The organism is Chitinimonas sp. (assembly GCF_036568685.1).
GTDB lineage: Bacteria > Pseudomonadota > Gammaproteobacteria > Burkholderiales > Chitinimonadaceae > Chitinimonas.
Window position 1 is genome coordinate 1 of record NZ_DATCSC010000036.1, and the last position, 51,395, is coordinate 51,395.

Genomic DNA, 51,395 nt, shown 5'->3' on the forward strand with positions numbered 1-51,395 from the left:
CCGGCAGGTCCAGCCGGCCGTAGCAGCGGCCTTCGCCCGCCTGGCAGGGTGGGTGGCGCAGCAGAATCAGCCTGCTCACGCCGCCGCTCCTGGCAGGAACCAGGGTTGGCCATCGACCTGCAGGCTGCGTACCGGATGGCGGTAGAGGGCGCTCAGGTGTTCGGCGGTGAGTACTTCGGCCACCGGACCGGCCTGCCAGCGGCCGTCGCCGAACAAGAGCAGGGCGTGGCTGGCGAAGTGGTGGGCATGGTTGGGCTCATGGCTGACCAGCAGCAAGGCGCGGCCTTGTCGCGCTTCCTCGGCTAGTACCGTCAGGGCTTGCTGCTGGTGGCGCAGGTCCAGTTGTGACAGCGGCTCGTCGAGCAGCAGCAGGGGCGCCTGTTGGGCCAGCGCGGCGGCCAGACCCGCGCGACGCCGCTCGCCACCGGAGAGGGTGGCGAGGTCCCGCCCGGCCAGGTGGGCCAGATCAAGCCGCTCCAGCTGCGCCAGAGCCAGCTGCCGGTCGGTCTCGCTCTCCCAGTCCCAGCGACCCAGGTGCGGGTGGCGGCCGGTCAGGGCTTTTTCCAGCACGGTCAGCGGGAAGGCAACATCGTCCTGCTGGGTAAGCCAAGCCAGTTGGCGGGCGCGCTCCCGGCGCGGCAGGTCGGCCAATGGCTTGTTGCCCAGGGTGATCGAGCCGGTCAGGTTGGCCCGCCAGCCGGCCAGGGTGGCCAAGAGGCTGCTCTTGCCGCAGCCGTTCTCGCCCAGCAGCAGCCAGCGCTCACCGGGCCGGATATCGAGATCCAGGCCGGCACACAGCAGTCGCTCGCCCTGCTGCAGGCTCAGGCCGCGTACCTGCATCATCGGCGGCCCCCGCGCTGCTGCAGCAGCCACAGAAAGACCGGCACACCGGCCAGCGAGGTCACTACCCCCACCGGCAGCTGCTGTGGCGCTAGGATGATGCGCGAGCCGATATCGGCCGCCAGCAGCACACAGCCGCCGCCCAGTGCGCTGGCTGGGAGCAGGAGGCGGATGTCCTGGCCCAGCAGGAGGCGCAGTGCATGTGGCACGATCAGGCCGACAAAGCCGATCATGCCGGCCGTGGTCACCGCTACTGCGGTGGCGGCGGCCGAGCAGAAATACAGCAGCCATTGCAGCCGAAGGGTGTGGCTGCCCAGGGCGTGGGCGGCCTCGCGGCCGTGGCTCATCAGATTGAGGTCACGCGACCATGGCCAGAGCAGGACCAGCAAGGCCAGCAAGGCTGCCGCGGCGGCCGGCCAGTGCGCGCCGGAGAGATCGCCCAGCATCCAGTAGATCATGCCGCGCAAGAGGCCCTCGGGAGCCAGGCTCAGCAGCAAGGAACTCAACGCCGAGGCAAAGGAGGCCAGCGCTATGCCGGTGAGCAGCAAGCGGGCCTGCTGGCTGGAATGGTCGTTACGTGCCAGGGCGAATACCAGCAGGGTGGTGGCCAGTGCGCCGCCACCGGCCGCCAGCGAGACCAGCACGCTGCCGGCCCCCAGCAAGAGGGCGGTCAGTGCTCCCACGCTGGCGCCACCCGAGGTACCCAGCACATAGGGCTCGGCCAGCGGGTTGCGCAGCAGGATCTGCTGCAAGAGGCCAGCCAGTGCAAGCAACCCGCCCACCGCCAGCGCCGCCAGGCTGCGCGGCAACCGTAGCGAGAGCACCACATCGCGCGCCAGCAGGGCATCGGGACCGTCGTTCCACAGCTGCCAGGGCCGGTAGGCGGTACTGCCCAGGCATAGGCTGGCGCACAGCAGAATGGCGGTGAGCAGCAACAGGGAAGCCAAGGTCAGCAGCAGCCGGCGCCGGCTCAAGGGGGCGTGGTGCTTCACTGGCGGGCTTGCTCCACCACCTGGCAGAGCGCTTCGGCGCCGTCCACCAGACGCGGGCCCATGCGGCTCAAGAGGTCGGGCGGCAGGATGTAGAGCTGCTGCCTGGCGGTGGCCGCCAAGCGCGGCCAGCGCCGCCAGCGGTCCAGCCAGTTGACCTTGTTGCTGGCCTCGCCACTGGTGGCGATCAAGGCCGGGTTGGCGGTGATCACCGCCTCCTCGTCCACGGTGGGGACGAGGCTGGGCAGGTTGGCAAAGACATTCTCGGCCCCGCACAGGTGCATCACGTCAGAGATGATCTGCTCACGGTTGATGGTCATCAGCGGCCTGTCCCAGACCTGGTAGAACATGCGTACCGGCTTCTTCCCGGCGTAGCGGGCCTCGAGCTTGGCAAGGCGGCTACGGAACTCGGCCGCCGCGGCCTTGCCACCGGCTTCCTGCCCGCTCAAGACGCCTAGCCGCTCCATCACCGTCGGTACCTGGACCAGCTTTTGTGCTTCGTCGTAGAAGACCGGTATGCCCAGGCTCTCTATCTGCTCCAACTGGCGTGCCGGGTTGCCGCTGGGCCAGGCTACGATCAGGTCCGGTTTGAGCGCGCGGATCTTTTCCAGGTCGAAGCTGTTGTAGCCGCCCACCCGCGGCAGGGCCTTGGCGGCGGCCGGGTAGTCGCTGTAGTTGGTGGCGCCGACGATGCGGCTACCGGCGCCGATGGCGTATAGATGCTCGGTCAGGTGCGGCGCCAGGCTGATGATGCGCTGCGCCGGCTGCTTGAGGCTGACCGTGCGGCCCTGGTCATCCTTGACCGCCACGTCGGCGCAGGCGCCCGCCAGCAGCAGGCTGGCCAGCAGGCCGCGCAGCATGGGGCTCACCATTCCAGCCCCCGCTGGGCACGGATGCCGGCCTTGAAGGCGTGCTTTTCGTTGTCGATCACCGAGACGGTGTCGGCGATCTCGCGCAATTCATCCACCGCCGCACGGCCGGTCACCACCACGTGCTGCAGCTCGGGGCGGGAATCCAGATCGGCGATCACGCGGGCCTTGTCCAGGTAGCCATAGCTCAGGCAGTAGGTCAGCTCGTCGAGCACCACCAGCTCGTAGCTGGGGTCGGCCAGCATGCGCGCGGCCATTTCCCAGGCGACCTCGGCGCGGCGGGTATCGGCCTCGCGGTTCTGGGTATCCCAGGTAAAGCCGTCACCCATCACATGCCACTCGCAGTGCTGGCCGAGAAAGGCTTCCTCGCCGGTATCGGTGCGGTTCTTGATGAACTGCACCACCCCCACCTTCATGCCATGGCCGATGGCGCGCGCCACCATGCCAAAGGCCGAGGAGGACTTTCCCTTGCCGTTGCCGGTCAGCACCAGCATGACGCCGGTGTCGATATTGGCCTCGGCGATCTTGACGTCGATCAGGGCCTTTTTGCGCGCCATGCGGGCCGCGTGGCGGGCGTTGCGTTCGAGGTCTGCGCTCATGGCGCCTCCGTAATAAGGGATGGATTGGATGACAGAACCATGCGAGCAGCACTGAGCCGGCGCAGGAAAAGCGTCCGCTGGTGCTGGGCGACGAGGCCGAAACGCAGGCCGGCGGGTTCGCTGAAGCGGCGGCACCACAGCCATTCGCGGGCAAGTGCAGCCTGCCAGGCGGCGGCGTGCGGGGTAGGGCACCAGTACAGGAGCGGTAGCTGGCCGGCCGGTGCCAGGCCGGCCTCGGTCAAGGTAGCCGAGAGCCAGCGGCTGTCCTCCTGCAAGCGCTGGCGCTGCGTGGTCTGCCAGGCCAGGTCCTGCAGCGCCAGGCTGCCGGCCCACTGCGCCGGTGCACTCACCGTCCAGGGCCCCAGCCGGGTTTGCAAGGCGGCCAGCAGCGTGGGCTCGGCGGCGGCGAAGCCCAGCCGTATGCCGGCCAGGCCAAAGAACTTGCCTACCGAGCGCAGTACCACGAGGCCCGGCAGGCCGATATGTGGCAGCAGGCTGTGCGTGCCATCGAGGTCGGCAAAGGCTTCGTCCACCAGCAACCAGCCGCCGCGCTCGGCCAGCGTGGCCTGCCAGGCCAGCAAGCGGGCGGCAGGGTGCTGCAGGGCGGTCGGGTTGTTGGGGTTGACCAGGACCAGCACATCGAGCCCAGGTAGCTGGGCCTCGACGTCGTCGGCGGTCAGCTCGATCACGCTGTGGCCGGCCTGGCGCCATTGCCAGGCATGCTCGGCATAGGCCGGGGTAATCACCCCGACCCGGCTGCGGGCCCTCAGCTGGGGCAGCAGCGCGATGGCAGCCTGGCTACCGGGCAGGGCCAGCAGCTGCCGGGTGCCGTAGTAGGCCCGTGCGGCGGCCAGCAGGGTCTCGTCCTGCCCGGGCAGGCGCTGCCAGACCTCGCGCGGGACGGGTGGCAAGGGGTAAGGGTAGGGGGAGATGCCGCTGGAACAGTCCAGCCAGTCGCTGGCCATGCCGCCGTAGCTCGCCATGGCGCGCTGCAGATCGCCGCCATGTTGGGGTGGGTTCACAACAGCCATCGCGCGCTCCCCAGGCCAACCAGCACCACCAGCCACAGCAGCACGCTGCGTTGTACCAGGCGCAGACCGCGCAGCACGTCGTGGCTGCCGGGGCTGGCACCGGCGCCAAGTCGTGGGCGTGCTTCCCTCTGGCCGTGGTAGCAGGCATCGCCACCCAGCTCGACGGACAGGGCGCCGGCACCCGCCGCCATCACCGGACCGGCATTGGGGCTGTCCCATAGCGGGCCCTGCTGCTGCCAGCAGTGCCAGGCCAGGCGGCTTTGCCCGAGCAGGGTATAGCTCAGCGCGGTCAGTCGGGCCGGCAGCCAGTTGAGCACATCGTCGGCACGGGCGGCACAGCGGCCAAAGTAGAGAAATTGCGGGCTGCGGTAGCCCCACATGGCATCCAGGGTATTGGCCAGCCGGTGCAGCAGCGCGCCGTAACCACCCAGCAGGGCAAACCAGAACAGGGTGGCGAAGATGGCGTCGGAGCCGTTCTCCAGCGTCGATTCCAGGGTGGCCTTGCTGATCCCGGCGCGGTCCAGCGCACTGCAGTCACGGCTGACGATGCGGGCCAGCTGCTGGCGGGCCAGGGGCAGATCACCGGCGCGCAGCGGCCGCAATATCGCCACCACATGGCTATGCAGGCTGTGCGCGCCGAGCGCGAACCAGAACGCCCAGGCGTCCAGCAGCCAGGCATACGAAGCCGGCAGCGCCTGCTCGAGCAGGCCATAGACGCCCAAACAGCCGCCGAGCAACAAGACCCAGGCCAAGGTGCCGCGCAGCAGCGGCTGCCGGCCACTGTTGCTGCGCCGCTCCAGCATCTGCGCCAGCCGGCCGAAACCGACCAGCGGGTGCCAGCGGCGCGGCTCGCCCCAGAGCGCCTCGAGTACGAGGCCGCCCAGCAGCGCGGCCAACCAGGGGCCGGGCGCCAATTCAAGCATCGCGGTCGCTGACGCCGGCCTGCTCGAAGGTTGCCATGCCGGCGTGCAGGGCACAGGCCAGTTGCAGGATGGGGTAGGCGCTGGCGGCACCACTGCCTTCGCCCAGCCGCATGCCCAGCTGCAGCATGGGTGTGCCGTTCAGGGCTTTCAGTACCTTGGCGTGGGCCGGTTCGGCCGATTGGTGGCCGAACAGCAGCCAGTCTGCGGTGCCGGGGTTGAGGCGGCAGGCGGCCAGGGCGGCCACGCTGCTGATCAGGCCGTCCACCAGCACCGGCAGGCCCAGCTGGGCGCAGGCGATATAGGCGCCGGCCAGGGCGGCGATCTCGCAGCCGCCCAGGGTGGCCAGTGCCTGGAAGGGGTCATCCAGCCGGCCAGCATGCAGGGTCAGCGCGTCTTGCAGCAGGCGGGCTTTGCGGGCCACGGCTTCAGGGTTCAGACCGGTGCCAGGGCCGACCAGGTCGGCCACGTCTTCGCCCAGCCAGACGGCCGCCAGGGCACTGGCGCTGCTGGTATTGCCTATGCCCATCTCGCCGCCGATAAAACAGTCGGCACCCGCCTGCTTGGCCCGCTGCGCGGCGGCGCGGCCGGCGGCCAGGGCGGCGGTCAGGGTTTCGGCCTGCATGGCGGGCTGTGTCAGGAAGTTGTCGGTGCCGGCCACGGTCTTGGCCTGTACCACGCCGGGTAAGGCCGAGGTGTCGGAGGCGACACCCACGTCCACCACCTCGAAGCGGGCATTGATCTGCTTGGCCAGCACGCAGATGGCGGCGCCACCACGGCTGAAATTGGCCACCATCTGCGCGGTGACTTCGCGCGGGTAGGCCGAGACGCCGGCCTCGGCGATGCCGTGGTCGGCGGCAAACACGCTGATCCAGGGTTGCGCCAGATGGGGGCGCTCGCGGCCCTGTAGAAAAGCCAGCCGGATCACCAGCCGTTCCAGCTCGCCCAGTGCCCCCTCGGGTTTGGTCAGGATGCGCTGCCTTTGCGCTGCTGCGGTGGCGGCGGTGTGGTCGAGCAGATAGGGCGCTTGTGCCCACCAGTGGGTTTGCATTGGAGGGGCTCCTAGAGCGAGGTTCGTTTCACGGCCATGGGCAGACCGGCAACGACCAGGGTCACTGCGGGACATAGCGCGGCCAGGTCTTGGTGCAGGCGGCCGGCTTCATCGCGGAAGTGGCGGGCCAGGGCGTTGTCGGGGACGATGCCGTAGCCCACCTCATTGCTGACCAATTTGAGTGGCGAGGGAAAGTCCGCTACGGCTTGCACAAGGGCTGCGCGCTCGACCTGCCAGTCGGCAGGCGTATCGCGGCACAGCCAGTTCGACAGCCACAGGGTCAGGCAGTCGATGACGACGAACTGCCCAGCCTGGGCGTGCAGGGCCGCTGCCAGCTGCAGCGGCGCTTCCACGCTTTGCCAATGGCTGGGGCGCTCGGCGCGGTGATGCTGGATGCGCGCTTGCATCTCCGCGTCGAAGGCCTCGGCGGTGGCGACCCAGCACACCGGCCCGCTATGGGCCAGTGCCTGGTTCAGCGCGTAGCGGCTCTTGCCGCTACGCGCGCCGCCGAGGACCAGCTCGGCGTTCACTTGGGTTGCCAGCGCACACTGACGAGGGCGGTACGGCCCACGGTGCCGTAGTCGGTCACCAAGGTGTAGTCGCGATCGAACACATTGTTGACGCGGGCGCTGAGCTGCCACTCCGGCGCGACCTGCCAGCTGGCCGAGAGATTGGTCACGGCGTAGCCGGCCAGGCGCTGCGTGTTGCCGGCGTTGTTCCAGCGCTTGCCCTGGGCCTGCACTTCGACACGGGTTTCCACCTCGCCCAGGTTCAGGGCGCCGTAGACGGTGGCGGCCTGGCGGGCGCGGCGGGCCAGCTGCTTGCCGTCGGCGCTGCCGCCCGAGCTGTCGCGGGCATTGAGCCAGTCGATATGGCCGCCCAAGAGCCAGGCATCCTGCTGCCATTCGGCCTGCCAGGTAGCGCCGCTCAGGGTGGCCTTGCCGATATTGCCGGTGCTGAAGGTGGAGGGGTCGTACTGCAAGAGGTCGCGCACCACATTGCGGTAGACCGTCAGGCTGCTGCTTAGGGCGCCATCCTTGTAGCGGGCGAAGGCTTCAGTGCTGACCGACTCTTCGGGCTTGAGCGCGGCATTGCCAAAGCCGGGGTAGTAGAGCTCATTGAAGGTCGGGGCACGGAAGCCGGTGCCGGCGCTGCCGCCAAGCTGCCAGCTCGGGGCCAGCTGCCAGCTCAGGCCCACGGTACCGCTGGTGTGGTCGCCGAACTGCGAGTTGTCATCCCAGCGCAGATTGGTCTGCACGGTAGCGTCGCCGATGCGCGCCAGGTAGCCACCGAACACACTGTTGATACGGCGCTGGCTGACGTCGTAGACGGTATCGCCGCTGACCTTCTGCTGCAGCGTTTCCAGACCCAGGGTCGCGGTACCGAGGCCCAGCTTGACGTCGTTCTGCCAGCTGAACTGGGTCTGGCGGGTGTTGATCTCGCTCTTGAGGTCGCGCAGATCGGTGGCCGAGACCGGGCCGAAGTTGGCACTGTTGTCCTCGCTCAAGCCGGCTTGCAGCCGGGCGGTCCAGGCATCGCTCAACTGGTGGCGGCTCCATACGGTGGCGCTGCCCTGCACACCCTGGTCGCGATAGTCGTAGTTCTTGCTCGGGTAGCTGCTGTCGTACTGGTTGTGCTCGTCAGCCAAGAGGATGCTGCCACCCAGTTCGTTGGCGGCGTCCAGCTTGCGGCTCAGCGAGGCACTGAGGCTGGTGTTGCGGTAGCCGTCGCGGTCCGGGTTGTAGTTGCTGTTCTTGGGGTTGGCGATGGCGCTGACACCGTCGGTCTTGTTGTGGGCTACGGCCACGGCGTAGCGGGTGCCGTCGACCTCGCCACCGAGGTTGGCGCTCAGGGCGTAGGTGCCCTGGTTGCCGGCGCCGACCTCGACCGCTGCCTCGCCTGCCTTGCTGCCCTTGCGGGTAAAGACCTGGATCACGCCGCCGATTGCGTCGGCGCCGTACATGCTGGCGGCCGGGCCGCGCAGAATCTCGATGCGCTCGATCTGGTCCAGCGGCAGGTGCTGGATGGCAGCACTACCGAGGGTGGCCGAACCATAGCGCACGCCGTCGATCAGCAAGAGGGTGTGCTGGGCGTTGGTACCGCGCAGGAACACGCTGGTCGCCTTGCCGGGGCCGCCGTTGCTGATGATCTGTGCGCCGGGCTGCATGGGCAGAATGTCAGCCAGGCTCTCGCCGCGGTAGTGGTCCAGCGTTTCGCGATCCAGCACGGTCACGTCGCCGATCACCTCGCGTTGCAGCTGCGGCAGGCGGGCGGCGGTCACCACCACGGTATCGTCATTCTTGGGGGCGTCGGCGGCGAAGCCGGAGAGGCTGGCGGCGAGGGCCGTCAGGGCAAAGGGAAGCAGGTGTTGCTTGCGGCTGGACATGGGGTTCTCCTGAAACCAGTCTCGTCGTGGGACGAGCAATAGGCGGCAGGAGGACCCAGGGCAGGAATAGGCGCGGGCTGCGGAGGGCAGCGTGGCTCATACCCGCTGCGTGCACCCTGCCGCGCGTCGATATATTCTGCCCGCCCGGGTGGCGGGGGCCGGCTTGCGCGCGGCAGCTGCAGAACCCTAAGGCCGGTATCCGGGCTTGCAAGACTTGACCAGCCGCCTTCCCACGAGCGCACTCGCAGTGGCATGCATGACCGGTCCACACTTGCTTACCGTTGCAGGGACAGCACAGGAATTGCACCTGTTTCCCGTTTAACCGGCCAGAACGGCCGGCACCTTGGAGGACTGCGATTCTACCTTTTAGCGTGCGGCACCGCAGCGATTTATCTGGCAGGCCGGCACAACGGTAGTCGGCGCGGCCTTGAGCTTGGTCGGTGGGCGACGTAAGCTGGCTGCAATACGGAAGGAAATAGCAATGCAGATCAAGCGGGCAATCGAAGTGTGGGAAAAGGGCATGGACGGGGCGCTGGTCGGCCACTGGCCGGTCGCCGACACGATCTCGCCGGTGCGGCTATTGCAGCTCTTTGCCGCCGAGCAGCAGCGGCCCGACCCGGACATGCTGCTTTCCTACTTCCTCACCGCGGACAAGCTCGCTGCGCTGCAGCCCTATGTGGCGCAGCAACTCGACGCCGAGCGCTATGACTTTATCCTCACCGCCTTTGGCCTGCCCAGCGAACGCGCCGAAGCCCACAATGCCAACGAGGAAGAGCCGTTTGACTAGGTGCGCGCCCGGCACGATACGACTAAACCAAAACGGGCGCCAAGGGCGCCCGTTTTCATTGCTGATTGAAATGGAAACAAGCCATGACCGTAATGCGTGACCTGCCCACTGAGCTTTTGACCCCACGCCTTGTGCTGCGTCCGCCCCAACCGGGTGACGGCGAGGCGCTCTATGAAGCAGTTGCTGCTTCCCTGCCGGCGCTCAGGGCCTGGCCCTCCTCGCTGGCTTGGGCGCAGCACGAGCAAAGTGTGCAAGGCTTGGAGCAATTCGCGCGGGAGTCTGCGGCCAACTGGCTGTTGCGCAGTGAGCTGACCCTCCTGGTCTGGGCCCGCGAGGGTGGCCAACTGGTCGGCGCCACCGGCTTGCATGCGCTGGACTGGACTATGCAACGCGGCGAGACCGGCTGGTGGGGCAACACCACGATGCACGGGCAGGGCAAGATGCGGGAGGCGGTGCGCGCCGTGCTGGACTTTGCCTTCGCGCACTGCGGCCTGCGCCGGGTCAGTTGCGTCACCGATGTACGCAATGAGCGTTCGCGCCGCTTGGCCGAGGCCGTCGGCCTGCAAGCGGAAGGTCTGTTGCGTGGCTACTACCCCGAGGGCGACGGCATGCTCTATGCCCGGCTGGCTGGCGACGAAGCCCGCGCCTAAGGGGTGACTTGCGTTTCCTTGGTCGCGGGCTTCTCGTCCCACTCCGGCGGCATCCACAGATGGCGCAGGTCCTTGTCGCGCCAGACGGCGCGGAACATGGCGATCCATTCGTGGAAGGTCAGCTTGAGCGGGTTATGGCCCTTGACCTGGACCACGATGCCATAGCGCGGCGCTTCCCCTTCTTCCACATAGCTGCCGAAGAGCTTGTCCCAGATGATCAGTACGCCAGCGTAGTTGCGGTCTATGTACTGCGGGTTCTTGGCGTGGTGCACGCGATGGTGCGAGGGGGTGTTGAAGACATGCTCGATCCAGCCCAGCTTGCCGATGGCCTCGGTATGGACGAAGAACTGGAAGGCGAGGTTGAGCCCCACCACCAGGATGACGAGGTCGGGCGAGAAGCCCAGCCAGGCCATGGGCAGCCAGAACAGCCACATGCCCGAGATCGGGTAGGTCAGGCTCTGGCGGAAGGCGGTGGAGAGGTTGAGCCGCTCGCTGGAGTGGTGGGTCACATGACTGGCCCATAGCCAGCGCACCCGGTGGCTGGCGCGGTGGAAGAAGTAGTAGAGGAAGTCCTGGATCAAAAAGGCTGCCAGCACGCTCCAGGCCGTATTGGGGAAGGCGTGCAGGCCGTGCGTGAAGGCCCAGGTGTAGGCGGTCTTGATAAACAGCAGGGTGGCGACCAGGTCGGCCCCTTGGTGCATGAGTGCCAGACCGGCATTGGAGAGCGTATCGGTCAGTGAATATTTGGCGATGCCGCGCTTGCGCCAGTACCACGCTTCCCAGGCGATGCAGAGCAGGAAGACGGGTGCCAGGGCGAGCAGCACGAGACCGGGGTCGAAGCCAAGTTCCATAAGAGATCAAGCAAGCGATAGATAACGCATGCTGCCTGCTTGCGGCCCGGCTGTCATGACGCAGCGCACCCAAGACCGACCGGCGGTCGAACGTTGTGGCGCCTGGGCCATGCTTGTGTGCGCGGTGTAAGCACGGCGCAAGCTTTGCTGGTGCTGTATGGCCTTAGCTGGGACGGCCGTTCAGATCACCCACTGAGCGAACCAGGGGGCTAAAAGCACCATGAGAATGCCGGCGAACATCATCACCAGGCTGGCGACGGCCCCCTCCTCGGCGCCGATCTCGCGCGCCTTGACCGTGCCGGCGGCATGGGCCGCTGCCCCGAATAGTGCGCCGCGTGCCAGCTTGGAGCGCAGACCCAGGAGGACCAGCATGGCCTCGCCGAGGATCATGCCGAACACGCCGGTGACGATCACGAACAGGGCGGTGAGCTGGTGTGAGCCACCGAAGTAGTCGCTGGCCAGGATGGCGAAGGGGGTGGAGACCGAGCGCGGCAAGAGGCTACGGGCGACTTCATCCGGCAGATGGAAGAGCCGCGCCAGCAGCCAGGAGGAGGCGAGGCCCAGCAGTACGCCTACCACCACCCCGGCGGTCAAAGAGAGCGGGTAGCGCCGGATCAGCTCGCGCTGGTGGTAGATGGGCAGGGCGAAGGCCACGGTGGCGGGGCCCAAGAGCCAGACCAGCCAACGGGTATCGGCAAAGTAGACGGCGTAGGGGATGCCGCTGACGACTACCAGGAGGATCAAGAGCGCCGGCACGGTCACCAAGGGCAGCAGCCACGGGCGCGGCCAGCGCGCATAGGCAGCCTTGCCGAGGTAGTAGCAGCACAGCGTGACCATGAAGCAGGCGGCGGCGAGCAGGGTAGGGTTCATGGCGCCTTGCCCTCCCGCTTGGCGTGGCGGCGGCACTCGAAGCGGAACACCCAGTCCACCACGAGGCCGGTGCCCACCATCACCACCAGCATGCCCAGGAGCAGCACCAACAGCAGCCGCCAACCCTGGCTGACGATCAGCGGGCCGAAGTTGACCACCGCCACCACGGGCGGGATGAAGAACAGCAGCATCTCGGCCAGCAACCAGTCGGCGCCGCGCTGCACATGGCGGCTGGGCAGAATGCCGCTGAACAGCAGCAGGCAGACGAGGCTCAGGCCGATCACGCTGCCCGGTAGGGACCAGCCGGCGGCCCGCGCCAGCGCGTCCGAGCCCAACCAGACCACCACAAAGAAGAATATCTGCGCCAACACGAGGCCGGCACGCGCCAAGCGCTGCATCCGCCATCCGCCCTGCATTCTGAAAACAGCCCCGAGCTTACGGCAGGCTGCTGCACCGCGGTATGACTTGTGGCGATTTACCGCCCTACATTTGGCTATAGCGGTGGCAAGCCGCTTGCGGACTGGCTGTGGCGGGGTTCTGCGACTATCTTGGGTAGGCGATGGAAGAGAATAACTACGACCTCTTGGTGATCGGCGGCGGCATTAACGGCGCTGGCATTGCCAACCATGCCGCCCAGGGCGGGCTCAAGGTACTGCTGGTGGAGCAGGGCGACCTGGCCGGTGCCACTTCGTCTGCCTCCAGCAAGTTGATCCACGGCGGGCTGCGCTACCTGGAGCACCGCGAGTTCCGCCTGGTGCGCGAGGCGCTCAGCGAACGCGAGATACTGCTCCGTATGGCGCCTCACCTGGTTTGGCCGCTGAGCTTTGTGCTTCCTCACCACGCGGGTCTCAGGCCCGGTTGGTTGATCCGGTTGGGCCTCCTGCTCTATGACCACCTGGGTGGACGGCGTAAGTTGGCTGCCTCCAAGGGCATCAATCTGCGCAAGCATGCCTGGGGTGCGCTGCTCAAGGCGGAGTTCCGGCGTGGTTTTGTTTATTCCGACTGCTGGGCAGACGACGCGCGGCTGGTGGTGGCCAATGCCATGCAGTGTCGCGAGCTCGGTGGCACGGTGCGCACGCGTACCCGCATGCTCAAGGCGCAGCGCGAAGGCCGGCAGTGGCGGGTTGAGCTGCAGACACAGGATGGCCGGTCCGAAACGGTGCGCGCCCGGGCCCTGGTCAATGCCGCCGGTCCTTGGGTGGAGCGGGTATTGCGTGAGGCCCTGCACCTGGGCACGCGGGATTCGGTCCGCCTCGTAAAGGGCAGCCATATCGTGGTGCCGGCTCTGCACGACGGACCGCAAGCCTATATCCTGCAGCACCAGGATGGCCGCATCGTCTTTGTGCTGCCCTATGAAGGACGCTACAGCCTGATCGGCACCACCGACGTGGTGCACCAGGGCGAGCCGGGCGAGGTGTATTGCTCGGACGAGGAGGTCGCCTATCTATGCGAGCTGGTAGGCGACTATTTCCAGCAGCCACCGCACCCGGCCGACGTGGTCTGGCGCTATGCCGGGGTGCGGCCGCTGTATGACGACAGGCGCGGCAACCCTTCCGCCATCACCCGCGACTACACCATGCGATTGGACCGAGAGGGCGCGCCGGTGTTGTCCATATTCGGTGGCAAGCTCACCACCTACCGCCAGCTGGCGCGCCATGCGCTGCAGCAGTTACAGTCCTATTTCGAGCGCATGCAGCTGCCCGCTACGCCGCCGGTACTGCCCGGTGGCAACCTGCCGGACGCTGACTTCGAAGCCTTCCACCAGCAGCTATGCCGCCAGTACACCGGCTTGCCGGCCGATCTGCTACGCCGGCTGGCGCACTGCTATGGCGACCGGCTGGAGCGGCTGCTAGCCGGCGCGGCCAGCGAGGCTGACCTCGGCCGCCATTTCGGTGCCGGCCTGTATGAGCGGGAGGTGCGCTATCTGCAGCGCGAGGAATGGGCGCTGAGCGCCGAGGACATACTTTGGCGCCGCACCAAGCTCGGGCTGCATCTGAGCGAAGCCGAGCGGCAGGCCCTGGCGGACTGGCTGGCGACTTAGGCAAAAAAATACCCCGCCATGCGGCGGGGTATTTTTTAGGCGCGCTCCGATCAGGCGATCGGCATCTCCTCGCCGATCAGGCGGCGGATATGCTCCAGCAGTTCGTCTTCCTGATAGGGCTTACCCAGGAAGGCGTTGACGCCCAGTTCGAACGCGAAGTTCTTGTGCTTATCGGCGGTCCGCGAGGTGATCATGATGATGGGGATGTCGCGCAGGTCGGCGTTGGCGCGCATATTGCGCGTCAATTCGAAGCCGTCCATACGCGGCATTTCCACGTCCAGCAGCATCACCGCCGGGCGCACGTCCTGCAGCTTCTGCAGGGCGTCCACACCGTCCTTGGCGGTTTCCACCTGGTAGCCTTCGCGGGCCAGCAGACGGCCGGTGATCTTACGCACGGTCAGCGAATCGTCGACCACCATGACGAGCGGCGTGACCTGCAACAGCTCTTCCGGTGCCGGGGCGCTGGCGGCCATGGCAGCGTCGAAGTCGGCCACCGGGGCCTCGGCGCGACGCTGCAACAGTGCCAGCGGGTTCAGGATCAGCACGATCTCGCCGTTACCGAGCACGGTGGCACCGGCAATACCGGCCACGCGCACCAGCTGCGGGCCGATGTTCTTCACCACAACTTCCTGGTTCTTCACCAGTTCGTCGACGTGGATCGCGATGCGGCTGACACCGGAGCGTAGCAACATGATGGTGTTGTAGCGCTTCTGTTCCGGCTGGCTGTCGTAGTCGCCAAGGAGGCGCGGCAGGTAGTGGAAGGGGTAGATATTGCCCTGCCACTCGGCCTGGTGACGTTGGTAGAGCTGGTTCAGCGGGTCCAGCTTCAGTTCCTGCACCTGCTCCACCATCACCGAGGGGATGGCGAACAGCTTGCCAGCCACCCGGACCAGCACGGCCTGGGTCACCGCCAGCGTCAGCGGCAGGTGGATGGTGAAGATGGTGCCCTTACCGATCTGGGAGTCCACTTCAACGCGGCCACCCAGGTCCTCGATCTCGCTCTTGACCACGTCCATGCCGATACCGCGGCCCGACAACTGGGTCACGGCGCTGGCGGTGGAGAAGCCGGCTTCGAAGATCAGGCCCATGATGTGGGCGTCGGTGTATTCCACGCCCGCTTCGATCAGACCCTTTTCCAGGCCCTTCTGGCGTATGCGTTCGATATTGAGGCCGGCACCGTCGTCGCGCAGGGTCAGCACCAGTTCGTTACCTTCCTGGCGGGCTTCCACGACGATTTCGCCGAACTCGTTCTTGCCCGAGGCCAGGCGCTGCTCCGGCTTTTCCAGACCATGGTCGATGGCGTTACGCAGCATATGCTCGAACGGCGACACCATCTTTTCCAGCACGCCCCGGTCGATCTCGGCGCGGCCACCGCGGATTTCCAGGTTGACCTTCTTGCTGGTCTCCTTGCCGGTCTGCCGCACCAGGCGGTAGAGACGTTCGGACACCGAGGAGAAGGGCACCATGCGCACCCGCATCAGTTCCTGCTGCAGGTCGCGGGTCATGCGAGCCTGCTGGGTCAGGGCGGCGCTGGATTCGTCCAGATTCTTCAAAAGGTTGTGCTGCACGGTCGCCACGTCGTTGACGCTCTCGGCCATGAAGCGGGTGAGTTCCTGCAGACGGCTGAAACGGTCGAATTCCAGCGGGTCGAAGTCCGGCATGTCGCTGGTCTGCGCCATCTTCGACTGCATCTGCGATTCGGCCTGGATCTCGATCTCACGCAACTGGCCACGCAGACGGGCCACGTTGTCGGTCAGATCAAGCAGCGAGCGCTTCAGTGCCAGCATTTCCGATTCGATCCGGGTACGCGAGATCGACACCTCGCCAGCCTGGTTGACCAGACGGTCGACGAGGTCGGAGCGGACACGAATGGAGGACTTGCCGGCGTCGGGGTCGGACAGACCCAACTGCTGGGCCGGTACGGCACGGCCTGCGGCGGCGGGCGCGGCAGCACTGGTCGGCACCGCTGCGGCGGCACCCGCTTCGGTGGCAGCTTCCTCGGCCACCGGCTCGCCGTTGATCAGGCGGTCCTGCAGCTCGGTGATGGCGTCGAAGTCCAGGTCCAGCTCGTCCACCAGGGCGGTCGAGATATGTTCGCCTGCATTGAGCAGGCGGGTTTCCATATTGTGGGTCGCTTCACCCATGCGCATGGCACCGGCCATACGCGCGCTACCCTTGAGCGTGTGCAGTACGCGCTTGAGCGAGTCGTGGGTGTCGCTATTGCTCGGCTCACCGCGCAGGGCGCGCAGGTCGGCGGCCAGCTGCGGCATCAGCTCCTGCATCTCTTCCAGGAAGATGGGCAGCAGCTGCTCGTCCAGTTCATCCTGCACGTGGATGTCGGCCAGGCGGTCGGTACTGGTCAGCTGCAGCACGCTGCCTATGCCGTCGGGCTCGGCCAGGCTGGCGGCAGCCGGTGCTTCTTCGGCCACGACTTCGGCGACTGGCTCGAGTGCAGGTTCGACGACCGGCACGGCTTCGACCGGCTCTTCGGCTTCCAGCACGATGGCTTCGTCGACCTCGGCCAGCGGGATGGCATCCAGCAGGGCCTCTTCGGCCGGTACCGGCAGGGCCTCGGCGCTGTCGTCGTCCAGTGGCAGCGGCGCATCGATCTCGACTACTTCCGGCGCGGCCTCCAGCAGCGGCTCGGTCGCCACTTCCGGCAGTGCGGCCAGTTCGACAGCCGCTGCGGGCTGTTCAGTATCGATGTCGATATCCAGGTCGAGGTCGAGCGCATCGACGGCCAGCGGTGCTTCCACCTCTTCCGGCATGGGCACAACGGCCTCGGGCGGCAGCTCGGCGGCGGCTTCCTCCGGCGCTTCCAGCACGATGTCTGCGGCGGCCGGTTCGGTGTCCAGCGTCAGATCCAGGTCCAGGCCTTCCAGCGCCGGGGCGTCGAGCACCAGTTCGGGCTCGGCCAAGGCGGCTTCGGTCGGCAGCGCGAGGTCGGGCAATTCGCCGATATCGAGGTCCAGTGCCTGCAGATCGGGCAGCTCTCCCGGGCTGATGTCCGGCAGCTCCGCAACTTCGGGCGCGGCGGCCAGCTCGGCCGCAGGCTCAGCGGCGGGCTCGGCCACGGCGGCATCGAGGTCCAGCTCCAGGTCCAGGGTATCCAGCCCGATCGCATGCGGTGCGTCGGCGCCTTCGGCCGGGGCCTCCAGAGACAGCTCGCCCAGCGGCGCGGCGGCATCCTTGAGACGGTTGGCCAGGGCGATCAAGAGGGCCACGGTCTGCGGCTCTTCCTGCGGCGGTTCATACAGGCTGATGCGGCCCAGCATGACGCCCACCTTGTCGATACCCAAGGCCACCGTGTCATAGTCGGCGGCGTCCGGCACGATGCCGGCACGCTGGTAGGCCAAGAGGACCTGTTCGATGGCGTAACCCAGCTCGCCCAAGGCGGCAAAGCCGGTGGTGTTGGCGATACCGCACAGGGTATGGGCGGCATGCACGAATTCAGGACGGACCTCACCACGGCTGCTGAAGTCGCCATAGGCTTCGTTCAGGGTGGCGAAGTGGCGATAGGCCTCGTCCAGGAAGATGCCGAACAGTGCCTTGGAGATGACGGCCGGTCCGATCACATACTCGGTCGGCTCCTCGCTCTCCTGCGCGGCACTGGCCAGCTCGATCGCTTCCGGTTCTGCGGCAGGCAGATCCAGGAGGGCCACGTCGTCCAGTGACAGGCTGGCTTCCGGCGCAGCTTCCTCGACCGCCGGGAACTCGATGGCTGCCGGTTCGACCGCAACCGCCTCGATGGGCAGGTCCAGGTCGAAGTCCAGGCTGATCTCCTCGGCGGCCGGTACGGCTTCGCTTGCGGGCAGATCGAAGCTCACCGGCTCTGCAGCAGCGACCTCGAAGACTGGCTCGGGTTCGCCGGCCAGGGCCAGCGGAGCTTGCTCGGCGGCCAATAGCGGCGCGGGCTCCAGTTCGGCTTCCAGCGCCAGACCATCCAGTGCCGGTGCGGCGGCCAGTTCGGGCAATGCTTCGAGTTCGGGCTCAGGTTCAGGCAACACATCCAGCGCCAGCTCGACTTCGGGCTCGGCGGGGGCCGGAACGGGAGCGGGGGCAGGGGCGACTTCGGGCTCGACGCCGCTCTTGAGCTGCTCGGCCAGGGCAAAGATACCGCTGGCTTCTACCTGGGCGGCGCCGCTGCTCTTCAGTTCCTCGACCCAGCGGGAGAAGTGCTGGGCGGTGGTATCGACCAGCTGCAAGAGGGCGGGGGTGGCCCGCTTGTCGTCCTGCAGCCACTTGTTCATGACCTGTTCGACCGACCAGGCGACTTCGCCCAGCTGGTTGAGACCCACCATGCGGCCGCTACCCTTGAGGGTATGGAAGCCACGGCGGATGACGGTTAGTGCATCCTTGTTACCCGGCTGCTCGCGGATGATGTCGAGATGGCTGGTGACGGTCTCCAGCACTTCGACAGCTTCCTCGAGGTAGACCTCGAGCAGTTCGGCGTCGACGGCGGCCTCGCTGACCGCTTGCGCTGCGGCTGGGGCCGGCGCGGGCGCCGGGGCTGGGGCTGGGGCTGGGGCCTCGGGGGCGCTGACCGCGCGGGTCTCGCTTTCGGCTTCTGGGCCCTGGGCGAATTCGGCAGCAATCTGCTCCGCCTCGGTCGGCTCTGCCTCGGGCAGGGCTTCCTCGCCGCGGATCTGTTGCAGCCAGGGGGCGATGATCTGCAGCCGTTCGGCTTCTTCACGGCGCAGCGCGTCGATATAGAAGCCCAGGCTGGAGAACGCCTCCGCCAGGAATTCCAGTTCCTCGGCCGGTGCCTCGTGGTCTTCGGCCTGGTTCTGCTTGACGATCTCGGCACAGGCATCCAGCAGCTGCTGGGCGTCGTGCTCGTCGAGCATCAAGAGCGCACCGCGGATCTGCTTGATCGGGCCGGCAGTCGAGGCCAGCTCGGCACGGGTGTTCGGGTCGCGGAAGAAGTCGTCCAGCGTCTGCTCGATCTGCACTAGGTTGGCCTGCATCTCCTGCGCCACCTGGGCCATCAAGAGACGTTCCTGGGCGCGGCGCGAGACCTCGTCCAGCAGGGTGACCTCGGGACTGGCGGCATCGCCGTCGCGCAGGCGGGCCTGCATGGCCTCGGCCTGGGCCGGGAAGTCGGCCGAACGTTCGGGGAAAACGATCAGCGCGTTTTCGAGCAGCAGGAGGGCGGTAGCGACTTCCAGCGCCTGGCCTTCGGCCGGGGCGCCATTCATGCTGCCGATCAGCTGCGCGACAGCCTGCGCCAGCTGGTCAAAGCCCTTGATACCCAGCACGGCACCGCGCTTGGCCAGCTCGACGATCTGCTGCCGCACCTGCGGCAGGCGGTCGGCGGCGCCGCCACCAACGCGAGCCCAGTTGTCCTTGGCCTGGTTGATCAGTTCCTTCAGCTCGCGTGCCGCCTGCAGCGAGGCGAGCGCCTGGGCGTCGTCCTCCAGCGCGCCGGCCGGCAGCAGTTCCATCAGGCCGAAGGCCTGGCGGACGGCGGCACACTGCACGCTGTGGGTATCGAGGTGGGCGACGGTGTAGAGCACGTCGCGGAACAGCCGCTCGGCCACCTTGCCGCCGCTCTCGGAGAGGCGCTTGAGCTGCTGGTTGAGGCGGGAGAAAAGCTGCTTCTGGTCGATGTCGAGCCGGCTACGGTTATCCACCGAGCCTTCCACCATGGCGGCGGCAGCCCACCAGAAACCGCGTTGCAGGCTGCTCGACTGGCTACGCGCCACACCGAACAGGGCCTGCATCATCCATTGCGCGCCCTCGCGCTTTTCACCCTTGATCCACTTCAGAAGGCCGGCCTCGAAACGGCTACGGGCACCCTTGAGATAGTTGGGCAGGGCGCTGGCGTCGAGCTTGCTGGCGGCCAGGGTGGCCGGCAGCTCGGCGGAGAGCGAAGGGAAGAACAGGTCAGCACCGCTGCTGCTGGCTTCGCCACGCAGCTGGCGGATACGCCGATAGCTGGGCAGAAGCTTGAGCGCCAGATCGGGCGCGCCATTGACCAGCGATTCAAGGTATTGGGCCAGGCCCTGGGTGGCATCGACGATGGCATCCAGGAGGCCGGCTTCGGACCGCTCGATATTCCCGGCGGCGACTTCCAATTCTTCGGCAAAACGGGCTGCGCCCGAGAGGCCGACCATTTCGACTGCACCACGTACCTGGTGCAGATGTGTCTGTGCGAACTTGAGTTCGGCCGTATCGGCCTGGCTGGCGTATTTGGCCAGGCTCTGGCGGGCTTTCTCCAGGGCCTGGTCGATTTCGCCTTTGACCCAGATCAGCGAACCCAGATCGAATTCGGTGTGCGCGCTCATCAGTATTGTGGTTCCGCGTTATGGCTGGATGGCAGCAGGGCCGCCGCGGCCTTCGGGCGGCGGCGGCCTCGACCGAATTAAAGCTTGAAGCCCGCTACCGAGCCCTTCAGCTCGGCAGCCAGACCGGTCAGCTGACCAATCTGCACGGCGGTTTGCTTGGTACCAGCAGTGGTCTGCTCGGTAATGCGCAGAATGTCCTGCATCGAGACGGCCACCTTGTCAGCCAGTTGCTGCTGCGACTGGGTCGCTTGGGCGATGGTCTCGATCAGGCCTGCCAGCTCGCTCGACACCTGACCGATCTCGGTCAGTGCCTGGCCTGCGGCGTCAGACAGCTTGGCACCTTCCACCACACCCTGGGTGGAGATTTCCATAGCGGCCACGGCGTCGTGGGTATCGGCCTGAATGGTCTTCACAATCGCGCCGATCTGCTTGGTCGCTTCACCGGAACGTTCTGCAAGGCGCTGCACTTCTTCCGCAACCACCGTGAAGCCGCGACCGGCTTCACCGGCCGAAGCGGCCTGAATGGCTGCGTTCAGCGCCAGCACGTTGGTTTGCTCGGTAATGTCGGAAATCAGTTCCACGATTTCACCAATTTCCTGCGAGCTTTCACCCAGACGCTTAATCCGTTTTGCAGTTTCCTGGATCTGTTCACGAATTTCGTTCATGCCCTTGATCTGGTTCTGCACCGCGTCGGCACCCTTGTTGGCAGCGTCCAGCGACTGGCGCGCCACACGGGCGGATTCGACGGTGGTACCGGACACGTCGGTGATCGAGCGGGCAATGTTCTGCACCACTTCGTTAGTGTCGATAATTTCTTCGGACTGGCGCTGGGCTGCTTGCAGCAGTTCGCCCGAAATTGCCTGGGCTTGCTGGGATGCGGCCGTCACCTGGTCGGTGGCGCGGTTAATACCGATAATCAGGCTGCGCAGCTCGTCGATGGTGTAGTTCATCGAGTCGGCGATAGCGCCGGTCAGGTCTTCCGTCACCGAGGCGCGTACCGTCAGGTCACCGTCAGCGAGGTCGGACATTTCGTTCAGCAGCCGCAGAATAGCTTCCTGGTTACGCTTGTTTTCTGCTTCGATCTCGGAACGACGACGTTGCGATTCGCCGTTATACACACGGATCAGGCCGAAGAGGCCGGCGAAGGCCAGGATGGCGAACACCACTTCCAGCACGACCATCAGGATGCCGCCAGCCTGGCTTTCATAGGCTTCGGTCAGCTTCTTGCCATCCTGCAGCAGCTTTTCGCTTTCCTTATAGGTGGTCTGGTTGGCCAGGCGGGTGTACACCAGGTTCTGCATGTTGCGCGAGAAGGCGCCCACCACGGTCTCGAAATCCTTGAACATGTCGCGGATTTCGCTGAGCTTCTGCTTCACTTCCGGGTTGTTGGCGGCCGGTAGGCGCAGTTCATCGCTACCTTCGATCATCCCGTTCAGGGTGTCGCGGAAGGTGTTGGTGTCCTTACCCAAGAGGAACACCACTTCCGGGTTGATGATTTCACCGGCCAGCATGGCGTTGGCGTTCTTGGCCATACGCTGCGACAGCATCACCTGCTGGTTGGCCAGTTCGATCTCGTGGGCCGAAGCCTTCGATTCGCTCAGCAGCGACACGAGCTGCTGGGTCAGTTCCAGCAGCTTGGCATCGTTACGGTTGATCGAGCTCACGTTCTTGGTCAGCGCGATCAGCGTATCTTTCTGCTTCAGAATGATCTCGATGGTCGGCTTCTTGGGGTTGGGACGGAAGTTGGTGTCCCAGTTCTGCTTGATGCCGGCAAGAATGTCGGCAGCAGCACCGCCCGAAGCAGGCAGACCGTCACCGCCGTTGATCAGGCGGTTCAGGTCGTTGTCGAACTGGCTGTACGCCTCGGACAGCAGGCCGAAGGCCTCGGTGTTACCTTGGATGGCCTGCGCGGACGCACGGGCGATCCGCTGCGAAAGCATCTGCATTTCGGTTGAGGTCGCACGGTAGATGGCGTCGTGGCCGGAACCGCGCACCTGCAGCACCACGGTCACCGCGAAGGCGACGATGGAGACACCCATGGTCCACACGCACAGTTCGATCTGGCGGCGGATGGGCAGGTGGCCGATCAAGGGCAGCGGCTTGGCAACGCCGCCTTCCGCCTGCGGGCGGATACGGTCGAGGATGGACACCGTGCGCAGGGGGTCGTAGGCCTTTTCAGCCTTGTCGCCGCCCCCCTTCTTGCCGGTGAGCTTGTTCATCAATGTATTGCCCAGACCACCCTTGGCCGGCGCTGCCGGCTCGGCTGAGTTGCCCTTGCTGTTCGATTTCAGTTTATCCAGCAGCGCCATGTTCGCATTTCTCCCTGTTACCTTATTCGCGGGCCGCGTCGGCCTGTGATTATCGTGCCAAGTCCCGTTGCATCAGATGGTGCCGACTTGCAGGAACGGCCCCTGTTGCACCAATTCGTTGATGCGCATCTCGCGCCATTCCCGCCCGTCGCTGTCGCGCCGGGTCGGACCACACCACGGTACCGCCGGGTCGGCGGGTGCGACTTCTTCCATGTTCTGCACGTTGCGCAGACCCAACATCCGGTTCACCAGCAGAGCCGAATTGACCACGTGGCGGGGATGGATGATCAAAAGCCGGCTACCTACGCTGAGGTGGACCGGCTCGTCGCCCAGAAAGCCGGGCAGATCGACGACGCTATAGAGGTTGCCGCGGATATTGGCGACCCCCTTGAACCAGCGGCGGGTCAGCGGTACGTCGACCATGGTCGGCACCGGCAGCACCTCGCTGACATCGGTCAGGTCGACCAGCCAGGGCGTATCGCCGACCTGGATGCCGAGCTTGGTAGTGGCGGCGTGGGTCGCCGGCAAGGTTTTCAGCCTTGCGACCACGCTTTCCTGGAATTCACGGAGACTGACGCGTTTGGCCATGATGGTCTGGTGTTACCCGAGCGCCGCGATCTGCTTGAGCAGTTCTTCGGGATTGACGGGCTTGACCACGTATCCCTTGGCACCCTGGCGCTTGCCCCAGACGATGTCGGTTTCCTGGCCCTTGGAGGTACACATGATCACCGGGATGTGCGCGGTGGCATCGTCCTTGGTGATGGTACGGGTGGCCTGGAAGCCGTTGAGGCCCGGCATCACCACATCCATCAGGATCAGGTCGGGCATGATGTCCTTGACACGGGCCACAGCCTCTTCGCCGCTTTCCAGGGTCATGACCTGGAAGCCGTTCTTGGTCAGCAGTTCGCCGAGGAAATGGCGTTCAGTCGGGGAGTCGTCGACGATCAGAATTTTCTTGATGGTCATTTCAATTCATTCCTTGACGCCGTTCAGGCGTGGTTGGCATGTATGCCTACTGCTTGCAGCAGGCTGTCCTTCGTAAATGGCTTGGTCAGATATTCATCCGACCCCACCATCCGGCCACGAGCCCGGTCGAACAAGCCGTCCTTGGAGGACAACATGATGACCGGGGTGGCCTTGAATTTCGGGTTCTTCTTGATCAGCGAGCAGGTCTGGTACCCGTCCAGCCTAGGCATCATCACGTCGACGAAGATCACGTCGGGGTGATGGTCACTGATCTTGGCCAGCGCGTCGAATCCGTCTTCCGCCAGGATGACTTCGCAGCCCGCCTGGCCCAGAAAGATCTCGGCACTACGGCGAATAGTATTACTGTCGTCGATCACCATAACCTTGATGCCGGCTAGGTTCTGCATCGGCTTGTCTCCTTATGCCTACCGACGATGCACTTATGCACCTGTTACGGCGAAGGCTAACATAGCATATTGCCAGTCAAACCACTATGACGTCAGCAAGTTCAATGCCCGCTTTTGTTAAAAATACGTTGAATGGTGCGTAGGGCTAATAAAAAACCCCGGCCAAGGGGAGAAGGCCGGGGTTGAAAATGCCCGGCGCATGATGGCCGGGCACCCGCTCAGGGAGGAAGAAGCGGGAGGTGTGGTACACCTGCCGGTCTGAGTCCCTTCCCTGCGTTTAAGTTCCCGAGTCCGCATCCTCGTCTTCTTCCATCTCGCTCATGGCGGCGGCAAACCAGCCGCCAACCACGCCTTCGGCCTCTTCCATGCCGGTCTTCTTGAGGCTGGAGAACAGCTGTACCGTGCATTGTGGCCAGCCGCCCAGCTTCTTGCGTACTTCGGTCAGCGTCTTGGTCTGCTCCTGCCGGGTCAGCTTGTCGGCCTTGGTCAGCATCACATGGACCGGCCGACCGGTGGGGATGAACCAGTCCAGCATGCGCACATCCAGCGGCTTGAGCGGGTGACGTGCGTCCATCAGCAGCACGAGGCCGATCAGATTGGGGCGGGTGGCCAGGTACTGGCCCAGGAGCTGCTCCCAGTGCGCGCGGATGGGTTCGGGCACCTGGGCGTAGCCGTAGCCCGGCAGGTCGACCAGGAAGCGCCCTTGACCGAAATCAAAGTAGTTGATGTGTTGGGTGCGACCGGGTGTCTTGGAGACGAAGGCCAGTCTAGTATGGTCGGCAAGCGTGTTGATGGCGCTCGACTTGCCAGCGTTGGAGCGGCCGGCAAAAGCCACCTCCAGCCCGCCTGCAGGCAGCATGTGCAGGTCGTTGACGGTGGTATGGAAGCGAAGTTGGCGGAACAGCGACATGACTATGCTCTACAAATGGGTGTGCGGCGCCGATGCTGGCGCTGGGCGGTACGAGCACATTAACAGGCTCTAAAGGTTCGGATAGAATATCAGGTTTGAATCAAAGCCTTGGCGCGCGGATGCTTCCCAAGCTCTAGCGCAACGCGCCCTAGGCAGGCCAAAAACAAGTAAAACGAGCGTGTTCGGCGCTCACCCCGTCATCAAGGAGTTGTTGCTATGAAATGTAGCGCGCTGGCAGTCCTGCTCGGCCTCATCGCCCCCTTCGCCATGGCGGCGGAAGCCCCCGCGGCCGCAACCAAGGCCGACCCGGCCAAGGGCAAGGCGATCGTGGACACCGTCTGTGCAGCCTGCCACGGTGCCGACGGCAACAGCGCCGCCAGTACCAATCCCAGCCTGGCCGGCCAGCATCCCGAGTACATCTACGCCCAGCTCAACGCCTTCAAGAAGGGCGAGCGCAAGAACCCCATCATGGCGGGCCAGGTGGCCAACCTGTCGGACGCCGATATGCGCAACCTGGCGGCTTACTTCGGTGAGCAGAAGCCCAAGGAGCGTGCCGGTACCAACAAGGACCTGATGGCCGCCGGCAAGAAGATCTACCAAGGTGGCATCGCAGCTACCGGTGTGCCGGCCTGTATGGCCTGCCACGGCCCGAGCGGCGCCGGCATTCCGGTGCAGTTCCCGCGCCTGGGTAGCCAGCATGCTGCCTACGTGGTCAGCAGCCTGAACAACTACAAGGCCGCCACCGACCGCAAGAACGCCATCATGTCGCCGATCGCCGCCAAGCTGTCGGACGCCGAGATGAAGGCTGTCGCCGAGTACATCGCCGGTCTGCGTTAAGCAACACACCTGCCGCCGCGGGCCGACCAGCGTCGGCAACCGCAGCGCCGGGCGACAGAACAGGGCGGGAAACTTCTTCCCGCCCGCCGATACAAAGGGGTGGCCTGAGCCACCCCTTTGGTCCATGTGTGGAAATCCAAGTGCGCCGTACTTCCTTTGCGCGGGCCTGCTACGAGCTCCTGAGCTCCATGCGCTTCGCCATCAGCCTGCTGGTCATCGTTGCCGTTGCCGCCATCATCGGTACCGTGCTGCAGCAGAACCAGCCCTATCCGGACTATGTCTTCGAGTTCGGCGACTTCTGGTTTCAGCCCTTCCAGTGGCTGGGACTGTTCGATGTCTACCATGCCAGCTGGTTCCTCCTGATGCTGGCCTTCCTGGTGGTATCGACCTCGGTCTGCATCTACCGCCACCTGCCGGGCATCCTGCGCGACATCCGCTCCTACCGCGAGCATGCCAGTCTCAAGTCTTTGCGGGCCATGGCCCATCACCAGGAGCTGACGCTGCAGACCGCCCCGGCGGCTGCGCTGGAGCAGGTCCAGCTCTGGCTGCAGCAGCGCGGCTACCGCTACAAGCTGCATGCCCGCGAGGACGGCCAGCTTCTGGCGGCCAAAAAGGGCAGCATGCAGCGCCTCGGTTACCTGTTGGCGCACTCGGCCATTGTGGTGATCTGTCTGGGCGGCCTTCTCGATGGCAATCTGCCGCTCAAACTGCAGACCGAGCTGGGCATCAAGCAGGTGGAGCTGCGCAATGTGCCGCAGAGTCAGATTCCGCCGCAGAGTCGATTGAGTGAGGGCAACCTGTCCTTCCGCGGCAATATCAACCTGGCCGAAGGCACGGCCGCCGACGTGATCTTCCTCAACGCCGGCCGTGGCTACTTCGTGCAGGAGCTGCCCTTCAGCATCCGTCTCAAGCAGTTCCATATCGAGCACTACAGCACCGGCCAGCCCAAGCTCTTCGCCAGCGATATCGAGGTCATGGACCGCGCCACCGGCAAGGTCACGGCCGGCACGGTCAAGGTCAACCACCCGCTGATCGTCAACGGCATCGCCATCTACCAGTCGAGCTTTGGCGACGGCGGCTCACATCTGCAGTTCGCAGTCTGGGACTGGCACGGCAAGAGCGCCAAGCCGGTGGAGTTGAAGGCGACCTCGCAGACCACCCAGTCCTTTGACTGGCAGGGCGCGCCGCTGACACTGGAATTCGGCGACTTCCGCCCCTTCAATATCGAGAATATCGGCGCCGAGCCGCAGCCCGGCGACATGGCCAAGCTCCTGCAGGATGCCCGCCAGGTCAAGGCGCAGAAGAACGTCAAGAACCTCGGCCCTTCGATCCAGTTCAAGGTGCGCGACGGCCAGGGCCAGGCACGTGAATACCTGAACTACCTCGCGCCCTTCGAGAGCGAAGGCCGCTACTACCTGATGAGCGGTGTGCGTAGCGAGGTGGCCGCCCCATTCGCCTTTGTTCGCATCCCGCTGGACGAGGACTTCAAGGTCGACGGCTTTATGCAGCTGCGAGCCGTACTCTCGGACCCGAACGCCTGGCCGGTGGTGGCCCGCCGCATGGCCGACAAGGCCGAGCACGATGGCGCCATCAGCGGTCCCTTCCGCAAGGAATTCGAGCAGAGCGTAGGCTGGGTGCTGCAGCGCTATTCAGAGGGTGGCTTTGCCGCGCTGGAGCGCTTCCTGGGAGACCGGGTGCCCGAGGACAAGCGCCAGGCGGTGGCGCAGACCTATATCAAGCTCCTGCAGGGGGCCGTGATCGACGCCTGGGACCTCAGCCGTGAGCGCGCCGGCGAGGCGCCGCTGGCGGTGGACGAGAAGCGCTACCGCTTCCTGATGGACAGCCTGGTGGCGGTCTCCGCCAGCTTTGACTACGGCAGCGGCTTCTACCTGCAGCCGCAGAGCTTCCAGGAGGTCAAGTCCAGCGGCTTCCAGCTGACCCGCAGCCCAGGCAAGGATTTGGTCTACCTGGGTAGCGTGCTGCTCGTACTGGGCATATTCTGCATGTTCTACATCCGCGAGAACCGGATCTGGGTCTGGGTCGCCGAAGGCCGCCTCCTGATGGCGCTGAGCAGCAACCGCCGCGATGCCCTGACCGAAACCGAATTCGACACCCACCGTCTAGCCATGGCCGGCATTGCCGGCCCGCAAGAGGATAGCCAGACATGAGTACCTCTACCCTCGCGGCCAAGCCGTTATCCAAGGCCGCCCAGCCCTTCTGGCGCGACCTGCGCCTGGGCGACCATCTGTTCGCCGCCTTTGTGCTGCTCGTGGCCGGCATCGTGTTCAACCGTTACCACGCCGCCATGGATGGCTACGAGCAGGCCATCCTGGCCGGCGCTACGCTGGCGCTGATCGCCCTGGGCTGGTTCTGGAAGTCGGTGCGGGTGTTCTTCCCGGTGGCGGGCCTGTTGGCGCTGGGTGGCATCGCGCTGTATGGCGGTGATCTTGCGCGCGGCCAGAGTGCCTTCTGGCTCAAGTACGCGTTGGCCAGCCAGTCGGCCGCAATGTGGATGTGCGTGCTGTTCTTCCTTGCCACCCTCGTCTACTGGGGTGGGCTTTTGCGCCGTTCGGCCACGCTGGAGGCCATCGCCTCGGGTCTGACCTGGGCGGCGGCCGGTGCGGCCGTGGTCTGGTTTTTCGTGCGCTGGTACGAGGGTTACCTGATTGGCCCGGACATCGGCCATGTGCCGGTCTCCAACCTCTACGAAGTGTTCATCCTGTTCTGCCTGATCACCTCGCTGATGTACCTCTATTACGAGGAGCGTTTTGCGACCCGCCGCATGGGTGCCTTCGTGCTGCTGGTAGTCAGCGCAGCGGTGGGCTTTATCCTCTGGTATACCTTCGATCGCCAAGCGCATGAGATCCAGCCGCTGATCCCGGCGCTGCAGTCGTGGTGGATGAAGATCCACGTCCCGGCCAACTTTGTCGGCTATGGCAGCTTTGCCCTCGCTGCCATGCTGGGCGTGGCGCAACTGCTGGTCGCCAAGGGCTGGTTGGCATCGCGCCTGCCGGCCTACGAGACCATAGGCGAGGTCATGTATCGCGCCATCGCGGTCGGCTTTCTGTTCTTCACCATCGCCACCATCCTCGGCGCCATGTGGGCGGCCGACGCCTGGGGTGGCTACTGGAGCTGGGACCCGAAGGAGACCTGGGCGCTGATCGTCTGGCTGAACTACGCGGCCTGGTTGCATGTGCGTCTGGTCAAGGGCTGGCGCGGCAATGTGCTGGCCTGGTGGGCGGTGATCGGCCTCCTGGTCACCACCTTCGCCTTCCTGGGCGTGAACATGTTCCTGGCCGGCTTGCATTCGTACGGGGGGCTGTGAGTCCCGGTCGCCGTTATATATTCGACGGCGACAGGCTGGCTCGCTACAGTGCCAGCCCTAATTCCAACAACGGTCAGCGCACGCTGGCCGTTTGTCTTCCCAGGAACCGGCAGTGACCATCCAGCTGACACGTATCGTCGCCCCCAGCGCAGCGCAACTGAGCGAGCTCTATCAGGTTTGCAGCGAAGCGCCGCGTTACTGGCGGCTGACCGAGGGCAAGGCCCTGCCCGCGCGGGATGCGATCGCCGGCTGGTTCGATGGCAACGAGCTGCCGCCCGGGCGCAATATCGCCGACCAGCAGATCTACGGCATCCATTACGCCGGCCAGCTGGTGGGTGTGACCATGCTGCTCAAGGGTTGGCGCTATCCGGGCCAATCCATGATCAGCCTCTTGCTGCTGGCCGAGCGCTGGCAGGGGCAGGGCCTGGGGCGGCTCGCCTATGAGCGGGTCGAGCAGCTGATCCGTAGCTGGCCCGGCATGCGCACCGTGCGCATCGGCATCATTGCCAGCAATGAGCCGGCCTTTCCCTTCTGGCGCAAGCTGGGCTTTTCTGAGACCGGCGAGCGCAAGCGCGACCTGAGCTTTCTGGCCGACACCATCCTCTTGGAAAAGAACCTGGCGGCGCTGCCGCAAACCGCCGAATTGGCGGGTTAGGCAAGCGCCCTAGAAGTCGCCGTAGCGGGCCTGCAAGAGGGCCGCGATCACCGGTGCCACGGTCTCGGTACGAAAGATACGTGGCCCCAGCAGCAGGGCCGTATAGCCTTTTTCTACCGCCCACGCCTCTTCTTCCGCCGAGAAGCCGCCCTCCGGGCCGATCAGCACCTGCGCGCTGCCAATGCTGGCGGGCAGGCTGCTGAGCGGCACACCGCCTATGGGCGAGAGCAGCAGCCTGAGATCGGCCGGCGGCGCCTTGGCCAGCCACTGCTCGTATTTGATCGGCGCCAGGATCTGCGGCAGCTGGGTGCGGCCGCATTGTTCGGCCGCGGCCGCGGCCACGCCCTGCCAATGTTGCAGACGCTTCTCTACCCGATCCGCCGCGAGCTTGTAGCTGCAATAGGCCGACTGCACGATCTGTATGGTCTGCACACCCAGCTCGGTGGCTTTCTGTACCGTGTAGTCCATGCGCTCGGTGGCCGACAGCGCCTGCACCAGGGTGAGCTGCAGCGGTGATTCGCGCGTGGCAGCCAGGTGCTCGCCTACCGTCACCGCCACGTGGCGTTTGCCCATCTCCTCCACCGTCGCGCTGTATTCGCCGCCTTGGCCGTTGAACAGGGTCAGCGGGTCGCCAGGCTGCAGCCGCAGCACCTGCACATGGCGGGCCGCCTGCTCCGGCAGGTGGAAGGCAAGGCCGCTCGCGAGCGGCAGATCGACATAGAGGCGGGACATGGCGTTGGCTGCAAAGAGGATGGCGCGATTATGCCAGCCGGGGCGCGCCGGTGGGCCGGCTGCCCATGCCCTATACTCGCAGCAGGCATCCAACGAGGCGACTTCCCCATGGCCAGCGTTACCTCGCCGAGCGCCCATCTGGGCACCCCGGCGCCAGACTTTGCGCTACTTGGCACCGACGGCCGCAAACACAGCCTGGCAGACTGCCGTGGCGCCAACGGCCTCCTGGTGATGTTCATCTGCAATCACTGCCCCTATGTGAAGGCCATCCGCGAGCCCCTGGTGGTCACCTGCCGCGAGCTGGAGAGCTACGGCATAGGCAGTGTGGCCATCAGCGCCAATGACCCGGCCGACTTCCCCGAGGATGGCTTCGAGACCATGCAGGCCTATGCCAAAGCCTACCGCTTCGGCTTTCCCTACCTGTTTGATGAAAGCCAGGATGTGGCGAAAGCCTATGGCGCCGTCTGTACGCCCGAGTTCTTCGGCTACGACGCCGAGCTGCGCCTACGCTACCGCGGCCGTTTTGACGCTTCGGGCCGGCATGCGGTACCTGAGGCCGAGCGAGAATTGTTCGAGGCTATGAAGATGATCGCCATGCTGGGCGAGGGGCCGCCCGAGCAGCGGTCCGCCATAGGCTGTTCCATCAAGTGGCGTCGCGACTAGGCAACACCGTCAACCGGCCGCCTGGCGGCAAAGTACCGCTAGGTGACCGAGGAATTGCTATCTGAAATTCCGATTTCTCATCGCCAGCTATCGATCAGGCCGAATTCGGTCTGTTGTTTGATCAGCAGGTAGCTCACTGGCTGGGTGAGTGGATCAGCGCGAGCTGCGTGGGATTTTGCGTTGCGGCATGGCGGTTATAGCCAATGGCTATGGGCTGTCTAGAAGATTCAATGGCTTATCGTCGGCGCCAACTGCTGCGCTGCCGCACTCAAATGGCGCAGTGTTGCAGGGCGCGCGCACCGCCATGGTCTGTGTACTTTCGGTTTTATCGATAGTTTTTATCTCCCTGCTGGTCTGGATGGCGGCGAAAGCAGCGGCCGAGAATGGCCCCGTCCATCCCCGGTGGGGCAGACCCACGCGAACCAACAGGAGAGCACGATGCACAAGCGAACTACCCATGGAGTGGCCTTCGCCCTTGCAGTCGCCGTCGGTGGCGCGGGCTGGGCCGCCCCGCTGCAAAGCCTGGGCAAGCCCGAAGGCAAACTCAACATCATTGCCTGGCCGGGCTATATCGAGCGCGGCGAGAGCGACAAGAACTACGACTGGGTGACCGGCTTCGAGAAGGACACCGGCTGCAAGGTCAACGTCAAGACCGCGGCCACTTCAGACGAGATGGTCAGCCTGATGAACCAGGGCGGCTATGACCTGGTGACCGCCTCCGGCGACGCCTCGTTGCGGTTGGTGGTGGGCCACAAGGTGCAGGAGATCAATACCGCCCTCGTACCATCCTGGAAGAACGTCGACAGCCGGCTGCAGAATGCCCCCTGGCATACCGTGGATGGCAAGCACTATGGTGTGCCCTACCAGTGGGGACCGAATGTATTGATGTATTCCACCAAGGTCTTCAAGGAAGCGCCCAAGAGCTGGGCTGTCGTCTTTGAGGAGCAGAAGCTGCCAGACGGCAAGAGCAACAAGGGCAGGGTGCAGGCCTACGACGGTGCGATCTATATCGCCGATGCGGCGCTCTATCTGATGAAGAAGAACCCCGCCCTGGGTATCAAGGACCCGTACGAGCTCAACGAGAAGCAGTACGCCGAGGTGCTCAAGGTGCTGCGCGCGCAGAAGGCGCTGACCCACCGCTACTGGCACGACGTCACCGTGCAGATGAATGACTTCAAGAACGAGGGTGTGGCCGCCAGTAGCGCCTGGCCCTACCAGGTGAATGCCCTGCTGGCCGAAAAGCCGGCACAGCCGGTGGCCTCCACCGTGCCGCAGGAAGGTGCGACCGGCTGGGCGGATACCACCATGCTGCACGCCGATGCCAAGAACCTGACCTGTGCCTACAAGTGGCTGGAACATTCGCTCAGCGGCAAGACGCAGGCCGGCGTGGCCGAGTGGTTCGGATCGCTGCCGGCAGTGCCCAACGCCTGCAAGGAGAAAGCACCTGGCGGTGGCGACTTCTGCAAGGACAATGGCTTCGAGCGCTTCAGCCAGATCAAGTTCTGGAAGACGCCACAGAGCAAGTGCGCCAGCCAGGCTAGCTGTGTGCCCTACAGCCGCTGGACGCAGGACTATATCGCGATCATGGGGGGACGCTAGGGACCGTAGCCTGCAGGGCGCGTCTCTCTCGCGCCCCGCAGGTGGGTTCCACGGCACCGTCATCGGCCCTGGCCGCGTGGCGGTAGCCATAGCGCTCGGTGGTCCGGCGCTTGCTCCCCGGACCATCTTTGGTCCCGACCGGTCCTGTGGGGTACCGGGCCGGTCGGGCGTTCTTTTGCCGTTGCGATAGCACGGCAAGTAGCAAATCCGGTCGCCGTGCGGAAGCACGGCAAGCAGTTGATATCCAGTTGCCGCTGAGTGCACGCGGCCAGTACCGAAGATCCGAGACACGCAGGCAGCGCCCAGGCGCTGCGGCAGCAGAGCAGCCACCATGACTTCAGCCGTCGAATTCCAGCAGGTCAGCCGCCACTTCGAGTCCGTCCGGGCGGTCGACGATGTCAGCTTCAGCATCGCCGATGGCGAGTTTTTCTCCATGCTCGGCCCCAGCGGCTCGGGCAAGACCACCTGCTTGCGCCTCATCGCCGGCTTTGAGCAGCCGCAGGCCGGTGCCATCCGCATCCATGGCGTGGAGGCGGCCGGCTTGCCGCCCTACCGCCGCGACGTGAACACCGTGTTCCAGGACTACGCCCTGTTCCCGCATATGAACGTGCTGGACAACGTGGCCTACGGGCTGATGGTCAAGGGGGTGGCCAAGGCGGAGCGCCGCAAGCGCGCCGAGGAGATGCTGGCCCTGGTGAAGCTGGCCGACTACGGCAGCCGCAAGCCGGCCATGCTGTCCGGCGGCCAGCGCCAGCGGGTGGCCCTGGCGCGCGCGCTGATCAACCAGCCGCGCGTGCTGTTGCTGGATGAGCCCTTGGGCGCACTGGACCTCAAGCTGCGCGAAGCCATGCAGGTCGAGCTCAAGGCCTTGCAGCGCAAGCTGGGTATCACCTTTATCTACGTCACTCACGACCAGGGCGAGGCGCTTTCCATGTCCGACCGGGTGGCAGTCTTCAACCGCGGCCGCATCGAACAACTGTCTTCGCCGCGCGACCTCTATACCCGCCCCAGGACCCGCTTTGTGGCCGACTTTGTCGGTGGCGCCAACGTGATCGAAGCAGGGCTGGCCGAGCAGCTGCTGGGCGAAGCGCAAGCCTTCTCGGTACGCCCGGAGCAGATGGCCTTTGTGGCCGAAGACCATGGCGGCCCCCGCGTGCCGGGTACATTGCTGGATGTGCAGTACCACGGCGCAGTCAGCCGCTACGAGGTGGTGCTGGACGATGGCGCCCGGCTGGCGGTCGCGCTGCCCAACAGGGCCGACGGCGAAGAAGGCCGACCGGTGCCGGGCCAGCCCGTGCTGGTAGGTTGGCAAGAGCAGGCCATGGTCTGGCTGGAGGCATGATGTTGAACGCCGCCACCCTGCACGAGGCAAGGCCGCTACCGCGGCACGGCGGTCTGCGCCGTCGCCTCGCCGACCTGCTGTACCGCCGCCGCACCCTGGCGCTGCTCTTGCTCCTGGTGCCGCCGCTGATGTGGTACGGCACGGTCTATCTCGGGTCCTTGCTGGCGCTACTGGCGCAGAGCTTCTACACCTTTGACGATTTCACCATGGCGGTCAGCCCGGCGTTGACCCTGGACAACTTCCGCGCCATTGCCGACCCGCGCAACCCGCTGTTCCAGGCCAATATCGATATTGTGCTGCGCACCCTCGGCATGGCGGCCACGGTGAGCATCGCCTCGGCCTTGATCGCCTTTCCGCTGGCCTACTATATGTCACGCTATGCGCGCGGCGCCTGGAAGGGCGTGTTCTATATCGCCGTCATGCTGCCCATGTGGGCCAGCTATATCGTCAAGGCCTATGCCTGGACGGTGATCCTGGCGCAGGGCGGTATCGTCTACTGGTGCGTGGAGCAACTGGGGCTGCGCGGCGCGCTGGATGCCGTGCTGGCGCTACCGGTGATCGGCGGCACCTCGCTCTCTACCAGCCAGCTCGGGCGCTTCCTGGTGTTCACCTATATCTGGCTGCCCTTCATGATTCTGCCCATCCAGGCGGCGCTGGAGCGGGTGCCGGTCTCGCTCTTGCAGGCCTCGGCCGACCTGGGCGCTTCGCCGGCGCAGACCTTCCGCACCGTGCTCCTGCCCCTGGCCTTCCCCGGCGTCGTGGCCGGTTCCATCTTTACCTTCAGCCTTACCCTGGGGGACTTCATCATCCCGCAGCTGGTGGGGCCGAGCGGCTATTTCATCGGCAATATGGTCTACACCATGCAGGGTGCGATCGGGAACATCCCCATGGCCGCCGCCTTTACCGTGGTACCGGTCATCATCATCGCCGTCTACCTGGGCATCGCCCGCCGCCTGGGGGCCTTCGATGCACTCTGATACCAAGCACGAACGCTCGCCACACTGGCTGCGCGGCCTCGCCTGGTTGGGCCTCGCCTTTCTGCACTTCCCCCTCCTGGTGGTGTGCGTGTATGCCTTCAATACCGAGGTTTCGGCCTTCAGCTTCCCCTTGCAGGGTTTCACCTTGCACTGGTTCCGGGACGCCTTTGCACGAGATGACGTATTGACCGCCATCTGGCTGTCGGTCAAGGTCGCCACGGCGGCTACCGTCATAGCCCTGATGTTGGGCGGCATGGCGGCCGCTGCGCTGTACCGCGCCAACTTTCCGGGCAAGAACGGCATCACCCTGCTCCTGAGCCTGCCTATCGCGCTACCGGGCATCATCACCGGCATTGCGCTCTTGTCCAGCTTCAAGCTGGCGGCGGTGGAACCCAGCTTCTGGACCATCGTGATCGGCCACGCCACCTTCTGCATGGTGGTCGTCTACAACAATGTGATCGCGCGCTTTCGCCGCACTTCCTACAACCTGATCGAGGCCTCCATGGACCTGGGGGCCGACGGTCTGCAGACCTTCCGCTACGTGGTGCTGCCCCAGATCGCCACCGCCTTGTTGGCCGGCGGCATGCTGGCCTTCGCGCTGAGCTTTGACGAGATCATCGTCACCACCTTCACCGCCGGTCAGGAGCGCACCTTGCCGATCTGGCTGCTCAATCAACTGGGGCGGCCGCGTGATGTACCGATCACCAATGTAGTGGCCATGACCGTGATGCTGGTGACCATGATCCCCATACTGCTGGCCTGGCGCCTGACCCAAGGCACCGAGACCGTGGCCGGCAGCGGCAAATGATGAATTACTGCAGTGGGGCGGCGTGCGCCCCGAAGGAGAAGCCATGAATACCAAACTGCTGATCAACGGCCAATTCCTGCCCGGCGAGGGTGAGCGGGAAGCGGTGCTCAACCCGGCCACCGGCGAGTTGATCGCCGAGGTGGCCGAGGCCACCCTGGAGCAGGTGCAGGCTGCGGTCGCCAGCGCCGAGGCGGCCTTTGCCGGCTGGGCCGCGACCACGCCCAAGGACAAGGCCACCCTGCTGCTCAGGCTGGCAGACGCGATCGAGGCGCGTGCCACCGAGTTCGCCCGTATCGAATCGCTCAACTGCGGCAAGCCTTATCTGTTTGCGCTCAACGACGAGATCCCGGCCGTGGCCGATGTATTCCGCTTCTTTGCCGGCGCGGTGCGCAGCCAGCAGGGTGCGCTGGCCGGCGAATACCTGTCCGGCCACACCAGTTTGATCCGCCGCGATCCGCTGGGCGTGGTGGCCAGCATCGCTCCATGGAACTACCCCCTGATGATGGCGGCCTGGAAGATCGCGCCGGCCATCGCCGCCGGCAATACGGTGGTGATCAAGCCCAGCGAACAGACGCCGCTGACTACCCTCAAGCTGGCCGAGCTGATCGCCGACATCTTCCCGCCCGGCGTGGTCAACGTGGTGACCGGCCGTGGCGAATCGGTCGGCAGCCCGCTGATCTCGCAGCCGCAGGTGCGCATGATCTCCATCACCGGCGACGTCTCTACCGGCCAGAAGATCCTCGAGACCGCTGCCAAGTCGCTCAAGCGCACCCATCTGGAGCTGGGCGGCAAGGCGCCGGTGATCGTGTTCGACGATGCCGACATCGACGAGGTGGTCGCTGGCATCCGCACCTTTGGCTACTACAACGCGGGCCAGGACTGCACGGCCGCCTGCCGTGTCTACGCCGGCAGCAAGGTCTACGAGAAGCTGGTGGCCGAGCTGTCCAGCGCGGTCTCGACCATCCGTTTTGGCGACCAGCATATGGAAGGGGTGGAGATGGGCCCGCTGATCTCGGAGCGGCAGCGCAAGCGGGTGGCAAGCTTTGTGGAGCGGGCTGCCAGCCAGAAGCATGTCGAGGTCACCACCGGCGGCAAGTCGGCGGCTGGCCGTGGTTTCTTTTTCGAGCCGACGGTGATTGCCGGTGCGCGCCAGGACGACGAGATCGTGCGCAAGGAAGTGTTCGGCCCGGTGGTCTCGGTGACCCGCTTCGACGACGTGACCGAGGCGGTGCAGTGGGCCAATGATTCCGACTACGGCCTCGCCAGCTCGGTCTGGACCCGCGACGTCAGCAAGGCCATGCAGGCCGCGGCCAAGCTGCAGTACGGCTGCACCTGGATCAACACCCACTTCATGCTGGTCAGCGAGATGCCGCACGGCGGCATGAAGAAGTCTGGCTACGGCAAGGATATGTCCATGTATGCGCTGGAGGACTACAGCTGTGTCCGCCACGTAATGATTAAACATTAGTCGTACGGTGCAGGGTGGAGGACTGCCACTGCAGTGCTTCGCCCGGATGTCCCCGCAAGGAGGAGGCCGAAGTAGTAAGCCACCTGACGGTGGCAACGACTTCGCTCAGCCGGGCGCTTGGGCGTCTCTTTAGTTCAACCGGTGTTCGCTGATTGATTCCACACCCCGCCCTCGCCGCCGCGAGGGAGCCTCGCTGACGCGAGTGGGTGGGCCGATTGGCGGATGCCTAACGAAATCGATCTCCTGCGCAGTGACCCAGGCCCTGGCCGAATCTTGGTAGGGCAGGGAGGTCTGTTGTCTGCGAGGGGGTGTTCCGGGGCGAGCGCCCCATCCAGCCAGGGAGAGCATCATGCAGTTGCATCGCTTTGCAGTGAGCGCGGCCATCGCCGCTTGCAGTCTGTCCGTGTTTGCCGCCAAGGCGCCGAGCAAGCCCTTGGCGGTGGTGGAAGCCTATATGGCAGCCTGGAGCAGCAATGCCGGCAAGGCCAATGTGCCTGAGGCTGACGTGGTGGCCGCGGCCAACCAGGCGGCCTCCTACTTTGCCTATGAGGTGGAGTACCTGGATTCCACCGTGGGCACGCCGCAGTTCGGCGCCATGGTGGCGCGCGACAACGTGGTCAAGGCCTTTCTCTTGTCCTTCCCCAATGCGCGCTGGGAGATGACCGGTCCGGCCAAGGTCAAGGGCGGCACGGTGGAGTACGACTGGAAGTTCAGCGGTAACGCCACCGGCCCCTACATCATGGATGCCACCTGCAAGGGCACTGGCGAGGCCATCGCCTTTACCGGCCACACCAAGATCGTGGTCAAGCAGGGGCGGATCAGCTACCAGAATGACAACTACAGCGCCGACGATTTCGCCAAGCAGGTGGCGGCGTCCGATACGGCCTGCAAGGCGCAACACGCGGCCGAGGCCAAGCTGGCGGCGGAAGCGGCGGCCAAGGCGGCGCAGTGATACCCCGTCGACGCCGACTGGCGGTGGGGAACCAAAGGGCAGCTTGGGCTGCCCTTTGTTATTGATGGTCGGGTTTCATGCTGCGCCGCAGCGATGAATAAATTCATCAATAGTGGTGAATTTGTTCATCACGTATGATTAAATCCTTGCTGTCCGCCTTTGATTCCCAAGGATTCCTATCATGTCCAAGAATGCCGATCTCCACGCCCGCCGTCTTGCTGCCACGCCTCGCGGCGTCGGGGTGCTGGGAGATTTCTTCGTCGAGCGCGCCGAGAACAGCCTGGTCTGGGATGTTGAAGGCCGCCGTTTCATCGACTTCGCTGCCGGCATTGCCGTGCTCAACACCGGCCACCGCCACCCCAAGGTGACCGCCGCAGTCAAGGCCCAGCTCGATGCCTTCAGCCACACCTGCTACCAGGTCGTGCCCTACGAGGGCTATGTGCGCCTCGCGGAGACCCTGAACGAGATCGTGCCGATCACCGGCCCCAAGAAGACCGCTTTCTTCACCACCGGTGCCGAAGCGGTCGAGAACGCCGTCAAGGTGGCCCGTGCCGCCACCGGCCGCAGCGGCATCATCGCCTTCTCCGGTGCCTTCCATGGCCGCACCCTGATGGGCATGGCGCTGACCGGCAAGGTCAATCCCTACAAGATCGGTTTTGGCCCCATGCCGGCCGACGTCTACCACGCGCCTTTCCCCATCCCCATGCACGGCGTGACCGTGGCCGATTCGATCAAGGCCCTGCACACCCTGTTCAAGGCCGATGTCGACCCCAAGCGTGTCGCCGCCATCATCCTCGAGCCGGTGCAGGGCGAGGGTGGTTTCTACGTGGCGCCGACCGAGTTCTTGGTTGAACTGCGCAAGATTTGTGACGAGCACGGCATCCTCCTGATCGCCGACGAGATCCAGACCGGCTTTGCCCGTACCGGCAAGACCTTCGCCATGGACCACCACGGTGTGAAGGCCGACCTGATTACCATGGCCAAGAGCCTGGCCGGTGGCTTCCCGCTGTCGGCCCTGACCGGCCGCGCCGAGCTGATGGACGCCGCCGCCCCGGGTGGCCTGGGCGGCACCTATGCCGGCAGTCCCATGGCCGTGGCCGCTGCACTGGCGGTGCTGGACGTGATCAAGGAAGAAAAGCTCAACGAGCGCGCCGAGCGTCTGGGCGCGGCGCTGAAGGAGCGTCTCAACAGCCTCAAGGCCAGCGTGCCGCAGATTGCCGACGTGCGCGGCCTGGGCTTTATGGTCGCGGTCGAGTTCAACAAGGCCGGCAGCCACGAGCCGGACGCCGACTTCGCCAAGAAGGTGCAGACCGAAGCCATGAAGCGCGGCCTGATCCTGCTGACCTGCGGCGTGTACTCGAACGTGATCCGCTTCCTGGCACCCCTGACCATCGAAGACGCCGTCTTCGCCGAGGCGCTGGACATCCTGGATGCCGCGATCAAGGCCTGATAGCCCGTCATACCGGACTGGGAAGGCCCGCACGCAAACCTGGGTTGGCGGCGGGCCTTCCTGTCATTCAACGCATAGTGGGAGTAGATGATGCTGAATCTGAAAGACCCCAGCCTGCTCAAGCAGCAGTGCTATATCGACGGCCTTTGGCTGGATGCCGATAGTGGTGAGCGCCTGGCCGTCAACAACCCGGCCACGGGCGAGATCATTGCCCACGTGCCCAAGATGGGCGAGGCCGAGACCCGCCGCGCCATTGAGGCTGCCGAGCGCGCCTGGCCGGCTTGGCGTGCCAAGAGCGCCAAGGAACGCTCCACCCTGCTGCGCAAGCTCTACGACCTGATGATGGCCAATCAGGACGATCTGGCCGTCATCCTGACCGCAGAACAGGGCAAGCCCCTGACCGAAGCCAAGGGCGAGATCGCCTACTCGGCCGCCTTCTTCGAGTGGTTCGCCGAAGAGGCCAAGCGCGTCTACGGCGAGACCATCCCCTCGCCCTGGGCCGACAAGCGCCTGATGGCGATCAAGCAACCCATCGGCGTGACCGCCGCGGTGACGCCGTGGAATTTCCCTTCCGCCATGATTACCCGCAAGGCCGCGCCGGCCCTGGCGGCCGGCTGCCCCATGGTGATCAAGCCGGCCAGTCAGACCCCCTTGTCGGCACTGGCCATGGCCGAGCTGGCCCACCGCGCCGGCATCCCGGCCGGTGTCTTCAGCGTGGTCACCGGTTCGGCCAAGGCCATCGGTGGCGAGCTGACCGCCAACCCCATCGTTCGCAAGCTGAGCTTCACCGGTTCGACCGAGATCGGCCGCGAGCTGATGGCGGCCTGTGCCCCGACCATCAAGAAGGTCTCGCTGGAATTGGGCGGCAATGCGCCCTTTATCGTGTTCGATGATGCCGACCTCGATGCCGCGGTCGAGGGCGCGATCGCTTCCAAGTACCGCAATGCCGGCCAGACCTGTGTCTGCGCCAACCGCCTGTATGTGCAGGCTGGTGTGTACGAGGCCTTTGCCGAGAAGTTGGCGGTGGCGGTTGGCAAGCTCAAGGTCGGTAATGGTATGGAGCCCGGTGTGACCCAGGGCCCGCTGATCGACCTGAAGGCGGTGGAGAAGGTCGAGGAGCATATCGCCGACGCGCTGGCCAAGGGCGGCAAGTTGCTGACCGGCGGTAAACGCCATGCGCTGGGGCAGAGCTTCTTTGAGCCCACCATCGTCAGCAATGTGACTCGCGACATGAAGGTGGCACGCGAAGAGACCTTCGGCCCCTTGGCGCCGCTGTTCAAGTTCGAGACTGAACAAGAGGTGATCGAACGCGCCAACGACACCGAATTCGGCCTGGCGGCTTACTTCTATTCCAAGGATATCGGCCGTGTCTGGCGGGTGGCGGAAGGGCTGGAGTACGGCATGGTGGGCATCAATGCCGGCCTGATCTCGACCGAAGTGGCCCCGTTTGGCGGGGTAAAACAGTCCGGTCTGGGGCGCGAAGGCTCCCGTCACGGCATCGAAGATTACTTGGAAATCAAGTACCTTTGCCTTGCAGGAATCTGATTTTGACGCTAGGATTAAAGCAATCGCACTAGATTTGGGTGCGAACGATTTCCTCCTCCTCTTCCCGCTTCGCCCTCTGGGTCAGCGGGATTTTTTTGCCCTATTGGGCAGGGTGGACAGAGGTGGGACGCGAAGGGCTGCCAGGCCGCCTGCAGACTGGGGTGCGAGCACAAAAGCAAAGAGCCGATGCAATGCATCGGCTCTTTGTTCATGTCTGGTCGGGGTGAGAGGATTCGAACCTCCGGCCTCTACGTCCCGAACGTAGCGCTCTACCAGGCTAAGCTACACCCCGAAATGAGTCGCGCATTATGGCGAGTCGGACCCGGTCTGTAAAGTTCTTCCGCGTAAAATCCGCTAAGCCATTGAAATATCAGCTGTTGCGCTCCACCGCGAAGCGGGCCAGGGCACGCAGTGCCTGACTGTGCACATTATCCGGCAGGCTGGCGATGGCTTGCAGGGCCAGCTCGGCTTCCGCACGGGCGGCGCGCAGGGCGGCCTCCAGGGCGCCGCTCTGCTGCACCGCGGCCAGCACCTCGGGGAAGTGCTCGCGCTGCGCCTCGGTGATCGCCTGCCGCACTACCGCGGCCTGCGCCGGGGTGCCCAGACGCATGGCGTGGATCAGGGGGAGGGTACACTTGCCCTCGGCCAGATCGTCGCCCAGATTCTTGCCGATCTCACCTGCGTCGCCCGAATAGTCGAGCACGTCGTCGACGATCTGGAAGGCGGTACCCAGGTGCATGCCGTAGTCGGCCATGGCGGTCTTGATCGTCGGCTCGGACTTGGCCAGGAGGGCGCCCAGGCGGGCGGCGGCCTCGAACAGCTTGGCGGTCTTGTAGCGGATCACCTTGAGGTAGGCGGCTTCGTCGAGCTCGGCATCGCCGATATTCATCAGCTGCAGCACCTCGCCTTCGGCGATGATATTGGTGGCATCGGCCAATACCTGCATGACCCGCATATCATTCACGCCCACCATCATCTGGAAGGCGCGCGAGTACAGGAAGTCGCCGACCAGCACGCTGGCGGCATTGCCGAACAAGGCGTTGGCGGTATCGCGGCCACGGCGCAGGCTGGATTCGTCGACCACATCGTCATGCAGCAGGGTGGCGGTGTGGATGAACTCCACCACGGCTGCCAGCTCCTGATGGTGCTGGCCCTGGTAGCCCAGCGCGCCGGCCGAGAGCAGGGTCAGTACCGGGCGCAGGCGCTTGCCGCCGGAGGAGATGATGTACTCGGCAACCTGGCTGACCAGGACGACTTCCGAGCGCAGGCGATCGCGGATGATTTGGTCCACCGCCTGCATATCGCTGGCGACGACGGATTTGACGAATTCGATGGACACTATGGCCTTGTGCCGATGGGCTGACAGATTCAAAACGGCGCAATTATAGCCGAGCAGCGGCCCTTGCTAGACACTCTCGCGCATGATGTATGCGATATTGCTGATATGCGGCCTTTGCACACTGCCGACGGAAAAACTTGACCAAATTCATGGACTTCCGTATATTGCGCGGCTCCCTGCGTGTAGCGGGGGAGTTATCTATTAGGAGCCCAGTCATGTACGCGGTCGTAAAAACCGGTGGCAAGCAGTACAAAGTTGCCATTGGCGAAAAACTTAAAGTAGAACAGATTGCCGCCGACATCGACGCCCAGATCGTGCTTGAAGAAGTACTGATGGTGGTGGACGGTGAAGCGGTTTCGGTTGGCACCCCCCTGGTTGCCGGTGCAACGGTCAAGGCTACCGTGGTGGCCCACGGTCGTGGCGAGAAGGTCCGTATCTTCAAGATGCGTCGCCGTAAGCACTACCAGAAGCGCCAAGGCCATCGTCAGAATTTCACTGAAATTCGCATCGACGCCATCGTCAAGTAAGCTAAGGAGTCTGCAACATGGCACACAAAAAAGCTGGCGGTAGTTCGCGCAACGGCCGCGACTCAGAAGCCAAACGACTGGGTACCAAGGTTTACGGTGGTGAGCTGATCCCCGCGGGTTCGATCATCATCCGTCAACGCGGCACCCGTTTCCACGCAGGCGAGAACGTCGGCATGGGCAAGGATCACACCTTGTTCGCCAAGGTCGATGGCTACGTCAAGTTCGTGGTCAAGGGCGCGCTGAAGCGCAAGACCGTTGTGGTCGAGCCCTACACCGGCGTCGAGGCCTAAGCCTGCCGGTAAGTGGAACGCCCGTGAACGGGTGTTTCGCTTAAAATCGAAGCCCTATCTCGTCAGATAGGGCTTTGTCGTTTTCGCACCCTGCTGCCCGAGTGTAATGCAGCCCCTCTATCCAATCAGGAACGCCTGCCCATGAAATTCATCGACGAAGCCCGCATTGAAGTGATCGGCGGCAAAGGTGGAAACGGCTCGGCCAGCATGCGGCGCGAGAAGTTCGTGCCGCGCGGTGGGCCGGATGGTGGCGATGGCGGCAAGGGCGGCAGCATCTGGGCGGTGGCCGACAAGGACATCAACACCCTGGTCGACTATCGCTTCGTCAAGCAGTACCGCGCCCATCACGGCGAGAACGGCCGCGGTGCCGACTGCTACGGCAAGGGCGCGGACGATATCTTCCTGCGCATGCCGGTCGGTACCGTGATCCATGACAACCTCACCGGTGAACTGGTGGCCGACCTGACCCACGATGGCCAGCAGGTCATGATCGCCAAGGGCGGCAAGGGTGGCCTGGGCAACCTGCACTTCAAGACCTCCACCAACCGCGCGCCACGCAAGTTCACCTACGGTGAAGAAGGCGAGCAGCGCGAACTCAGGCTGGAGCTGAAGGTGCTGGCCGACGTCGGCCTCCTGGGTATGCCCAATGCCGGCAAGTCCACCTTTATCCGTTCGGTCTCGGCCGCGCGCCCCAAGGTTGCCGACTACCCCTTCACCACCCTGGCGCCCAACCTCGGCGTGGTGCGTATCGACCATAACCGCAGCTTTGTGATTGCCGACATCCCCGGCCTGATCGAGGGTGCCGCCGAAGGCGCCGGCCTGGGCCATCGCTTCCTCAAGCATCTGTCGCGTACCGGCCTTCTGCTGCATATCGTCGACCTGGCCCCCTTCAGCGAAGAGACCGATCCGGTCCGCGAAGCCAAGGCCATCGTCGAGGAACTGCGCAAGTACGACGAAACGCTGCACAGCAAGCCGCGCTGGCTGGTACTGAACAAGCTCGACATGGTGGCCGACGATGAGCGCCAGGCCCGTATCGATGCCTTCCTGGAAGGCTTCGGCTGGCCCAAGGCGGACTTCGACCCGCTGGCCCCGCTCGATCCGCAGGCCAAGCGTCTGTTCACCATCTCCGGCCTGACCGGCGAGGGTACCCAGCAGCTGACCTGGGCCATCATGGACTACCTCGAAGCCACCCGCCCGCAACGCCAGGAGGCGGCGCCGACCGAGGAAGAGGCCCTGCACGAGCCCTACGACCCAACCAAGTCCTGACCGCAGCCGGCCCTGCGGGGCCGGCCCGTCTGAGCCCATCCCCGGCCGGGCATGCCCCGGCCCTTGCCTGCGAGTGTGTCCGCCGCCGTGTCAGATGAACGCCTAGCCGACTTCTTCGTCAGCAACCTCAACCCCCTCGATCTCCCCGCGCTGGCCGAGCTGGTGCGTGCCCGCGACCTGCTTGGCGCCTTTATCACCCTGTTCCACGGCAATGAGGAACAGGTTTTGGTGCGCCTCCTGGTACTGCGCGAGATCGGCCGCCGAGGCCAGGAGCCGCGCTGGTCGCCGCAGCAGCTGCAAGCCCACTTCGCCTATGTGAACCCGGTCAAGCTCGATACCGTGCTGACCCGCTTGCGCCAGAACGGCCTGCTGCTATGGGATGGCGACGAGGGCCTGTACCAGATCGCCGAGACCGGCCGGGTGGCGCTGGCAGCCTTGTCCACCCTGCTGGCCTTTGCCGAAGAGGACGCCGAGCTTGGCTACCTGACCGCGCAGGCAGCCGGCCAGCAACAGGTGGGGCGCGTTTCCAACGAGACGCTGCAGCACCTCTTGGCCCGCCTCAACGAGCTGCACCGCACTTTTGAGGATGCGCTCGAGTCGCAGTCCGAATACCAGATCAAGAAAGCCCAGACCCGCCTCGAGGCGGTGTTCCGTTGGGTGCAGAAGGGGACCGAGGTCATGCAGGGTCTCCTGGCCGACGAGACCCTGTCGCGCCGTACCCTGGACCAGGCCCAGGCCATCGCCATGGCGCAGTCGCGGCTGTTGCGGCTGACAGGCAGCTTCCAGCGCCGGCTCAACCAGCTGCAGGCGCAGCGCGTGCACCTGGGTCAGTCTGGCCTGACTTCCAGCGATATCGGCGAATGGCTGCGCACCGCCAACCAGGCCGATCTGGCCGCCATGGTCAGCGGTATGCTGCGCTTCCCGCCGCAGCCTTCGTTGGTCACCGGACCGGAACTGCTCGATATCACCGAATTCGAACTGCTGGGCCGCGAGCGGCAGACGGTGCAGGTGGCCGGCCTGCCCGACAAGCAGTCCGCGCCCAATGTGGGTGCGCCCGAAGCCGAGCGCTTGTTCCATGCCGAGGCGCTGCATGCCTTGCTGGCCGAGCTGGGCGTATCCGGCGAAGCTGCCGATATCCGCAGCGTGGCGCTGGCTGATACCTATACCGAGACCGCCTACCGCCTCTCGCTGTTGTCGCTGGTCGGCGATAGCGAGGCCGAGCTCGACGCCAGCGTGGTGGGCGACATCGTCAAACTGCCGCTGCGCCTCAAGGCCAGTGCCGAGGTCGAGCTGGTCGACCATCCCGAAGTGGCCAGCATCTCGCGTGGCGAGCTGCGGTCCTCCGCTACCTAAATCACGAACAGGACGAAGACCATGGATAACGCCCTGTCCATCCTTTGCGCCCGGCTGATCGCCCATCGCTTCATTCCCCGCAATGATCCGCTGGCTCGCCGTGCCTTGATTGACGAAGACTTCCGCCGCTCCCTGGACCACCGCCTGGCCGAGGTCGGCCTGGTGCTGCTCGAGAACCCCTACGCCGAATACCTGGCGGTGGCGCTGGCCGAAGACATGAATGCCTTTGTGTTCGGCGACGGCGATACCTGGCTGTCCAACAATATGGGTCTGCCGCGTGATGCGATCGCTCTCTTGGTGGTGCTGTGGGCCCGCATCATCCTGCCCAAGCGCGAGCGCCAGATTGCCCGCTCCGAGAAGGACCAGGAAGGCCAGAGCGATATGTTCGGCGCCGAGAAGCCGCTCCTGCAGGGCGAGGAGGTCTCGGTCGGCATACCCGAAGATGCGCTGTACGCCGACTTCCGCCATAAGCTCGGCGGCAAGACCCGTATGAATGCCAACCTGGGCCAGCTGGCCCGGCTGGGCTTTATCGAGCGCCGTAACAAGGTGGTCTCGGAGGGCCCGCTGCTGGACCTGATGCTGGACTACGCCAGTCTTGCACCGCGCGTGATCGAGGGCGCCCTGGGCGAAGTACTGAAGCGCCGTGCGGCCAACGCTGCGGCCGAGTGACAAACCGCCTGCGCCTATGGTGCAGGCCCACACCGATAACGAGTCACGATGTTTCAATTCCGCAAACTCGAAATGCGCCACTGGGACTTCTGGCAAAGCATCGAGATTCCGCTCGATGCCCAGATCGTCACCATCGTCGGCCCCAATGGCTCCGGCAAGACCACCCTGCTCGACGCGCTACGTACCATCCTGGCGCTGCCTTGCTCCGGTCGCCGCGACTACAAGCGCTATGTGCGCAACAACACCGAATCGACCGCCTGGCTGCGGGGCGTCGTGGACAACCCGCGGCGCGAGAACGGTGACCTCTTCCCCTATCCCTTCTTTCCTATCACCACCGACAAGGTGACCTTGTTCTGCCGGGTGAAGAAGCAGGGCGGTGACTGGCTGCGGCAATACGCGATCGCCGCCGGCGAGGTGGAGCTGGCCGAGGACACCGAGGCCAACCTCGACTGGCGCGGTGTGCGCGAATACAAGCAGGACCTGGAAAAGGCCGGCCTGACCCGCGCCATTGCCGAAGTGTTGGCGCTGGAGCAGGGCGACACCGACAAGCTGTGCGAATACAGCCCCAAGGCGCTGCTGGACCTGGTGTTCCAGGTATTTGGCGACAAGCAGGTGCTGGATAACTACCAGGAAGCCAAGGTAGAGCAGAAGGAGGCCGAGCAGGAACTGGCTGAACTCAGCCGCCAGCTCGATGGCCTGGGTGCCAAGGTCGAGCAGATGAAGGGTCGTGCCAACCGCTACCTGGAGTGGAAGGGCTTGCAGCAGGAGTCCGAGCGGCTGGAGCAGACCGTGTTGCCGGGCCTGCGCTATCTGGAGTCCTGGGATTCCATGTGGGGCTATATCCACCAGTACAAGGGCGTGCGGCGGGCGCTCAAGGCGCGTGAGGAAGAGTTGGCGAAGGCCGACGCCGAAGCGCGCCGCTTGGAGGCCGAACTGAGCGAGGCCGCCAGCCTGGAGGCCGCCGCCGAGAGCGCCTACAAGGCACTGTGGGAGCCCTTCCAGCGGGTGGGGGCGGATGCCCGGGACGCCGAAAAGGTGTTGGCCCAGCGTGACAAGCTCAAGGCCCTGGCTGAATCCGAGTCCGGTGCCGATTCGATCGAGCTGGCCGACAAGGTGGGCCGTCTGCGCGGTCGTAAGGGCGAGCTGGATGCCAAGGTCAAGGCCGCCAAGGAAGAGCGGCAGCAACTGTCCGAGCTGCAGTTCGCGCTGCAGCAGGGCCGCCAGCCGGCCGAGCGCTTTGTGCGCGAGATGCGTGCCGCGCTCGATGAGGCGGGCATCCCGCATCAGCTTTTGACCGATATCGTCGAAGTGAATGACAACAGCTGGCAGACCGCCGTCGAGGCGCTGCTGGCCCCCTACCGCCACCTGGTCTTGCTGGGGCGCGAGAGCGACAAGCAGGCTGCCTTCAAGATTGGCCAGCGGCTGCAGTACCGGCACTTTATCGTGCCCGATTGTGAGGCCGTGCCCAAGGCGGTGCCAGGCTCGGTGCTGGAGATCCTCTCCCTGCGCAGCGAAGCACCGGCCTGGCTGACCCGCCAGCTCAACAATGTGCAGCGCGTGAAATCGGTAGAGGCGGGCGCCTCGGTGCAGGGTGACTGGATCACCCGCGAGGGCTTCCACAAGGAAAGACGCGGTGCGCGCTTTATCGGTGTGGATGTACGCGACCACGCCTTTGGGGAAGCCGCCCGCAAGTCGCGGCTGGATGAAGTCAGCCGGCGCCTCTATGACCTCAACCAGCAGGTGCTGGATTGGGAGGGCGAGGCGGTCGAAGTGGGTCGCCAGATCGCCAGCCTGCAGCTGCAGCTGGCCGGTATGGATGCGGTCCAGCAACTGGCCGCGCGGCAGGATGAGTTCGACGCCGCCGAGCAATCCTTGCCCGAGCTGCGCGCCGAGGCACAACGTCTGGGCGCGGAGTTGGCCAGCAAGCAGGCCGAGCAGGAGAGTACCCGCAAGCGCGCCATGGAAGCCCGCCTGAGCGAGCAGCGTGTACGCGATACACGCGACCAGCTGGCTCGCCAGGTGCGCGAGCTGTTGAGCCAGGTGGAACAGCGCCAGGCCGAGCAGACCCGCCAGATCGAGGAGGCGCGGCAGCTGAGTGCCGCCCTGGAGGCGGCCGGCCTCGACAAGTCCACCCTGCCGGCACTCAAGGAGGAGTGGGGCTCGGTGCAGGCGGTGCGGCACGAGATCCATCGCCAGCAAGAGCGTTTCGAACATGGCGACTGGGAGCGCGACGCTACCGTGCTGGAGCTGCGCGAGAAGATCCTGCAGGACTTCGATGCCCTGCAGGCCGAAACGCAGAGCCGTGGCCGCGAAGTGGAGCGAGCCCGCGAGTTGACCGACGATGCGCGCGGTGCCTATATCAACAAGCTGCGCGCCACCGTCCGTGCCTATAGTGTCAATGTCCGCCGGCTGGGTGAGTTGTCCGGCATCTCGGTGGAGCTGGACCAGCCGCACCTCGACAACGACGACGCGGCGCTGGGCCAGGCCGGCCTGACGGTGCGCTTTGACTTCGACCAGAAGGGGTTGATGGGCCTCAACGATGGCGAGGCCTCGGGTGGCCAGCAGGTGATGAAGTCGCTGATCCTGCTGATCGGCTTGATGATGGACGAGAACAACCCCTCGGGTTTCGTATTCATCGACGAGCCTTTCGCCCACCTCGATGTGTTGAACATCGACAAGGTCGGCGCCTTCCTCAAGGCCACCCAGGCGCAGTATCTGATCACCACGCCGCTGACGCACAACCTCAACGCCTTTGCGCCGAGCGAGCTGACCTTGTGTACTTATAAGAAGCGGCCGAGCGAGCGCTGGGCGCCCGTGATCACCCAGACCCGGCGCCGCCTGGAAGTGGGTCGTGGTCGTTGAACCCTTAATGAGATAGCAACAGGGTAGGGCCGAGCATGACACATGATGAAGTAAGAAACTGCTGTGCCGGCCTGCCTGGCGCCACATCGGATGTGAAGTGGGGTGCAGACCTGGTCTACTCGGTTGGCGGCAAGATGTTCTGTGTCATGGCGCTGGACGCCAGCCAGTCCCAAGGCTTGTCCTTCAAGGTGGCGGATGAGCGCTTCCTGGAGCTGACCGACCAGCCCGGCATCATCCCCGCGCCCTATCTGGCCCGCCATCACTGGGTCCGACTGGAGCATCCCGGCGTGCTGCCCGCCGCCCAGCTGCGTGAATTGCTGCAAGCGTCCTACCTGCTGGTGCGCGCCAAGCTAGCCAAGAAACAGCGCGACGCGCTGCCCCCTATATAAAACCGGAGCCCCTCCGCCCCATGAAACAGGTATTCCATTATTTCGCTCCCTGCCCTCGTGGCCTGGAAGCCATGCTGGCCGAGGAACTCGCGGCGCTGGGCGCCCAGCAGATTGCTCCCACCGACGGCGGCGTCGGCTTCAGTGGCGATTGGGCGCTGATGTACAAGGCCAACCTGCATAGCCGTATCGCTAGCCGTATCCTCTGGCGCCTGGTCGAGAAGTCCTACCGCAGCGAGGACGATGTCTATAAGGCCGCGCGTGCTATCGACTGGCCGGCCCTGTTCGGCGTCGAGCGCACCATCAAGGTCATGGTGACCGGCGTGGGCAGCAAGCTGCGCAGCCTCGACTTCATCGCCCTCAAGGTCAAGGACGCCGTCTGCGACAACTTCCGTGCCGCCTGTGGCGAGCGCCCCAGCGTGGATACCGCCACGCCGGATATCCGCATCCACGCCTTTTTGACCGAGCGGCAGCAGACCCTCTATCTGGATACCAGTGGTGAAGCGCTGTTCAAGCGCGGCTACCGCCGCATGACCGGTGACGCACCGCTGCGCGAGAACCTGGCCGCCGGCATCCTGCGCCTGACCGGCTGGCAGCCGGAAGAAACGCTGCTCGACCCCATGTGCGGTAGCGGTACCTTTCTGATCGAGGCGGCCATGATGGCATGCCGTATCGCCCCAGGCCTCAAACGCCAATTCGCCTTTGAGCACCTCAAGAACTTTGATGCCCCGCTGTGGGACAAGCTTCGTGCCGAAGCGGTCGCCGCCGAGCTGCCGCGCAAGGGCCTACATATATATGGTAGCGACGACACGCCCGACGTCCTGCTGGCGGCGCGCGCCAATATCGCCGAAGCCGGTCTGCAGGAAGCCATCGTGCTGGAAGAAGCCGACGCGCTGGAACGTAGCGCACCGGCGGAGCAGGGCGTGCTGATCTGCAACCCGCCCTATGGTATCCGTCTGGAAGAGCAGGCTTGGCTCGATGCGCTCTACCCCATGTTGGGCCACGCGCTGAAGCAGCGCTTCTCCGGCTGGCGCGCCTATTTCTTCACGGCCGACCTGCGCCTGGCGAAGTTGATCCGTCTTTCGGCCAGCAAGCGCACCGTGCTGTTCAACGGTGCACTGGAAGCCCGGTTGTTCGAATACCAGATGGTGGCAGGCAGTAACCGCAAACCCAAGGAGTGAAGTCTGGCTGACGGACATTCCTATATAGATATACATATATAGGGAGAAAGCCGGGTTCCGCTTCGCGCCCCCAGTAAAACGCCCCGCTTGCGGGGCGTTTGCTTTGTGCAAGGGCTGTTTGGCGGGGTGTTTCTGTGGAAAAACGGGTTTTCCAGCGTGCGCTGCCGGTTTTTTAGGTGTTTCCGGTGCCGCGTGTTTGCAGGCGGTGTCGGGTTTTGCGGGGGAGGGCTAAAAAAGTTTGGCGCGGGGTGTATTACAGATCAGTCACTTACCGCTCGTCGGGCAGAAAGTTGCAGAAATTATTGCGGAGGGTGTTGACGGGTTTCTGGGGGGTGCGTATAGTTCGCTTCTCTGCTGATGACGCAGACGAAAACGAAGCGAAACAAACGAGTTTAGCTGAGTGGGT

Annotated in this window: 44 protein-coding genes, 1 tRNA gene and 1 riboswitch; of the genes, 24 read left to right on the forward strand and 21 right to left on the reverse strand. The window is 64.9% G+C overall.

Annotation, left to right across the window (positions count from 1 at the left end; translation table 11 throughout):
- Positions 1–75: 75 nt before the first annotated feature.
- From VIM95_RS05935 to VIM95_RS05975, 9 genes are read right to left on the reverse strand one after another with little or no spacing between them, the layout of a single operon-like run.
- Positions 76–843, reverse strand: coding sequence for an ABC transporter ATP-binding protein (locus VIM95_RS05935; RefSeq protein WP_331984028.1), 768 nt, complete (start codon positions 841–843; stop codon positions 76–78).
- Positions 840–1,832, reverse strand: a complete 993-nt coding sequence (locus VIM95_RS05940) for an iron ABC transporter permease (RefSeq protein ID WP_331984031.1) — start codon at positions 1,830–1,832, stop codon at positions 840–842. Before VIM95_RS05940 ends, VIM95_RS05935 begins: the two co-directional genes overlap by 4 nt.
- Entirely contained in the window at positions 1,829–2,689 is an 861-nt protein-coding gene (locus VIM95_RS05945) for a cobalamin-binding protein (RefSeq protein WP_331984033.1), read from the reverse strand. The genes VIM95_RS05940 and VIM95_RS05945 overlap by 4 nt, the downstream gene beginning before the upstream one ends.
- Before the next feature lie 5 nt (positions 2,690–2,694).
- A complete protein-coding gene (cobO, locus tag VIM95_RS05950; protein WP_331984035.1) occupies positions 2,695–3,297 on the reverse strand; it encodes a cob(I)yrinic acid a,c-diamide adenosyltransferase in 603 nt (200 codons plus the stop codon).
- Positions 3,294–4,319 carry a threonine-phosphate decarboxylase CobD gene (gene cobD / locus VIM95_RS05955; protein WP_331984037.1) on the reverse strand — a complete coding sequence of 342 codons (1,026 nt, stop codon included), beginning with the start codon at positions 4,317–4,319 and terminating at the stop codon, positions 3,294–3,296. The genes cobO and cobD overlap by 4 nt, the downstream gene beginning before the upstream one ends.
- Positions 4,316–5,251, reverse strand: a complete 936-nt coding sequence (gene cbiB / locus VIM95_RS05960) for an adenosylcobinamide-phosphate synthase CbiB (RefSeq protein WP_331984039.1) — start codon at positions 5,249–5,251, stop codon at positions 4,316–4,318. Before cbiB ends, cobD begins: the two co-directional genes overlap by 4 nt.
- Complete coding sequence (gene cobT, locus VIM95_RS05965) at positions 5,244–6,299, reverse strand: nicotinate-nucleotide--dimethylbenzimidazole phosphoribosyltransferase (RefSeq protein WP_331984041.1); 1,056 nt, start codon at positions 6,297–6,299, stop codon at positions 5,244–5,246. Before cobT ends, cbiB begins: the two co-directional genes overlap by 8 nt.
- Before the next feature lie 11 nt (positions 6,300–6,310).
- Complete coding sequence (cobU, locus tag VIM95_RS05970) at positions 6,311–6,829, reverse strand: bifunctional adenosylcobinamide kinase/adenosylcobinamide-phosphate guanylyltransferase (protein ID WP_331984043.1); 519 nt, start codon at positions 6,827–6,829, stop codon at positions 6,311–6,313.
- Entirely contained in the window at positions 6,826–8,685 is a 1,860-nt protein-coding gene (locus VIM95_RS05975; RefSeq protein ID WP_331984045.1) for a TonB-dependent receptor domain-containing protein, read from the reverse strand. Before VIM95_RS05975 ends, cobU begins: the two co-directional genes overlap by 4 nt.
- Before the next feature lie 173 nt (positions 8,686–8,858).
- A riboswitch (cobalamin riboswitch) is annotated at positions 8,859–9,046 on the reverse strand.
- Positions 9,047–9,166: 120 nt separating this feature from the next.
- Here VIM95_RS05975 and VIM95_RS05980 point away from each other — a divergent pair.
- Positions 9,167–9,472, forward strand: coding sequence for a hypothetical protein (locus tag VIM95_RS05980; RefSeq protein WP_331984047.1), 306 nt, complete (start codon positions 9,167–9,169; stop codon positions 9,470–9,472).
- A gap of 83 nt (positions 9,473–9,555) precedes the next feature.
- Positions 9,556–10,122 carry a GNAT family N-acetyltransferase gene (locus VIM95_RS05985; RefSeq protein WP_331984049.1) on the forward strand — a complete coding sequence of 189 codons (567 nt, stop codon included), beginning with the start codon at positions 9,556–9,558 and terminating at the stop codon, positions 10,120–10,122.
- Here the strand turns inward: VIM95_RS05985 and VIM95_RS05990 are convergent.
- From VIM95_RS05990 to VIM95_RS06000, 3 genes are all read right to left on the reverse strand, one after another.
- On the reverse strand, positions 10,119–10,973 hold the full coding sequence (locus tag VIM95_RS05990; RefSeq protein ID WP_331984051.1) for a sterol desaturase family protein: 855 nt from the start codon (positions 10,971–10,973) through the stop codon (positions 10,119–10,121). The two genes, VIM95_RS05985 and VIM95_RS05990, sit on opposite strands and share 4 nt — an antisense overlap.
- A 180-nt stretch (positions 10,974–11,153) precedes the next feature.
- Positions 11,154–11,843, reverse strand: a complete 690-nt coding sequence (locus VIM95_RS05995; protein WP_331984053.1) for an LrgB family protein — start codon at positions 11,841–11,843, stop codon at positions 11,154–11,156.
- A complete protein-coding gene (locus tag VIM95_RS06000) occupies positions 11,840–12,241 on the reverse strand; it encodes a CidA/LrgA family protein (RefSeq protein ID WP_331984055.1) in 402 nt (133 codons plus the stop codon). The genes VIM95_RS05995 and VIM95_RS06000 overlap by 4 nt, the downstream gene beginning before the upstream one ends.
- A gap of 161 nt (positions 12,242–12,402) precedes the next feature.
- Here VIM95_RS06000 and glpD point away from each other — a divergent pair, with 161 nt between their 5' ends.
- Positions 12,403–13,884 (forward strand): glycerol-3-phosphate dehydrogenase, encoded by a 1,482-nt coding sequence (glpD, locus tag VIM95_RS06005; RefSeq protein WP_331984057.1) that lies wholly within the window; start codon positions 12,403–12,405, stop codon positions 13,882–13,884.
- Positions 13,885–13,934: 50 nt separating this feature from the next.
- Here glpD and VIM95_RS06010 read toward each other — a convergent pair whose 3' ends face one another.
- The 6 genes from VIM95_RS06010 to yihA all read right to left on the reverse strand — a co-directional run bounded on the left by VIM95_RS06010 (position 13,935) and on the right by yihA (position 24,763).
- Entirely contained in the window at positions 13,935–20,171 is a 6,237-nt protein-coding gene (locus VIM95_RS06010; protein WP_331984059.1) for an Hpt domain-containing protein, read from the reverse strand.
- Positions 20,172–20,248: 77 nt separating this feature from the next.
- Positions 20,249–22,480 (reverse strand): methyl-accepting chemotaxis protein, encoded by a 2,232-nt coding sequence (locus VIM95_RS06015; protein WP_331984061.1) that lies wholly within the window; start codon positions 22,478–22,480, stop codon positions 20,249–20,251.
- A 72-nt stretch (positions 22,481–22,552) separates the two neighbouring features.
- The gene (locus tag VIM95_RS06020; protein WP_331984063.1) at positions 22,553–23,068 is read right to left on the reverse strand and encodes a chemotaxis protein CheW; all 516 of its coding nucleotides are present in this window, start codon (positions 23,066–23,068) and stop codon (positions 22,553–22,555) included.
- A gap of 12 nt (positions 23,069–23,080) precedes the next feature.
- Entirely contained in the window at positions 23,081–23,440 is a 360-nt protein-coding gene (locus tag VIM95_RS06025) for a response regulator (protein ID WP_349258178.1), read from the reverse strand.
- 29 nt (positions 23,441–23,469) lie between these two features.
- Positions 23,470–23,853 (reverse strand): twitching motility response regulator PilG, encoded by a 384-nt coding sequence (gene pilG, locus VIM95_RS06030; RefSeq protein ID WP_284195756.1) that lies wholly within the window; start codon positions 23,851–23,853, stop codon positions 23,470–23,472.
- Between the two features lie 277 nt (positions 23,854–24,130).
- The gene (yihA, locus tag VIM95_RS06035; RefSeq protein WP_331984070.1) at positions 24,131–24,763 is read right to left on the reverse strand and encodes a ribosome biogenesis GTP-binding protein YihA/YsxC; all 633 of its coding nucleotides are present in this window, start codon (positions 24,761–24,763) and stop codon (positions 24,131–24,133) included.
- Between the two features lie 216 nt (positions 24,764–24,979).
- Here yihA and VIM95_RS06040 point away from each other — a divergent pair, with 216 nt between their 5' ends.
- The 4 genes from VIM95_RS06040 to VIM95_RS06055 all read left to right on the forward strand — a co-directional run bounded on the left by VIM95_RS06040 (position 24,980) and on the right by VIM95_RS06055 (position 29,580).
- On the forward strand, positions 24,980–25,600 hold the full coding sequence (locus tag VIM95_RS06040) for a c-type cytochrome (RefSeq protein WP_331984072.1): 621 nt from the start codon (positions 24,980–24,982) through the stop codon (positions 25,598–25,600).
- Between the two features lie 140 nt (positions 25,601–25,740).
- Complete coding sequence (locus tag VIM95_RS06045) at positions 25,741–27,768, forward strand: cytochrome c biogenesis protein ResB (RefSeq protein ID WP_331984074.1); 2,028 nt, start codon at positions 25,741–25,743, stop codon at positions 27,766–27,768.
- Positions 27,765–28,925, forward strand: coding sequence for a c-type cytochrome biogenesis protein CcsB (ccsB, locus tag VIM95_RS06050; protein WP_331984076.1), 1,161 nt, complete (start codon positions 27,765–27,767; stop codon positions 28,923–28,925). Before VIM95_RS06045 ends, ccsB begins: the two co-directional genes overlap by 4 nt.
- Positions 28,926–29,037: 112 nt before the next feature.
- On the forward strand, positions 29,038–29,580 hold the full coding sequence (locus VIM95_RS06055) for a GNAT family N-acetyltransferase (RefSeq protein WP_331984078.1): 543 nt from the start codon (positions 29,038–29,040) through the stop codon (positions 29,578–29,580).
- Positions 29,581–29,589: 9 nt separating this feature from the next.
- Here the strand turns inward: VIM95_RS06055 and VIM95_RS06060 are convergent, their stop codons facing one another.
- Positions 29,590–30,312: a 16S rRNA (uracil(1498)-N(3))-methyltransferase gene (locus tag VIM95_RS06060; RefSeq protein ID WP_331984080.1), complete on the reverse strand. Its 723-nt coding sequence runs from the start codon at positions 30,310–30,312 to the stop codon at positions 29,590–29,592.
- 108 nt (positions 30,313–30,420) lie between these two features.
- Here VIM95_RS06060 and VIM95_RS06065 point away from each other — a divergent pair, with 108 nt between their 5' ends.
- From VIM95_RS06065 to gabD, 9 genes are all read left to right on the forward strand, one after another.
- Positions 30,421–30,975, forward strand: coding sequence for a thioredoxin family protein (locus VIM95_RS06065; RefSeq protein WP_331984082.1), 555 nt, complete (start codon positions 30,421–30,423; stop codon positions 30,973–30,975).
- A 438-nt stretch (positions 30,976–31,413) separates the two neighbouring features.
- Complete coding sequence (locus VIM95_RS06070; protein WP_331984084.1) at positions 31,414–32,574, forward strand: ABC transporter substrate-binding protein; 1,161 nt, start codon at positions 31,414–31,416, stop codon at positions 32,572–32,574.
- Between the two features lie 331 nt (positions 32,575–32,905).
- Positions 32,906–33,916 (forward strand): ABC transporter ATP-binding protein, encoded by a 1,011-nt coding sequence (locus VIM95_RS06075; RefSeq protein ID WP_331984088.1) that lies wholly within the window; start codon positions 32,906–32,908, stop codon positions 33,914–33,916.
- Positions 33,913–34,893 carry an ABC transporter permease gene (locus tag VIM95_RS06080; RefSeq protein ID WP_331984090.1) on the forward strand — a complete coding sequence of 327 codons (981 nt, stop codon included), beginning with the start codon at positions 33,913–33,915 and terminating at the stop codon, positions 34,891–34,893. Before VIM95_RS06075 ends, VIM95_RS06080 begins: the two co-directional genes overlap by 4 nt.
- The gene (locus tag VIM95_RS06085; protein ID WP_331984092.1) at positions 34,883–35,701 is read left to right on the forward strand and encodes an ABC transporter permease; all 819 of its coding nucleotides are present in this window, start codon (positions 34,883–34,885) and stop codon (positions 35,699–35,701) included. Before VIM95_RS06080 ends, VIM95_RS06085 begins: the two co-directional genes overlap by 11 nt.
- Positions 35,702–35,744: 43 nt before the next feature.
- A complete protein-coding gene (locus tag VIM95_RS06090) occupies positions 35,745–37,169 on the forward strand; it encodes a gamma-aminobutyraldehyde dehydrogenase (RefSeq protein WP_331984094.1) in 1,425 nt (474 codons plus the stop codon).
- Between the two features lie 349 nt (positions 37,170–37,518).
- Positions 37,519–38,121 (forward strand): hypothetical protein, encoded by a 603-nt coding sequence (locus VIM95_RS06095; RefSeq protein ID WP_331984096.1) that lies wholly within the window; start codon positions 37,519–37,521, stop codon positions 38,119–38,121.
- A gap of 181 nt (positions 38,122–38,302) precedes the next feature.
- Entirely contained in the window at positions 38,303–39,571 is a 1,269-nt protein-coding gene (locus tag VIM95_RS06100; RefSeq protein WP_414648482.1) for a 4-aminobutyrate--2-oxoglutarate transaminase, read from the forward strand.
- A gap of 90 nt (positions 39,572–39,661) precedes the next feature.
- A complete protein-coding gene (gene gabD / locus VIM95_RS06105) occupies positions 39,662–41,116 on the forward strand; it encodes an NADP-dependent succinate-semialdehyde dehydrogenase (protein ID WP_331984119.1) in 1,455 nt (484 codons plus the stop codon).
- 215 nt (positions 41,117–41,331) lie between these two features.
- Here gabD and VIM95_RS06110 read toward each other — a convergent pair.
- Positions 41,332–41,408, reverse strand: a tRNA-Pro gene (locus VIM95_RS06110).
- 78 nt (positions 41,409–41,486) lie between these two features.
- Positions 41,487–42,455 (reverse strand): polyprenyl synthetase family protein, encoded by a 969-nt coding sequence (locus VIM95_RS06115; RefSeq protein WP_331984098.1) that lies wholly within the window; start codon positions 42,453–42,455, stop codon positions 41,487–41,489.
- A 215-nt stretch (positions 42,456–42,670) separates the two neighbouring features.
- Here VIM95_RS06115 and rplU point away from each other — a divergent pair, with 215 nt between their 5' ends.
- The 8 genes from rplU to VIM95_RS06155 all read left to right on the forward strand — a co-directional run bounded on the left by rplU (position 42,671) and on the right by VIM95_RS06155 (position 50,989).
- Positions 42,671–42,982, forward strand: coding sequence for a 50S ribosomal protein L21 (gene rplU, locus VIM95_RS06120; RefSeq protein ID WP_184198959.1), 312 nt, complete (start codon positions 42,671–42,673; stop codon positions 42,980–42,982).
- Between the two features lie 17 nt (positions 42,983–42,999).
- The gene (gene rpmA, locus VIM95_RS06125) at positions 43,000–43,272 is read left to right on the forward strand and encodes a 50S ribosomal protein L27 (protein ID WP_331984103.1); all 273 of its coding nucleotides are present in this window, start codon (positions 43,000–43,002) and stop codon (positions 43,270–43,272) included.
- A 141-nt stretch (positions 43,273–43,413) separates the two neighbouring features.
- Complete coding sequence (gene obgE, locus VIM95_RS06130; protein WP_331984105.1) at positions 43,414–44,538, forward strand: GTPase ObgE; 1,125 nt, start codon at positions 43,414–43,416, stop codon at positions 44,536–44,538.
- 87 nt (positions 44,539–44,625) lie between these two features.
- A complete protein-coding gene (locus VIM95_RS06135) occupies positions 44,626–45,891 on the forward strand; it encodes a hypothetical protein (protein WP_331984107.1) in 1,266 nt (421 codons plus the stop codon).
- A 21-nt stretch (positions 45,892–45,912) separates the two neighbouring features.
- Positions 45,913–46,560, forward strand: coding sequence for a hypothetical protein (locus VIM95_RS06140; protein WP_331984109.1), 648 nt, complete (start codon positions 45,913–45,915; stop codon positions 46,558–46,560).
- Between the two features lie 48 nt (positions 46,561–46,608).
- Complete coding sequence (locus VIM95_RS06145) at positions 46,609–49,422, forward strand: ATP-binding protein (protein WP_331984111.1); 2,814 nt, start codon at positions 46,609–46,611, stop codon at positions 49,420–49,422.
- A gap of 35 nt (positions 49,423–49,457) precedes the next feature.
- Entirely contained in the window at positions 49,458–49,811 is a 354-nt protein-coding gene (locus VIM95_RS06150) for an MmcQ/YjbR family DNA-binding protein (protein ID WP_331984113.1), read from the forward strand.
- Between the two features lie 20 nt (positions 49,812–49,831).
- Positions 49,832–50,989 carry a THUMP domain-containing class I SAM-dependent RNA methyltransferase gene (locus VIM95_RS06155; protein ID WP_331984115.1) on the forward strand — a complete coding sequence of 386 codons (1,158 nt, stop codon included), beginning with the start codon at positions 49,832–49,834 and terminating at the stop codon, positions 50,987–50,989.
- The last annotated feature ends 406 nt before the right edge of the window (positions 50,990–51,395 follow it).

What these genes read in the sequence shown, in the direction of transcription:
- VIM95_RS05935 (WP_331984028.1), bottom strand. Translation starts at nt 843, where the DNA reads ATGATGCAGGTACGCGGCCTGAGCCTGCAGCAGGGCGAGCGACTGCTG.
- VIM95_RS05945 (WP_331984033.1), bottom strand. Translation starts at nt 2,689, where the DNA reads ATGCTGCGCGGCCTGCTGGCCAGCCTGCTGCTGGCGGGCGCCTGCGCC.
- cobO (WP_331984035.1), bottom strand. Translation starts at nt 3,297, where the DNA reads ATGAGCGCAGACCTCGAACGCAACGCCCGCCACGCGGCCCGCATGGCG.
- cbiB (WP_331984039.1), bottom strand. Translation starts at nt 5,251, where the DNA reads ATGCTTGAATTGGCGCCCGGCCCCTGGTTGGCCGCGCTGCTGGGCGGC.
- cobT (WP_331984041.1), bottom strand. Translation starts at nt 6,299, where the DNA reads ATGCAAACCCACTGGTGGGCACAAGCGCCCTATCTGCTCGACCACACC.
- VIM95_RS05975 (WP_331984045.1), bottom strand. Translation starts at nt 8,685, where the DNA reads ATGTCCAGCCGCAAGCAACACCTGCTTCCCTTTGCCCTGACGGCCCTC.
- VIM95_RS05980 (WP_331984047.1), top strand. Translation starts at nt 9,167, where the DNA reads ATGCAGATCAAGCGGGCAATCGAAGTGTGGGAAAAGGGCATGGACGGG.
- VIM95_RS05985 (WP_331984049.1), top strand. Translation starts at nt 9,556, where the DNA reads ATGACCGTAATGCGTGACCTGCCCACTGAGCTTTTGACCCCACGCCTT.
- VIM95_RS05990 (WP_331984051.1), bottom strand. Translation starts at nt 10,973, where the DNA reads ATGGAACTTGGCTTCGACCCCGGTCTCGTGCTGCTCGCCCTGGCACCC.
- VIM95_RS05995 (WP_331984053.1), bottom strand. Translation starts at nt 11,843, where the DNA reads ATGAACCCTACCCTGCTCGCCGCCGCCTGCTTCATGGTCACGCTGTGC.
- VIM95_RS06000 (WP_331984055.1), bottom strand. Translation starts at nt 12,241, where the DNA reads ATGCAGCGCTTGGCGCGTGCCGGCCTCGTGTTGGCGCAGATATTCTTC.
- glpD (WP_331984057.1), top strand. Translation starts at nt 12,403, where the DNA reads ATGGAAGAGAATAACTACGACCTCTTGGTGATCGGCGGCGGCATTAAC.
- VIM95_RS06010 (WP_331984059.1), bottom strand. Translation starts at nt 20,171, where the DNA reads ATGAGCGCGCACACCGAATTCGATCTGGGTTCGCTGATCTGGGTCAAA.
- VIM95_RS06015 (WP_331984061.1), bottom strand. Translation starts at nt 22,480, where the DNA reads ATGGCGCTGCTGGATAAACTGAAATCGAACAGCAAGGGCAACTCAGCC.
- VIM95_RS06020 (WP_331984063.1), bottom strand. Translation starts at nt 23,068, where the DNA reads ATGGCCAAACGCGTCAGTCTCCGTGAATTCCAGGAAAGCGTGGTCGCA.
- pilG (WP_284195756.1), bottom strand. Translation starts at nt 23,853, where the DNA reads ATGCAGAACCTAGCCGGCATCAAGGTTATGGTGATCGACGACAGTAAT.
- yihA (WP_331984070.1), bottom strand. Translation starts at nt 24,763, where the DNA reads ATGTCGCTGTTCCGCCAACTTCGCTTCCATACCACCGTCAACGACCTG.
- VIM95_RS06040 (WP_331984072.1), top strand. Translation starts at nt 24,980, where the DNA reads ATGAAATGTAGCGCGCTGGCAGTCCTGCTCGGCCTCATCGCCCCCTTC.
- ccsB (WP_331984076.1), top strand. Translation starts at nt 27,765, where the DNA reads ATGAGTACCTCTACCCTCGCGGCCAAGCCGTTATCCAAGGCCGCCCAG.
- VIM95_RS06060 (WP_331984080.1), bottom strand. Translation starts at nt 30,312, where the DNA reads ATGTCCCGCCTCTATGTCGATCTGCCGCTCGCGAGCGGCCTTGCCTTC.
- VIM95_RS06065 (WP_331984082.1), top strand. Translation starts at nt 30,421, where the DNA reads ATGGCCAGCGTTACCTCGCCGAGCGCCCATCTGGGCACCCCGGCGCCA.
- VIM95_RS06070 (WP_331984084.1), top strand. Translation starts at nt 31,414, where the DNA reads ATGCACAAGCGAACTACCCATGGAGTGGCCTTCGCCCTTGCAGTCGCC.
- VIM95_RS06075 (WP_331984088.1), top strand. Translation starts at nt 32,906, where the DNA reads ATGACTTCAGCCGTCGAATTCCAGCAGGTCAGCCGCCACTTCGAGTCC.
- VIM95_RS06080 (WP_331984090.1), top strand. Translation starts at nt 33,913, where the DNA reads ATGATGTTGAACGCCGCCACCCTGCACGAGGCAAGGCCGCTACCGCGG.
- VIM95_RS06085 (WP_331984092.1), top strand. Translation starts at nt 34,883, where the DNA reads ATGCACTCTGATACCAAGCACGAACGCTCGCCACACTGGCTGCGCGGC.
- VIM95_RS06090 (WP_331984094.1), top strand. Translation starts at nt 35,745, where the DNA reads ATGAATACCAAACTGCTGATCAACGGCCAATTCCTGCCCGGCGAGGGT.
- VIM95_RS06095 (WP_331984096.1), top strand. Translation starts at nt 37,519, where the DNA reads ATGCAGTTGCATCGCTTTGCAGTGAGCGCGGCCATCGCCGCTTGCAGT.
- VIM95_RS06100 (WP_414648482.1), top strand. Translation starts at nt 38,303, where the DNA reads ATGTCCAAGAATGCCGATCTCCACGCCCGCCGTCTTGCTGCCACGCCT.
- gabD (WP_331984119.1), top strand. Translation starts at nt 39,662, where the DNA reads ATGCTGAATCTGAAAGACCCCAGCCTGCTCAAGCAGCAGTGCTATATC.
- rplU (WP_184198959.1), top strand. Translation starts at nt 42,671, where the DNA reads ATGTACGCGGTCGTAAAAACCGGTGGCAAGCAGTACAAAGTTGCCATT.
- rpmA (WP_331984103.1), top strand. Translation starts at nt 43,000, where the DNA reads ATGGCACACAAAAAAGCTGGCGGTAGTTCGCGCAACGGCCGCGACTCA.
- obgE (WP_331984105.1), top strand. Translation starts at nt 43,414, where the DNA reads ATGAAATTCATCGACGAAGCCCGCATTGAAGTGATCGGCGGCAAAGGT.
- VIM95_RS06140 (WP_331984109.1), top strand. Translation starts at nt 45,913, where the DNA reads ATGGATAACGCCCTGTCCATCCTTTGCGCCCGGCTGATCGCCCATCGC.
- VIM95_RS06145 (WP_331984111.1), top strand. Translation starts at nt 46,609, where the DNA reads ATGTTTCAATTCCGCAAACTCGAAATGCGCCACTGGGACTTCTGGCAA.
- VIM95_RS06150 (WP_331984113.1), top strand. Translation starts at nt 49,458, where the DNA reads ATGACACATGATGAAGTAAGAAACTGCTGTGCCGGCCTGCCTGGCGCC.
- VIM95_RS06155 (WP_331984115.1), top strand. Translation starts at nt 49,832, where the DNA reads ATGAAACAGGTATTCCATTATTTCGCTCCCTGCCCTCGTGGCCTGGAA.